Below are 55,581 nucleotides of genomic sequence, written 5' to 3'. Positions count from 1 at the left end.
GTAACGAGGCGAACCAGATCTCGGTCGCCGCGACCGTTGCCGGTGTCGTCATCGCGCTTTTGGCCGGCATCGCCCTGACGCTGACGCTGAAGAAGCCGATCGGCCAGATCACCGCGGCAATGCGTCGTCTCGCCGATGGCCGCCTCGACACGACGATCGACGGCGACGGCCGCCGCGACGAAATCGGCGACATGGCGCGTGCCCTTGGCGTGTTCAAGGAGAACGCGCTCTCCAAGGTCCGCATCGAGGCCGAAAGCGAAGAGCAGCGGACGCGCGCCGATATGGAGCGCAGCCGCAACGACCAGGAAAAGCGCGAGCTCGATCGCCAGATTGATCTCGCCGTCAGCGAGCTTGCCGCTGGCCTTGGCCGCCTGGCCCAGGGTGACCTGTCGCGCCAGATCGACGTGCCGTTCCATGGTCGCCTCGAGCAGCTGCGCCAGGACTTCAACGGTTCGCTGATCCGCCTGCAGGACACGCTCGCCCAGATCCGCGCCAATGCGCAGGCGATCCAGGAGAGCGGCTCCAGCATGCATCATGCGGCAGATTCGTTGTCGAAGCGCACGGAGGCCCAGGCCGCCTCGCTTGAAGAAACCGCGGCCGCCGTCGATCAGATCACCGTCACCGTCCGTTCCTCGGCCGAGCGTGCCGGCGAGGCCAACCATGCGGTGATCCAGACGAAGCGCAGCGCCGACAGTTCGGCGACCGTCGTCACTAACGCGATCGCCGCCATGGGACGCATCGAGGAGGCTTCGCGCCAGATCGAGCAGATCATCGAGGTGATCGACGACATCGCCTTCCAGACTAACCTTCTGGCGCTCAACGCCGGTATCGAGGCGGCGCGTGCTGGAGAGGCCGGCAAGGGGTTTGCCGTCGTCGCCCAGGAGGTGCGCGAACTGGCGCAGCGCTCGGCGGAGGCCGCGCGTGAGATCAAGGGGCTCATCAACAAGTCGACCAACGAGGTCAATGCCGGTTCGCACCTGGTCAAGGAAACCGGCGAAGTGCTGGCCTCGATCAGCGCCCAGATCGTCACCGTCAGCCAGCATGTCGAGATGATTGCGACCGCAAGCCGGGATCAGGCCGTAGCGCTCAACGAGGTCAATGGATCGGTCAACCAGATGGACCAGATGACGCAGCAGAACGCCTCGATGGTGGAAGAGGCGACGGCGACGAGCCGCGCACTCGCCAACCAGGCCGACACGCTGATGATGCTGGTCGAGCAGTTCCGGCTGGAGCCGGAGGCGGAAGACTACGACACCTACCGGGCAGCCTGAGGCGTCCGGCAAAGGGTTTCGCTGGCGGCAGGCAACGTCGCCAGCCGAAAGCACGGCACCCGATACCGTGCGACATAACAAGGGCAGGGGCTAACATTGCACCGCGTGGCCGCAGGGCTTCGCGGTGCTTTTTTTATCGGCGTGGAGGCTGCTCTTGCGTCGCTTGGTGACTGCGGCCGCGAGTGTTGTGAACGCCCGACGTAGAAGGCCAGGCGGTTTCGGATCGAAATCCTCGTCCCAGCGGCGCGTTTTCAGGGCCATGTCGGCGATGTAGACCATTGCCATCATTTCCATCGTGATGCTCCTCAGTTGATGGGCATCACTTCTTTTATGCAGCAAAACCAGTTTTACATACATCGGATATCGCTCTATGTTTTTCAGAAATGAAAGACATGGATTGGGATATCTATCGCTGTTTCATGAGCGTGGCGCGCGCCGGCGGGCTCACTGGAGCAGCGCAGGCGCTCGGGTCGAGCCCGGCGACCGTCGGCCGGCGGATGCTGGAGCTCGAGGAGCGCACCGGCCGCACGCTGTTTCTGCGCAGCCAGACCGGCTACCAGCTCACCGGCGATGGCGAACTTCTGTTCGAGCAGCTTCAGGAAATGGAATCGGCGGCGCGCCGGGTCGAGAGCTGGCGCCAGGAAGGCGAGGGCGCGACAGTCCGCATCACCGTCGGCACCTGGATCGCCTGGCTGCTGGCGGAAAACTTTCCGGCGCTCTGCACCGAAAGGGACGGCTTCAGCCTGGCGATAACCGTCGGCGAGACACGCGCCAGCCTCGCTTATCGCGAGACCGACATCGGCATCCGCGCCTTCGAGCCGGAAGAGGCCTATCTGGCGGCAAGTCCGGTCGGCGACGTCGCCTATGCCGCCTATCGTCAGAAGAACGCGCCGCCGGGCGCGAGCGCGCGATGGGTGGCCGTCGGCGAGGAGGAGGCGATCTCCGCCTATCTGCGCTGGCCGCACGAGCAGGTGAAGGGGGGCTGGGAGGGACGGATCGTCGCCACGGTCACGCGGCCGCGCTCGCTGCTTGATCTCGCACGCGCCGGCGCCGGCTGTGCGGTGCTTCCCTGCTTTGTCGGCGATCTCGATCCGATGCTGGAGCGCGCCGGCGAGGAGATCCCGGCGCTCCGGCACCGGCAATGGATCGTCATGAACAACGAGGACAGGCACCGCAAGGAGATACGAACAGTGGTCGATCGCATGACGAAGCTCTTGCGCAGTCACGTAGATATCTTTGCCGGAAAGCGACCACGCCGCAGCTGAGACGGGCAAGCCACTGTTGGCTCCGGTTGCAGGGAACGCCGCTGCCAGGTGCTTCGTGGGTACGGATCAGCGCATCAGCAGCTTGACGAGTGCGGCCTGCGAATTGACCCGGGTCTTGGCATAGATGCTTTTGAGCTGTGTCCGGGTCGTCTCGTAACTGACTCCGTGGGCCTGCGACATTTCCTTCAGCGTCAGGCCGGCGGCGATGCCGCAGGCAATGCGGATCTCAGCCGGGGTCAGACCGTAATGGTCCTTCAGATGGTCGTGCCTGAGATCGCCGATGAGCGACGTCGCAGGCTCGATCAGAACCGCAACCGTCGGCCCGTCGAGAAGCTCGGTAAAGATGCTGGCGCTTCGCCGGACCAGGGTGACGCGGAAGGCGCCGTGTTCGGCGGTCCTGACGACGCGCAACTGCGGCTGCGCCGGGGCGCCGACCGGCGAGGCCAGAAGCTCGAGTGCCGCATTGGTTTCCGGTTCGTCCATGAACAGGCGGCCGTTGACCGCGATCCGGAACGGCGAGCCGTTCGCCGCCATTCGTTCGGCGTTGTGGTTCATCGAGCGGATGCGCAGATTGTCGCCCACATAGATCACGCCGACGCCGATCGTATCGAGCAGGGTCCGGCCTTCGTGCTGCTCGGCCATCATCAGGTCGCGCCGCCGCAGAAAGTCGAAGGCGCGCTTCAGGTGGGGTGCAAGGAGCGTGTACTGGTCGGCCGCCTGCTGGTTGAGGTCCTCGTCCGTCGAAGAGGTGCAGGTCGACAGGAGCAAGGTCCGCGTCGGGCTGCGCACGATGGTCACGCCGACGGTGGTCTCGCTGCCGGTCTGGCGCTTCAGCCAGTCATTGTAGAATTCCGATTTCATCAGCTCCGCGCGCGAGACGATATGCTCGCCCGAGAGGCCGCGCCCCACCGGCACGAGAACCGATTTCGGTATCCAGGGGTTGATGGCCGCAAAGTGATCGTTGAACTGGTCGATGGCATCGGGGGTAAAGCCCGAGACATAGGGCACGCAGGCCGATGGCGACGCGAGGTCATGGTAATGGAGCGCTGAACGCCCGTTGGGCATGGTCGTCGTCAGCCGGTCGAGAAAATCCTGCCAGCCGCAATCGCCAAAGGCGGCGCCGTAAATCAGCTCCGTCAGTTCGGCGGTATCTGCAGGTTTCGTCGAACGATACATGCGTGCCTTTGCCTAAGACAGGTATGTCTAATATAGCCAGGCATCGCAGATTCGATCAACCTGAAATAGCGGAGACAAGCATTCCTTGCGTGCGATACCATCCTGACAACGCAGAATAGCCGGCAAAGCGCCGGCCATTCCAATTTCTCCCACTTTCAATCGTCTTCGAAAAAATCAACCCTTGGTTGCTTTTGTCGCTGCGGCGACAGCTTTGTGGCGGAGCGGTAGCGGCGACAGTAGAATCGCCCCAAACACCGTTGTGGCGAGCATCATGGCCGGCCCTGGGTGACGATAACCGGGATCAGCAAGTCGCCCCAGTTGCCTTCGCCGCCGTGGTGGCGAGCCGAGCGCACGAGTTCGACCGAAACGCCGGCATCGACGGCCTTCATCACGGACTGGTTGAGGCGATGCAGGTCGTTGGCGACCATGCGGATTGCCGCCTGCTGGTCCGGGGTCATCGCCGAAGACTGTTCCTCGGCCCGTTCCTTGACGCGTGTCTGGACTGTCATTGGACTTCTCCTTGAGGTTCGAGGCTGGAGCGTGCTTGCGGATTTCCGCCCGCATCCATTTCACTTACGAGGGGTCGGCAGGAGCGCAGCGGGCAGGGATTGCCACGCTCCCGCCGGGCTTTCACTCTGCGGCCGGGCGGAACTGATCGTGCTCGGTCGATTCCTTCATGGCTGTTGTCGAGGACTGGCCACCGGTGATCGCCATCGAGACGGCGTCGAAATAGCCGGTGCCGACTTCGCGCTGGTGCTTGGTGGCGGTGTAGCCGTTGACCTCGGCGGCGAATTCCGCCTCCTGCAGCTCCGAATAGGCGGCCATCTGCCGTGCCTTGTAGCCGCGCGCCAGTTCGAACATGCCGAAGTTCAGCTGGTGGAAGCCGGCCAGCGTGATGAACTGGAACTTGTAGCCCATCGCGCCGAGCTCTCGCTGGAACTTGGCGATCGTCGCGTCGTCGAGGTTCTTTTTCCAGTTGAACGACGGCGAGCAATTGTAGGCAAGCAGCTTGCCCGGATGCACCTTGTGCACGCCCTCGGCGAACTTGCGGGCCTGCTCGAGGTCTGGCTTCGAGGTTTCGCACCAGATGAGATCGCAATGCGGCGCATAGGCGACCGCGCGGGCGATGCAGGGCTCAAGCCCGTTCTTCACCTGGTAGAAGCCTTCGACCGTACGGCCGGCATCGTAATCGACGAAGGGGCGGTCACGCTCGTCGATATCGGAGGTCAAGAGCTTGGCGGCCTCCGCATCGGTGCGGGCGATGACCAGCGTCGGCGTTCCCATGACGTCGGCGGCAAGCCGGGCCGCGTTCAGGTTGCGGATATGGGCCGCCGTCGGGATCAGCACCTTGCCGCCGAGATGGCCGCACTTCTTTTCAGATGCAAGCTGGTCCTCGTAGTGGACGCCGGCAGCCCCTGCCTCGATGAAGGCCTTCATGATCTCGAAGGCGTTGAGAGGGCCGCCGAAGCCGGCTTCGGCGTCGGCGACGATCGGTGCGAACCAGGTGTCGACCGAAAGGCCCTTGCCCTCGGAGGTCTCGATCTGGTCGGCACGCTGCAGCGTGCGATTGATGCGCTTGGCAAGCTCAGGCGCGGCATTGGCCGGATAGAGCGACTGGTCGGGATACATGGCCGAAGCGGTGTTGGCGTCGGCCGCGACCTGCCAGCCGGAGAGATAGATCGCCTTAAGGCCGGCGCGGACCATCTGCATGGCCTGGTTGCCCGAAAGTGCGCCCAGTGCGTTGACGAAGTCGTCCTCGTGAATGAGTTTCCACAAGCGGTTCGCGCCCATTTCGGCCAGCGAATGGCGGATCTCGACCGACCCGCGCAGCCGCTTCACGGTCTCTGCGGTATAGGGTCGATCGACGCCATCGAAGCGGCCTTGCGGTGCGCTGGGAACGAGCTTGTAAAAATCAGTCATTACTTCCTCCTGTCAAAATCAAACACCCATTCGACTTTTGTCGTACGGCGCTTTGTGTTTCGAGTTCATGTGACAGTTTTTACATTGCGCTGCAGTATTCGGCTATTGGAAACAATGAACTGGCGATATCAAAAGGGTTATCTTGTCTTGCCTTTGACAGGGTGGCGAAGTAAATTTGTAAAAAATGTAAAGCGCCCTGGGTCACACGGATTGTAAAGGTAGTTACAAATGGCTGAGAACAAGATCTTTGCCGGTCCGCGGGTCAGGCGCATTCGCAATGGCCTGTCGCTGACCCAGACGGCCATGGCCGAGGCGCTCGGCATCTCGCCGTCCTACCTCAATCTGATCGAGCGAAACCAGCGACCGCTGACGGTGCAACTGCTTTTGAAGCTTGCCTCGGTCTACAAGGTCGATCTCGACGAATTGCAGGGCGAAACCGGCGGCAGCCTCACGCAATTGCGCGAGGTTTTCGCCGATCCGCTGCTGTCGGCGGAGTTGCCGGGGGAGCAGGAGCTGATCGAGGTGGCGGAAGCTGCCCCCAATGCCGCCGGCGGCGTCGTCAAGCTCTATCGCGCCTATCGCGAACAGGCCTCACGCCTCAAGGATCTGGCGGACCTTCTGGCGGGGCAGGGGCACATGGAGGCGCTTTCGGGCACGCGGCTGCCGATGGACGAGGTGCGCGAGACCTTCGAGGGGCGGCCGAATTATTTCGCCGGCATCGAGGCGGCGGCGGAAACCTTCCACGAGGCGCTGTCGCCGGGTGACGATCTGATCGGCGCGCTCAAGACCTGGCTGAAGAAGGAGCACGGCCTCGTCGTGCGCAGCCTGCCGGTGCACGCCATGCCGAACCTGCGCCGTCGCTTCGACAGGCACTCCATGCGCCTCTTCGTCTCCGAGCGGCTGTCGCCCTACGACCAGTTGCGCGAGATCGCCATGGAGGCCGTGTCGATTGCCTGTCATGAGGCGATAACGGCGGAGCTTGGGATGTTAAGGCTTTCGACTGCGGAAGCGCGCCGCATCGCTCGCTTCGAGCTGGCGCGCTACGGCGCGCACGCCCTGATGATGCCCTATGCCGCTTTCCTTGCCGCCGCACAGCGGGCGAAGTACGACATCGATGTCCTGCGTGCCCGCTTCCAGGTCTCGTTCGAGCAGGCCGCCAACCGGCTGACCATGCTGCAGCGCCCCGGTGCCCAAGGGCTGCCGTTCTTCCTCATGGAGATCGACAGTGCTGGCCACCGGTTGCGGCGGGCCGGCGCATCGGGCTTTCCGCAGGCGAAATTCGGTGGTGGCTGTCCGAAGCTCAATATCCACGCCGCCTTCTCGGTGCCGGGGCAGGTCCTGGTCGATTGTGTCGAAATGCCCGACAGTGCCGAGTTCCTAACGGTGGCGCGCACGCTGGAAGGGCCGCAGGCGGCGTTCCATGAGCGTGTCCGGCGTACGGCGCTTCTTCTTGGCTGCGAGGCGTCGGTTGCCGACGAGACCGTCTATGGATCCGCGTTGCCGCCGGCAGTCGCGATCGGTGCCGCCTGTCGGCTCTGCGAGCGCCAAGGCTGTCTCGCGCGCGCCGAGCCGCCGGTCACCCGCCCGCTCGGGCTCGACGAGATGGCGACGGGACTCAGCGTTTTCGATTTTCAGTAGCTGACGGGGTGCTGGTTCGGCAGAAGCGGCGCATTCGCCGCGAAGCATTCTGCCGGCAGTCCCGTTGTGTAGCCGCGGGTGATGTGCGCCTTGTCGGCATAGGCCTTGTTGCGCATCAAAATCGCGTGCAGTTCCGGCAAATTGTAGAACGGCACGCCCGGATAGAGATGGTGCTCCAGGTGGTAGTTGATGTTGTGGGGTGCGAAGAACAGCTTCTCCCAGGCATGCGGATAGACCGTGCGTGAACTCGTCAGTTCATCGCTATAATCAATGCTGCCGAAATGCTCGGCGACGCTGCGTATATAAAGGAACAGACAGAAGAAGGTGAGGAACGGCACCACCCAGTAGAGCGCCACTTCCCGCCAGATGCCGAAGAACGTGAAGATCGCGGCGGCGGCGACGTAGAAGCCGATTCGCAGCAGCTTGTACTGAAGCGTCGAGCGATCGTTCTTCCCCATGCGCTTGGCCATGTGCAGCATGTCGCGCAGCGAATTGACCGCGACGAGATAGCCGAGCAGTTGCGTGATGCCGCGCGCGACCTTTTGCGGAAAGGTGAATTGCGGCATGCCGAGCTTCGCCGTCCAGTCCGGATCCTCATCGGTATTGGCATGCTGATGGTGGGCGAGGTGGTTCTGGCGATAGCCGTCGACGGTGGCCAGCACTGGCCAGGCGAGCAGCAGGTCGCTCATCCAGTCGCTGATTTTCCGGTTGCGGATGATGCGGTAGTGCGCCGCCTCGTGGATCATGCAGCCGAGCGCATGCATGCGTCCGGCGATCAACACCACGGCAACGAGGTAGACGAAGAGGTTGCCGAAATACTCGCTGACGGCGATGGCTGATGCAATCAACGCCCAGTCGAATGCGATTGCCGCAAGGGCCTTTCGCGGCTCGAGCGCCGACAGGCGCTTCAACTGCTTCGGATCGATCCTGCGGCTTTTCCCGCCGACGACCTGCTCATCCATGACGACACCTGAGATCCTTCACCGCTACTGTCGGGAAAATCGCATGGCGATCATGGTTAATCAATCGTAAATGGCGGTCCGTACAGAGGCGGCAAAGCTATGGTTAACGGTGCCGCCGCGGCCGGGTCGAGGACGGCAGGCTGGAAGCCAGCCGCCATAAGTGCCCGTTTTTCTTCGACTTGTGAAATTGACGGGGCCACAGGGCGGCGCTTCTTATCGGCACGAAAGCGCTTGAGGTTATCGAGAAAGATGCCTAACCTCCGGCCTGAACGAAGCGGATTGGACGGTGTCCCGGTGTGCCGGGCCCGATACGAAAAAACCAAGAGGGGAGTTGTATGTCCAAGCTCATCGTCACAACCCTGGCGGCAGCCGTTCTGGCCGGCTCGACCATGCTGGCCTCCGCGCAGGAGCGCGTGGTCAACGTCTACAACTGGTCGGACTATATCGACAGCAGCATTCTGGAAGATTTCACCAAGGAGACCGGCATCAAGGTCGTCTACGACGTCTTCGACAGCAACGAGATCCTGGAGACGAAGCTGCTTGCCGGGGGCTCCGGCTACGACGTGGTGGTGCCGACGGCAACCTTCCTGCAGCGGCAGATCGCCGCGGGCGTGTTCCAGAAGCTCGACAAGTCGAAGCTGCCGAACCTTTCCAACATGTGGGACGTGATCATGGAGCGTACGGCAAAGTACGATCCGGGCAACGACTATGCCATCGACTACATGTGGGGCACGACCGGCATCGGCTACAACGTCGACAAGATGAAGGCGATCCTCGGTACCGACGAGAAGCCCAACTGGGACGTCATCTTCAAGCCGGAACTGGCGGCGAAGTTCAAGGATTGCGGCATCCACATCCTCGATTCCCCGACCGACGTGATGCCTTCGGCGCTCGCCTATCTCGGCCTCAATCCGGATAGCCACGAGGCTGCCGATCTGGAAAAGGCGGCTGAGCTGCTGGCGAGTATCCGTCCCAATGTGCGCAAGTTCCATTCGTCGGAATACATCAATGCGCTTGCCAACGGCGACATCTGCCTTGCAATCGGCTTTTCCGGCGACGTCTTCCAGGCCCGCGACCGTGCTGCCGAAGCCAAGGCCGGTGTGACCGTCGACTACGCGATCCCGTCCCAGGGCGCGCAGATGTGGTTCGACATGCTTGCGATCCCGGCTGATGCACCGCACGTGGAGGAGGCGCACGCCTTCCTCAACTACATGATGAAGCCCGAAGTCGTGGCCAAGGCATCGAACTACGTCTTCTACGCCAACGGCAACAAGGCCTCGCAGCAGTTTCTTGACAAGGCTGTTTTGGAAGACAGCGCCATCTATCCGTCGGACGAGGTGATGCAGAAACTGTTCACGGTGACGCCCTTCGAGGCGAAAGAACAGAGGGTGTTGACCCGACTCTGGACAAAGGTCGTAACCGGCCAGTAAGAGCGGAAAACGAATTGCCCGGACCTCAAAATCCGGGCAATTTTCTTAAGGGGGCACCGGGGAAAACGAGAGTGCCCATCGGCTGTATCATTCGGGGATAGATGATGAAGTCTCTCGGCAGTATCCGGCGGTCCTTTGCCCCTTGGGCGGATCCCGCTTCCAAGCCATTCATTTCCTTCAAGAACGTGACCAAGCGGTTCGGCGATTTCACCGCCGTCGACGACCTTTCGCTGGATATCTACACGCGCGAGTTCTTTGCGCTTCTGGGTGCGTCCGGCTGCGGAAAGTCGACGCTTCTGCGCATGCTCGCCGGCTTCGAACAGCCGACGTCGGGCGAGATCATCCTCGACGGGCAGAGCCTGGCCGGCATTCCGCCCTACAGGCGTCCGGTCAACATGATGTTCCAGTCCTACGCGCTCTTCCCGCATATGAACGTGGAGAAGAACATCGCCTTCGGCCTGAAGCAGGATGGCATGCCGAAGGCGGATATTGCCGAGCGCGTCGCCCAGATGCTGAAGCTGGTAAAGCTCGAAAAGTTCTCCCAGCGCAAGCCGCACCAGTTGTCGGGCGGTCAGCGCCAGCGTGTCGCCCTTGCCCGCTCGCTCGCCAAGCGGCCGAAGGTGCTGCTCCTCGACGAACCGCTCGGCGCGCTCGACAAGAAGCTGCGCGAGGAAACCCAGTTCGAACTGATGGATCTGCAGCAGGAACTCGGCCTAACCTTCGTCGTCGTCACCCACGACCAGGAAGAGGCGATGACCATGGCCGACCGCATCGCGGTGATGAGCCACGGCAAGGTCATCCAGGTGGCGACCCCTGCCGAAATCTACGAGGCGCCGAACTCGCGTTTCGTCGCGGACTTCATCGGCGACGTCAACATTTTCGAAGGAGCGGTCTCCGGGGCCGAGGGCGGTTATGTGCGCCTTGAAGGCACCAACGGTTTCCCCATCCGCATGGCATCGCCCGAGACGCCGGCTGCCGGCGGCAAGTCGGCCGTCGCCGTCCGCCCGGAAAAGATCCGCGTCAGCCGTCAGGCGCCGGCCCACGCGCCCGTCAACGCCGTTCAGGGCGAGATCTGGGATATCGGCTATCTCGGCGACATGACCGTCTTCCACGTGCGCCTGAAGGATGGACGCGTGATCAAGGCGTCGTCGCTGAATGCGGTGCGCGCGGTCGAGGATCCGCTCGGCTACGACCAGGAGGTCTGGGTTTCCTTCGGCGAAGACGCCGGCGTCGTTCTGAAGGATTGAGGCCATGACCCGTGTCGCATCCGCCCTCTTCAGCCGCCTCGTCATCATCATCCCCTATGCCTGGCTGCTGTTTTTCTTCCTGATCCCGTTCTTCATCGTCTTCCGTATCTCGCTGTCGCAGACGGCGGTGGCGATGCCGCCCTATACGCCGGTCTTCGATCTCTTCGGTGGCTTGTCCGGCATCCTTGAAAAGGCGAAAGAGTTCTCGTTCGACAACTACGTCTGGCTGACGGAGGATGTCCTCTACTTCAACGCCTATGTGTCGAGCGTCATCATCGCGGCGGTTTCGACCGTGCTGACGCTGCTGATCGCCTATCCGGTCGCCTACGGCATGGCGAAGGCGCCGAAGACCATTCGCCCGACGCTGCTGATGCTCGTGATCCTGCCGTTCTGGACGAGCTTCCTGATCCGCGTCTACGCCTGGATCGCGATCCTGAAGCCCGAAGGGTTGCTCAACCAGTTCCTGCTGAGCATCAACGTCATCGACCAGCCGCTGATCATCCTCAACACCAATTGGGCGATCTACATCGGCATCGTCTATTCCTATCTGCCGTTCATGGTGCTGCCGATCTATTCGTCGCTCGAGAAGATGGATCACACCTTGACGGAGGCGGCACTCGACCTCGGCTGCACGCCGTTTACCGCCTTCTGGCGCGTGACATTCCCGATGTCGCTGGCGGGCGTCGTCGCCGGCTGCCTGCTGGTCTTCATCCCCGCCGTCGGCGAATTCGTTATCCCCGACCTGCTCGGCGGTTCGGAGACGTTGATGATCGGCAAGACGCTCTGGAACGAATTCAACGCCAACCGCGACTGGCCGGTTTCCTCGGCCGTGGCGACGATCCTGCTTCTGATCCTGGTGTTACCGATCGTCTACTTCCAGAACGCCCAGGCCAAAGCCGACAGCGAGGGGAGGTAGGACATGGGCAACTGGTCACGCTTCAACATCGCCTCGATCGTGCTCGGCTTCGGCTTCCTCTACCTGCCGATCGTGCTTCTGGTGGTCTTCTCCTTCAATGAATCGAAGCTTGTCACCGTTTGGGCCGGCTTTTCGACCAAGTGGTACGCGCAGCTCTGGCATAACCAGGCGCTGCTCGATGCCGCCTGGGTGACGATCCGCGTCGCGCTGATCTCGGCGACCTTCGCCACCGTGCTCGGTACGCTCGCGGCTTTGGCGCTCGTCCGCTACACCCGCTTCCGTGGCCGCATGCTGTTTTCCGGCATGGTCTATGCGCCGCTCGTCATGCCCGAGGTGATCACCGGCCTGTCGTTGCTGTTGCTGTTCGTTGCCATCGGTCTCGACCGCGGCTTCTGGACGATCACGCTGGCGCACATCACCTTCACCATGTGCTTCGTTGCCGTGGTGGTGCAGTCGCGCTTGCTCAGCTTCGACCGGTCGATCGAAGAGGCGGCTCTGGATCTCGGCGCCACGCCGGTGACGACATTCTTCTCTATCACCCTTCCGGTCATCGCGCCCGCGGTGTTTTCCGGCTGGGTTCTCGCCTTCACGCTGTCGCTGGACGATCTGGTGATCTCGAGCTTCACCACGGGACCGGGCGCCACGACGCTGCCGATGAAGATCTACAGCCAGGTGCGGCTGGGCGTGACGCCGGAAATCAACGCGATCTGCACCATCCTCATTGGCGTGGTCGCGATCGGCGTGGTGGTTGCCTCGATTGTTACCAAGCAGCGCGAGGCGCAACGCGAGCGGGACGAGCGGGCCGCCTTCGCCCAGTCCTGATCCGCTGAGCCTTCGCCAAGGCCGGTTTATGAAACCAGCGGTCGGCGTCCCTGACACCGGCCGTTTTCAGTTGGGTTCGCCGAGAACCGACAGGGGCGAGATCACCGCATTCGGCCAGGAACCGCCGACGAAGAAACGCAGCCTTTGCCCGGCGTTCAGCGTGTCGATGTAGGTGCCGGCAAGCGCCAGGCTGCCGCTGCGATAGGGAATGACGCCGTTGACCGAGAGATTGCCGGTCTGGCCGGCAAAGAGCGCCCGGTTCAGCCGCGCCGATCCTTCCTCGAAGTTGGCTTCGATGTCCGCCGTCTGGAAGGCGAAGTTGCCGTCGCTCGCCTGCGACAGCGAAAAGAATTCGCCGGCCCGCACAAGGTTCGCAAAGGCATTTGCGTCGAAGCCTGTGAGATTGCCATTGGCAAGCGAAAGCCTGATGCGGCCGGAAGCCTCGGCCACCTGCGTGCGCCAGAACGGGTGTTGCGTCGTAAGATCCAGATTGACATTGCCCCGGCCGGTTGGGATCGGGCCGGTGAAGCCGAAGTCTGCAAGGGCTGCAGCAAGGTCGGCATTTTTCAGCACCAGTTCCAGCCTGCCGCCGCCGGCCAGACCCTCTTCCGAAGCGGCGAGCCGCCCGCTGAGCCGGCCATTGGCATAGGTGCTGTCGGCGACGTTCACGGAGGCGCGCCCGTGATCGAAGATGACCCCGGCGGCGAGATCTTCGAGCCGCAGCGGGCCGACCAGCGCCTCCTGCGCCGACAGCCGCACATCGGCACGCCAGCTGCGCATGAACGCATCGCCGAGTTGTTGCCTGAGTTCGTCCGGCTCCAGCGGGTCGATGAACGGCTGAAGTCCGTTGAGATCGATGCGGTCGAAGGCGAGCGTGCCTTCGACGCGGTGGGTATTGTCGATCGGCGTGGAGATGTCGAGGATGCCGGTCGCATTGGCGCCGCCGAGCGTCAGGTGAAGTTCGTCGAGCTTCAGCGAGGCCTTGCCGCTGGTGACGTTGGCACTCAAGCTGAAGCCGCTGTCCGGCAACGTGCCTGCCGCCTTGCCCCTGTACCAGGCGGCAAGGGCCTGCAACGAGGCCGTCGAAACCTGCAATCGTCCCGCCGCGGCCGGCGTCTGGGAGAGATTGCCGTTACCTTCGAACGAGAGATTGAGCGCCGCCGAGGATAGCGACGTCTTCAGCGCCGCGTTGCGGCCGGTCAGCAGCATCAGCGGTTCGTTGCATTCGAGCGTCCAGGCCACCACCTGTCCGGCAAGGGTACCGGAGAGCCGGGCGCTGAGCTGCTTGGTGAACGACGGCCAGGAGACTGTTCCGGATATGCCGGAAAATTCCCGCGTCTGGTTGGTGACGAGGTCGATGATCTGCAGGCGGCCGTTTTCGACCGTGATGTCGCCGAACGGCGTATCCTTGTCGGCGGCCTGCACGTCCGGTGTATTCAGCCAGTGCGGCCGCTGCCAGTTGAGTGTGCCGTCCGTGCGCCGCTCGAGCGTCACGACCGGCTCGACCAGCCGGACATCGTGCAGCGCCGGTGTGCCGTCGATCGCCGAGAATAGGCTGAACGTCGCGGTTATGCTGCCGATATGCGCGAGCTTGCGGGACGATCCGTCCGTCGTTTCGATCGTCGCCGAGCGGAGCGTCAGCGTCGGTTCCGGCCAGAAGCTGATCTCGGGATTGCCGGCGATCCGGCTTTTGCCCCCGGACCAGGCATCCAGCATGTGCTCTACGGTCGGACGCACGTTCGTGGTCGAAATCAGCAGAGGCAGGACGGCGTTGTAGCCGGCTGCAAGCCCGACGCCGATTGCGGCCGGCCACAGGAAATGGCGGCGCCGCAGCCGCGACAACAGGCGTACGTCGCGCATCATATGCAGAAATTTACGTCTCATGTCCGCCTGGTCGCCGTCGCTTGGGTCACGTCAGCTTGGATAGGCCTTCGGTCTTCAGAAATCAAATGCGACGGACAGGCAACAGACAGGTAAATGTCGTCCACGCGATGACGAGGCGCTTGCCGGTGCTGTTTATTTTGCGATGCAGCATGGTATAGAGGGCATGGAGCAGGAGTGGAGGAAAGCATGCACGCAGAGCAGCCGTTGTGGGTTCCGGGTCCGGAAATCCTTGCGCATAGCCCCATGGCCGAATTCATCGCCTGGAGCAGCAAACGCTTCGGCAGAACCTTTGCGGATTATGATGCTTTCCACGCCTGGTCGGTGGCCGAGCGCGGCGACTTTTGGACCGCGGTCTGGGAGCACTGCGGCGTCATCGGCGAACGCGGCGCAACAGCCCTCGTCAACGGCGACCGCATGCTCGATGCCCGCTTCTTCCCGGAGGCGAAGTTGAACTTTGCCGAGAACCTTCTTCGCGAGACCGGCGACGGCGACGCGCTCGTCTTCCGCGGTGAAGACAAGATCGACTATCGCCTCTCGTGGGACGAACTTCGCGCCCTCGTATCGCGCCTGCAGCAGGCGCTGAAGGCTGAAGGTATCGGCCCCGGCGACCGCGTTGCAGCGATGATGCCGAACATGCCCGAGACCATCGCCTTGATGTTGGCGACCGCCTCGATCGGCGCGATCTGGTCGTCCTGTTCTCCCGATTTCGGCGAGCAGGGCGTTCTCGATCGTTTCGGCCAGATCACGCCGAAGCTGTTCATCACCTGCGACGGCTATTGGTACAATGGCAAGCGCCAGGACGTCGACGCCAAGGTTCGCGCGGTCTCCAAGGCCCTTGGCGTGCCGGCGCTGATCGTTCCCTATGCCGGCGACAGCGCGGCACTCGCGGCCTCGATCGAGGGGGGCGCGACGCTCGACGATTTCATCGCACCGTTTGCGGCAGCAACCCTGACCTTCGAACGCGTGCCTTTCGGCCATCCGCTCTATGTGCTGTTTTCCTCAGGCACGACGGGCGTTCCCAAATGCATCGTGCATTCGGCAGGCGGCACGCTTCTGCAGCACCTTAAGGAGCATCGTTTCCACTGCGGCCTTCGTCGCGGCGAAAAGCTCTTCTATTTCACCACCTGCGGCTGGATGATGTGGAACTGGCTGGTGTCGGGCCTGGCCGTCGGCGCCACCCTCTGCCTGTTCGACGGCTCGCCCTTCTATCCCGACGGCAACGTGCTCTTCGACTATGCCGCGGCCGAGAAGTTCGCGGTGTTCGGCACCTCGGCGAAATACATCGACGCCGTGCGCAAGGGCGGCTTCGTCCCGGCCAACACGCATAATCTCTCCACCCTTCGGCTATTGACCTCGACCGGTTCGCCGCTGTCGCCGGAAGGCTTCTCCTTCGTCTACGAGGGCATCAAGTCGGACGTTCAGCTTGCCTCGATCTCGGGCGGTACCGACATCGTTTCCTGCTTCGTCCTCGGCAACCCGCTGAAGCCGGTCTGGCGCGGCGAAATCCAGGGGCCGGGTCTTGGTCTCGCGATCGACGTCTGGAACGACGCAGGGCAATCGGTGCGCGGTGAGAAGGGGGAACTCGTCTGCACCAAGGCCTTCCCGTCGATGCCGGTGATGTTCTGGAACGACCCTGAAGGTGCCAAGTATCGCGCCGCCTATTTCGAGCGTTTCGACAATGTCTGGTGCCATGGCGACTTCGCCGAATGGACAGAGCATGGCGGCATCATCATCCACGGGCGCTCGGACGCAACCTTGAACCCCGGCGGGGTGCGCATCGGCACGGCGGAGATCTACAATCAGGTCGAGCAGATGGAAGAGGTCGCAGAGGCGCTCTGCATCGGGCAGGACTGGGAAGACGACGTGCGCGTCGTTCTCTTCGTTCGTCTCGCCGCCGGCGTTGCCCTGACCGACGACCTGACCAAGGCGATCAAGAACCGCATCCGCGTCGGCGCCTCGCCGCGCCATGTGCCGGCAAAGGTGATCGCGGTCGCCGATATCCCGCGCACGAAGTCCGGCAAGATCGTCGAGCTTGCCGTCCGCGATGTCGTGCATGGCCGTCCGGTGAAGAACAAGGAGGCGCTCGCCAACCCGGAAGCGCTCGATCTTTATGCAGGACTGGATGCCCTTAAAAATTGAGGGCACGTTAACGGATTCGCGTCTTTGGAATTAACCAAGGCTTCAGACTTGCTGAAAAATCCCTAAAATTGCGGATCCGGCGGGTAAGGTCTTGTTAAGGATTGGGGGCGCATGGTCATGCCAACTTGAGGCCGATCGATGTTGCATCGGCGTTCGGCAGAGATGCCGTCGCAGACATGACGTCGTTACTTCTCGAGCGATTGTTGGTTTAGCATTCAACTATCGAGGTGGCCTCCCAGCCACCTTTTTTTTTATGTGTCTCTCGTCTGCCCGGGCCTTGCTGAACGAGGCTCAGGAGCGGCGCTCAAGCGACCGCGACACGAGGATGACCGGGATCATGCCGGCGACGACGATGATCATCGCGGCGACTGAAGCATCTTCGACCTTGGCCCGGGACGCGTCCTCATAGACGAGTGTCGCCAGCGTGTTGAAGTTGAAGGGCCTGAGCATGATCGTCGCAGAAAGCTCCTTCATCGTCTCGATGAAGACGAGGAGCGCGGCGGTCAGTACCGCCGGGCGCATCATCGGCAGAAGGACGGTGCGCAGGGTCTGGCCGCCGGTGCGGCCGAGCGCGCGCGCTGCCATGTCGAGATGCGGCGAAAGCTTCTGGAAACCGGCTTCGAGCGAACCCTCGGCCATGGTGAGGAAGCGCACGCTGCAGGCGTAGATGATCGCAAAGCCGGTGCCGGTCATCATCAGCCCGGTGGAAACACCGAACGTATCGCGCATGCCGGCATCGATGATGTTGTCGAGAGCGGCCAGCGGGAAGAGCACGCCGATCGCAAGAACGGTGCCTGGCACGCCATAGCCGAAGGAGGCGAGGCGTCCGGCGATGTCGCTCACCCGCGAATGTCCCGTGCGCGCCGCATAGGCGAGCACGAACCCGAGCAGAACGGTAACCGTTGCGGTGGCGCCCGAGACGAGGATGCTATGAAAGAGCGCGTTGAGCAGCCGCGGCTCGATGAACTGGTCGATGCGCTTGAGCGCAAAATTGCCGAGGATCAGCACGGGAACGGCAAAGCCTGAAAGCACCGGCAGCAGGCAGGCGACCGTGGCGGCCCACTTCTTCCAGCCGGACAGCACGAGCCGGGCGGCGTCGTGGACGGCGGATGTCGTCTTCTGGCTGGAGAAGCGCTGGCGCCGCCGTGCGGCCCGCTCGATCATCATCAGGCCAATGACGAAGACCAGCATGATGCAGGCGATTTGTGCAGCGCCCGCGAGGCTGCCGCGGTTGAGCCAGGTGTCGAAGATCGAGAAGGTCAGCGTCTGCACGCCGAGGAATTCGACCGCACCGATGTCGTTCAGCGTTTCCATCGCCACCAGCGTCAGGCCGATCATGATGGCCGGGCGGGCCATCGGGATCTGGATGCGGAAGAACACCTTCAGCGGCCCGGCACCGAGCGTGCGCGCGACATCGGCGGCGGCGCGCCCCTGCATCAGGAACATCGAGCGGCAGGCGAGATAGATATAGGGATAGAGAACCGAGCTCAGCACCAACACGGCGCCGCCGAGCGAGCGGATATCCGGAAACCAGTAGTCACGGCTGGTCTTGAAGCCGAAGACCAGGCGGATCAACCCCTGCACTGGCCCGGTAAAAGTGAAAAGCTCACCGAACGCATAGGCCGCGAGATAGGCGGGGATTGCGAGCGGCAACACCAGAGCGGCTGACAGGAAGCGTCGCAGCGGAAACTCGCAGCTTGCGACGAGCCAGGCGGTGAGAATGCCGACGAAGGCGGTCGTAGCACCCGTCAGCGAGATCAAGAGCAGCGTACGCCCGGTGGCGCGCGGAATGACGTTCTGCATCAGATGCGGCCAGTCGCCGCCGCCGCCCGAGATCGCCAGCCAGGCTATCGCGATGATTGGCATCAGCACGATGAGTGATGTCAATCCGGCCCAGGTCGCCAGCAGGGGATGCGAAAGACCGGTTCCGGCACGCGCATGGCGGCGCTTGATGCTCTGAGATGTGGACTGCAATCGATCGATTCCGCGGCATAACGGCAGGACGTGGCCAGTGGTGGCCAAACTGGCCACCACAAGTCAACATTTCCTTATAGCATCCGGCCTCAGTTCGCCAAGACGCGTTGTGACGGGAAGGAAATTTCCACCAGCGTTCCCTCGTTCGGCGCCGAGGTGATCGAGAAGTGGGCGCGGTTCGCCTCTGCCATCGCCTTGGTCAGAGGCAGGCCGAGCCCGGTGCCGTCGCCGCGCTTGCGCGCGCCTGTCGTCACCTGTCGGAACGGCTTCATCGCCTGGTCCAGTTCACCGCGGGTCATGCCGACGCCGGTGTCGCGGATCCGCAGCATGACGCTGCCATTGGCCTCGTAGGAGGTCGATACCACGATCTGGCCGCCCGAGGGCGTGAAGCGGATGGCGTTCGCCAGAATGTTGAGCGCGATCTGCTTGATCGACCGGCCGTCGGCAACGACGTTGGGCACGGCCGCCGACAGCGAGGTGCGGATGATGACGCGCTGGCTGTTGGCCTGCGGCTGAACCAGCGACACGGCTTCCGATACGGCGTCATTGATCTCCACGGCGCCGAAGTCGAGCTCCATTTCGCCGGCCTCGATCTTCGAGATGTCGAGCAGATCGTTGACGATATCGAGCACATGGCGACCGGAGCGGCCGATATCGCCGGCATATTCGATGTAGCGCGGGTGGCCGACAGGGCCGAAATGCTCGCTCGCCATCATGTCGGAAAAGCCGATGATCGCGTTGAGCGGCGTGCGGATCTCGTGGCTGACGCGGGCGAGGAACTCGGTCTTGTGGGCATTGGCCGTTTCGGCCGCGCGCTTGGCGTTGCGGAGTTCCTCTTCCGTGCGCTTCCACTGCGTGATGTCGCGGATGACGGCGCAAAAGCCATTTGAGGCTGAAAGCCGCCCGATAGTCATGAACAGCGGAATGAAGCCGCCGTTTGCTTCCCGGCCGATCACCTCGCGCCCGTCGTTCAGAACACTCGCGACACCGTGGCCGGAAAGCCCGTGCAGGTAGTCGATGACTGCCTTCTGACTTTCGTGGGCGAAGAGCGCGGCGAAAGGTTTGCCGCGGATCTCGCCCTCGTCATAGTTGAAGAGCGCGCTTGCCGAGCGGTTCATCGAGCGGATGTCGCCGTCATGGCCGAGAACGACGACGCCGTCGGTCGCGGTTTCGAGGATCGACTTCAGCTCGTCGATTTCCGTCTTCAGGCGATCGACGTCGTCATCGGAGATGGCCTGGTCGAGCTTGCTCGATGGCATGTTCGCGGCCGCCGGCGTCAGCGCCAGCATCAGCGCGCTCCGGCCGTCCCAGCGGATCGTGTGCAGGCGTGCGGTGACCGGACGCATCTGGCCGTCCTTGCGGATCAGCATCATCGTGCCGTCGGGTTCCTGGTCGGTCGCCTCTTCGCCGTTGGCAAAAAGCGCGTCGAGGCCGCCTTCCTGGACGAAGTCGTCGAGGTCGCCATAGGCGGTGAGCCGCAGGAATTCCGGATTGGCGTGCAGCAGTTCTTCACCGCGATGCACGAGCATGCCGATCGGCAGGCTGTCGAGGATCTCGCCGCTTAGGCCGATATCGGCCGCTTGCGGCTGGGGTTCCACGTTCGCCTGTTTGTCCTCGGCGACGCCGTCGTCGGTCTTCGCTTCGGTTTCTTCCGCGCCAGGCTGCTCTTCTGCCTCTGGCGTCGAGGACGAAATGGTTTCGTGCGCGTCCACCGGCAAGGGGGTGTTCGTATCGGCTGGCGCGTCGCTTTCCTCGACCGGCGCGGCTTCCGTCGGCTTGCCGAAATGCTCGCCCAGTTGCCGAGCAATTTCGCGGAACGCGGCCTGTTCGCCGCGCGTCAGTGCGGTTGCGGCGCGATGTTTCTCGAGTTCGACGATCTTGTCGGAGGCTGGAGGCTCGGTCGTATCGACCAGCTGTAGGGCAGGGCGCTCTCCCTGGAAGGGATCCTCAAGTGCCGCGTCGTGTTCATCGGAGGCGACTTCGGCCGCGTGGACCGGCTCTGCCTCATCCACACTGGTGGAGAGGGCCTGGTCTTCGTTCGCGTCGTGATCCTGCACCGTTGCGGCAGGCTCGGCTTCCGCTTCTGACGAGGGCTGTTCGACGACCTGCGCCTCGTCCGAGGACCGTTCCTCGATCTCGGAGCCGGTAGCTGGAAGATGCGCGTAGTCTTCCGGCAACGTCGCTTCCGCGTCCGGTTCCTCCGCCATGTCCGTTGCGGCGTCGAATGTGAGGCCGTTGGCGTCTTCGTCTTCCACGGCATCGGCAAGGCGCACGATGCCGAAACCGCGGAAGCCGTCGAATTCGCGAGAGCGCGAGTAGGTGGGCAGCGCCGCCAGGTCGACCGGAACCTTGAGGCTCGTGCCCTGCACGGGCCAGAAAATCGTCTTGCCCGACCAGGTGTCGCGGCGCTGCAGCAGCGCGCCGATCTTCTGGTCAGGATCGAGGCCGTAGCGTGCCGCCACTTCATTAAAGGTGGTGCCGATCACATCGGCGGCGCGCGGGCCGACGGCGGTGGCGAATTCCTCGGAGATCTCGCTGAAGCGGCCTTCGGCGTCGATCTTCCAGACGAAGCGCACCGCACGGGCGCCGGGCACGAACGCAAAGTCGGCCTGTTCGGACGGGGCGGTCTGGGCTGCCTCGACCGTCTCGTCCTCGCGAGCGCCCTCTTCCGTCAACGGGATTTCATCGGCGGCCGGCGTCTCGGCCGCGGTCACGTCGGTCGCGACCGCAGGAGCCTGCTTGCCTTCCTCTTCCGTTGGCTCCACGTCCTGCGCCGTAATGTCCGCATCCGCGGCCGCAACCGCCTGCGGATCTGTTGCGGCAATCGCCTCCGGTTCTTCCGGCAGAACGACCTGGTCTGCAGCGACGTCGACGTCTGCGTTCTCAAGGTCGCCATCGTCCTGCGCGGCATCCGCTTTGACAGGCACCGCCTGTTCGAATGCGTCGGCCAGGGCAGTGTCTTCGGCTGGTGCAGCGCTTTCATCCAGCGCTTCGGCCGGTTCGACGGTGTCCGCTGCCTCTGGCGCCGCCTCCTCAGGAACCGTTGCCTCCGGAATCGCTGTAATGGGGACCGGTGTCTCTGCGGTCGGCTCCAGTTCCCCGGCCGGCGGCAGGATCGGCAAGGCTTGCGCAGCCTCAGTCTCTTCGTCCGGATCGAGCGTGCCGAGAATGGTCTCGACAGCAAAGAGCAGGTGCAGCGACGGCTCGTCGGCGATCTTGCCGACCGCGGCCGGCAGGTGCCCTTTCCGCGTTGCGACCGGGCGCTTGATCAGCCAGTCGTGGTCCCGGCCGACGGCGTCGACGAGCTGCTTGCGCGTCTCGTCCGACATGCCGAGATCGATGAAGCCCGGCGAGTGCGCGATGATGCCGCCGTTGCCGTCGAGGACGGCCATGTGGGTGTCCGGCCCATCGAGGCCGGCGATCATGCGTGCAGCGCGATCCTCAAGCGTCAACGGCGCGCCGGAATGCGGTGCGGTAAAGAGTACGGCGTCCTCGTCCGGGCGCACGCGGATCATCTCCACGCTCACGTTGAGCGGCGTGCCGCGGAAGCCCGAGAACTTGCGGATCGAAAGCTGGCGCCGGTCGCCGGCGCGCACGAGCTGCGCTCCCGCGGCCTTGAGCTGACGCAGCGACAGGTCGCCCTGGTCCGGTCCTGCATCGATGAAATCATAGATCGACCCAGCTCCGAAAAAGGCCGCGCCCTGGTCGTTGGCCCAGAGAATGCGTGCGAAGTCCCGCGAAAACAGGATCGCCGCGTCGCCGCGGGCAAAATGCTCCCGCACCCGCGCATGCACGGCGATATCGATGAAGGGATACTGTCTCGCGGGCATAAAGGGGGCCTATTGACGGATCGCTTGCGGGTTAACACTCTATTAATACCCGGCAGGCCCGCAAGGGTCCAGCGAGGGCCGGAGCTTCGTCACGGCTTTCGGCGCGAAAGGTTAATTCTCCGGATTTTGTGCACTGCACAATTTTATTGCAATGCACAAGCAAGTAGTTTATATAATGCGCATCAATCAACGGCGCCTCTGAAGAGGGCCAGACACCAAGGAGCGCTTTCATGGCTACCAAGAAGACCGACGACGTATTTTCCCTTTCCTCTTTCGACCCGGCGAAGTTCACCGACAGCTTCCGCGACTTCGCGGAAAAGGGTGCCGTCCAGTCGAAGGAAGCCTATGCCAAGATGAAGACCGCTGCCGAAGAGGCAACGAAGACCGTCGAAGCAACGCTCGAAAGCGCCCAGACCGGCTCCGTCGAACTCGGTCTCAAGGCCATCGACGCGCTGCGCACCAATGCTGAAAATTCGCTGTCGCACATGGAAGCGCTGCTCGGCGTGAAGTCGCTCTCGGAATTCGTCGAACTGCAGACGAGCTTTGTCCGCAAGCAGGCCGAGCTCGCCGTCGAGCAGGCGAAGTCGATGCAGGAAGCGACCAAGAAGGTTGCCGAAAACGTCACCAAGCCGGGCAAGGACGCCGCTGAAAAGGCGATGTCGTCCTTCAAGAACGTCTGAACTCAGCCTACCGCGCCGGCTGAACAACGGCGACAGATTGCTGTCGCCCAATTCTGCCACTGCGCCGAAATCCAAGAATCCGGATGGCTTGCCATCCGGATTTTTTCCAGGATAATCTCAAGTTAAGGCTTGCAAAGCGACGGAAGTCTCCGTATGTGAGCCGCCAAGCGACTGATGTCGCTTTATGTGCGGTTGTAGCTCAGTTGGTTAGAGCGCAGGTTTGTGGCACCTGAGGTCGTAGGTTCGATTCCCACCAACCGTACCATTTCTTCCCTATTCCACCGGTGTAGAGACTTGCAGGGCGCCTTGCTTGGTCAGAACAGCTTGGCCAGGGCTCTTAGCGCCACGATATCTTGGACGCCGTTCTGATAAAGTTCGATGAGCCGGGCAGCGAGCGCCGTTGCCTCTGCCGACTGGCGCGAAAGTTCTCGCTCGCGCAGCGCTTCCTTGAAGACATCGTCGATCTTGGTGAGTTCACCCGGCAGGATCGGCCGGCCCGGAATGGACACAAGCATCCTTCCATACTCCTTTGTCGAAGCGGGAGCGCGTGCCGACTGCGACCGGCGTGTGGGAGCCATCGCCTTGAGCAAGCAGCTCTCTTCCCTGTGAAAGCAACGTCGGACCAGCGCGCCGGGTTCCTGTCGTCGCGATACCCAATTCGGGCTAGTATTTGGGCGCTGGGCGGATCCGGTTCGAATAGACACGGGACCCATCCGCCGGTAAAATTTAGCCAAGAGGATTCCCAGTAAGGCGTCGCAATCCATGGCCAAAGAATCCATCACACGGCGGCTTGCCGCCATCCTGGCTGCCGATGTCGTCGGCTACAGCCGGCTGATGGAGCGAGACGAGAAGACCACCTACACACAATTGATGGCGCGGTGGAGCCAAGTGCTGGAACCGCTCGTCGAAACCCACCAGGGCCGGGTGTTCAAGCGGACGGGCGATGGCGTGCTCGTGGAGTTTTCGAGCGCCGTGAACGCGGTCGAATGCGCCGCCGCCTTGCAGCGGGCGATGTTCTTAGCCAATGCGGACGTGCCTCATGATCAGCAGATCGTGCTGCGCGTCGGCATCAACATGGGCGACATCATGGTCGCCGACAGCGATCTCTACGGCGACGGCGTCAATGTCGCCGCCCGGATCGAAGCGCTCGCCAGGCCCGGCGGCGTGGCGATTTCCGATGGAGTGCACGAATATGTGCACGGCCGCATTGAGCTTGATTTCGTCGACAACGGCCACCACGAGGTCAAGAATATCGAGCGGCCGGTGCATATCTGGAGCTGGTCGCCGGACGAATATGCCGACGCGCCGATTAGGGTCGCCGCCGAGGCCCCGCCGCAACTTCCGAGCCGGCCGTCGATCGCCGTGCTGCCCTTCGACAACATGTCCGGCGATCCGGAGCAGGGCTATTTCGCCGACGGCATTACCGAGGACATCATCACCGATCTCTCCAAGGTCTCCGGTCTCTTCGTCATCGCCCGCAATTCCTCCTTCGCCTACAAGGGCAAGTCGGCGGATATCCGTCAGGTCAGCCGCGATCTCGGCGTTCGCTACGTGCTCGAAGGCAGCGTGCGCCGCGCCGCCAACCGCATTCGCATCAACGCCCAGATGATCGACGGCACCACCGGGGGCCATCTCTGGGCCGAGCGCTACGATCGCGGCATTGAGGATATCTTTGAAGTCCAGGACGAGGTGACGCGCACCATCGTGACGGCGCTCAAGGTGAAGCTGACGGCTGGCGAGACGGAGCGGCGCGAGGGGCGCGGCAAGGTCGATCCGGAGGCCTACGATCTGCTCGTGCGATCGCGCCAGGCGATCCTGCGGTTCGACGCGGTGTCATCTGCGGAAGCGCGCAGCATGCTCGAACGGGCGATCGTCATCGACCCGGAGCTTGCCGCAGCCTACGCGTCGCTCGCGATCATCGCGATGACGGACTACATCAATCGGTGGAACGGTGGTACCGTCGACAATATCGAACGCGCTCTCAAGCTTGCGCAGAAAGCCGTCGAGACCGACGAGCATGAACCTCACGGCCACCACGCGCTCGCTATAGCGCTCTGCTGGAAGCGCCGCTTCGACGAGGCCGAGCGGGCTGCCCAGCGCACGATCGAACTCGACCCGAACTCCGCCGGCGGCCACACTCAGCTTGGCACGATCAGGGATTTTCTCGGCCAGTTCGAGGAGGCCTTGCCCTTCTACACCCGCGCCCACCGGCTCGATCCGCAGTTCGACCTGGCGCTGCATTTCCTTGGCCGGACCTTGCTCAATCTCGGCCGCTTCGATGAAGCCGAGATCGCCTTCAAGCGGCGCCTGGCCTTGGCGCCGCGTTCGGACATGACGCGCTTCTATCTCGCCTGCCTCTACGGTCGTACCGGACGCCATGAGGAAGCGCGGCGCTACTGGCACGAAGTCTTTGAGGTCAATCCGGATTTTTCCATCGACCACTTCAAGCGGGCGATGCCCTACCAGGATCCGGCCGTCATTCCGCGGCTGATCGACGGTCTGCGCGAAGCCGGGATTTCCCTTTAAATATCTGTCTCGCCCGGGTTCGCCCGTGAGGAGCGTGCCTGGGCGCCTGATGTCTCAGACGAAGATCTGGTGCTCCGCGGTCACCAGTTCCTGCAGGAAGGCGACGACGGTGCGCACGCGTACGAGATCGCGGGCGCTCTCATGATAGGTGGTCCAGTAGGCGCGGCGGATGGTCGTTTCCGGCAGGATGCGTTTCAGCTCCGGCGCATGGCGGGCAATGTAGTTGTGCAGAATGCCGATACCGGCGCTGGAGCGCACCGCCTCCGTCTGGCCGGTGGCGCTGGAGATCTCGAAGGACGCGTCCCAGCTGCGCATGATCTCAGCGGAAAAATTCAGCGACGGCGTGAAGATCAGGTCCTCGACGTAGCCGATGCGGCGGTGTCCCCTCAGGTCGTCGATCGTCTGCGGCGTACCGTGTCTTTCGAGGTAGTCGGCCGAGGCGTAGAGGCCGAGCGTATAGTCGGTGAGTTTCGAAGACACGAGCCGGCCCTGTTCCGGCCGCTCGATGGTGATCGCGATATCGGCCTCGCGCTGCGACAGCGAGAAGGACCGAGGCACCGGCACCAGCTGCAGCTTCAGTTCCGGATAGCGCGCCGTCAGCCGGCCGAGCCGAGGGGCGAGGAAAGAGACGCCGAAGCCGTCGGGCGCGCCGATCCGCACCGTGCCGGCGATCGCCGTATCGATCCGGCCGATCTGCGACTGCGCTGCCAGCATCTCTGTCTCCATCCGCTCGGCAGCACTGAGGAAGATTTCACCCTCGGCGGTCAGCTCGCAGCCGTTCGGCCGGCGCACCAGGAGCCGCGTTTTCATCGCCTCTTCCAGCGCAGTCACCCTCCGGCTGAGCGTGGCATGGTTGACGCCCAACCGCTTGGATGCGGCCAGGATCTGTCCGGTCCGCGCCACGGCCAAAAACATTCTGACATCGTCCCAGTTCATGGTGTTGAGCCCCGGTTGCGGTCGTTGGGCTTTAGTTTTTGCACAACGGTTGCTGAATATCGGAAATTGATTTGTTGAAATCGTAGTGCGATCATGCCGCCACAATCAAGATCTGGAGGAAACCATTCATGTACGAACTCGGTCATTTCATTGATGGCAAGCGCGTTGCCGGTAAGAGCGGTCGCGTCAGCAACATCTTCAACCCGGCAACCGGCGAAGTGCAGGGCACCGTGGCGCTCGCAAGCGACGCGGAACTTTCGGCAGCCGTCGAAAGCGCCAAGGCAGCACAGCCGAAGTGGGCGGCCACCAACCCGCAGCGCCGCGCCCGCGTCTTCATGAAGTTCGTCGAACTTCTGAACGCCAACATGAACGAGCTCGCCGAGATCCTGTCGCGCGAGCACGGCAAGACGATCGAAGACGCCAAGGGTGACCTCATTCGCGGTCTCGAAGTCTGCGAATTCGTCATCGGCATTCCGCATCTGCAGAAGAGCGAGTTCACCGAAGGCGCCGGCCCCGGCATCGACATGTACTCGATCCGCCAGGCCGTCGGCATCGGCGCCGGCATCACCCCGTTCAACTTTCCGGCCATGATCCCGATGTGGATGTTCGCCCCGGCCATCGCCTGCGGCAACGCCTTCATCCTGAAGCCGTCCGAGCGTGATCCGTCCGTTCCGATCCGCCTTGCCGAACTGATGATCGAGGCCGGTCTGCCGGCAGGCATCCTCAACGTCGTCAACGGCGACAAGGGTGCGGTCGACGCGATCCTGACGCATCCTGATATCGCCGCCGTCTCCTTCGTCGGCTCGACCCCGATCGCCCGCTACGTCTATGGCACGGCGGCCATGAACGGCAAGCGCGCCCAGTGCTTCGGCGGCGCAAAGAACCACATGATCATCATGCCGGATGCCGATCTCGACCAGGCCGCGAACGCCCTGATGGGCGCCGGCTACGGCTCGGCCGGCGAGCGCTGCATGGCGATCTCGGTTGCCGTTCCGGTCGGTGAGGAAACCGCCAACCGCCTGATCAGCAAGCTGACGCCGATGGTCGAAAGCCTGCGCATCGGCCCCTACACCGACGAGAAGGCCGATATGGGCCCTGTCGTCACCAAGGAAGCCGAACAGCGTATCCGCAGCCTGATCGACAGCGGTGTCGAGCAGGGCGCCAAGCTCGTGGTCGACGGCCGCGACTTCAAGCTCCAGGGCTACGAGCAAGGCCACTTCATCGGCGGCTGCCTGTTCGACAACGTCACCCCGGACATGGACATCTACAAGACCGAAATCTTCGGCCCGGTTCTCTCGGTCGTCCGCGCCAAGACCTACGAGGAAGCCCTCGATCTGCCGATGAAGCACGAATACGGCAACGGCGTCGCGATCTACACCCGCGATGGTGATGCGGCCCGCGATTTCGCCTCGCGCATCAACATCGGCATGGTCGGCGTCAACGTTCCGATCCCGGTTCCGCTCGCCTACCACTCGTTCGGCGGCTGGAAGTCCTCGTCCTTCGGCGACCTCAACCAGCACGGCCCGGACTCGATCAAGTTCTGGACCCGCACCAAGACCATCACCGAGCGTTGGCCCTCGGGCATCAAGGACGGTGCCGAGTTCGTCATGCCGACGATGAAGTAACAACGGGATAAAGATCCTCCCGCCTCGGGGCCTCCTTCGGGAGGCCCTTTTTTGTTGCATTCGGCGATACGACACAACTAATTTGCGAACCGTGGGCAAGGGCCGTGAACGGACCGCTGCTTCAACGGCAGCCTGGCGGGCGGGGGCGCACCAGGCGAATTCTGTTTGATCCTGTGCTGTTGGAGCGCTTTTGCGGCGTGTCCGATGCACAACGGATGGGACGGAGGGGACCATCATGGTCGTGGCTGAAGCGACGTCGTTTCAAGCAGCGCCGACACGCGAGGTTGGCCATGGCTTCATTCATCACCTCGAACGCTTTCGTCCTCAGCTGATTGCCGTCGTCGCTGCCACGATACTTTCCGGGTGGGCAGTCTACCGTTACGCGGTGCCGGCGCTCGTCGAGATCGCGGTGCTGGTGACGCCGCCAGTCGTGCCGAAGATCATGTCAGCGAGTAACCATCGAGGCGATGGACCGAACTGTATTCGACAAGACCAAGCTAAGCACCGAACGCCTTTGCGCTCCCGGACGGCACGCTGGTGGTCACCGACGAACTCATCGAGCTTGCCGGCGACGATACGGAAGTGACTGTCGGGGTTCTGGCGCATGAGATCGGCCACGTCGAACTGGAACACAGTCTGCGCCAGATCTATCGCGCCGCCGGGGTTGCCGGCCTCATCATGATGATCGGCGGCGATATCGGGTTTGGAACTGAAGATTTGCTGGTGCAGGGCGCCGGCCTTCTTTCGCTTTCCTATTCGCGCGGGGCGGAAAGTGCGGCCGACAGCCATTCGGTGGAGCTGATGCAGAAGGCGGGCAGGGATCCGGTGGCGATTGCCCGCTTTTTCGATCTGATCGAGGAAAAGCTCGACGATCATGGCGAAACCAGCATCCTGTCGACGCATCCAGGGACGCCGGAGCGGCGCAAGGCGATCCTCGACTATGCGGCGGAGTTGCGCGCCAAGGCGCAGTGAGCCTGCTGGACGTGTCGTCTCGCTATTCCCGAAACGAAAACAGCGGGCCGATGGCCCGCTGTTTCTGTCTTGCGACTTGTCTGTGATCAGTCCTGCGGACCGTCGTTGTAGCCGACCTTGTCGACCAGTTCGGAAGCCTTCTTGCGGTTCGCCGCGATGTCGGCAAGCGGCAGGTCGTCCGGCTTGATCGTGCCGAAGGACTTGACGACGTCAGACGGCTCGGCGCCCGGCAGAACCGGATATTCGAACACCTGCTCGGCGTAGATCTTCTGGGCTTCGCCTTCCGACAGGAATTCCATCAGCTTCAGCGCGTTGTCCTTGTTCGGGGCGTTCTTGGCGAGCGCCATGCCCGAAATGTTGACGTGCGTGCCGCGGTCCTTGGCGTTCGGGAAGAGCACCTTGATGGCCGCTGCCCAATCCTTCTGTTCCGGCTCCTTTTCGTTGGTCATCATCAGACCGACATAGTAGGTGTTGCCGAGTGCCAGGTCGCATTCGCCGGCGAGAATCGCCTTGGCCTGGTCGCGGTCGCCGCCGTCAGGCTTCTTGGCGAGGTTGTTCTTCAGGCCGGTCAGCCACTTCTCGGTCTCGGCTTCGCCATGGTGGGCGATCATCGAGGCGAAGAGGCCGATGTTGTAGGAGTGCTGGCCGTCGCGGGTGCAGATCTTGCCCTTCCACTTGGGGTCGGCAAGCTCTTCATAGGTGATGTCGTCCTGCGCGACGCGCTCCTTGGAAGCATAGACGACGCGGCCGCGGGTGGTGAGGCCGAACCAGTTGCCCTCAGGATCGCGGAAATGCGCCGGGATGTCCTTGTTGATCGTCTCGTTGGCAACAGGCTGGGTGACGCCCGCATCCTTCGCCTCGGTCAGGCGGCTGATGTCGACGGTCAGGATCACGTCGGCCGGCGAGTTGGCGCCTTCGGCCTGGATGCGCTCGACGAGACCCTTGTCGAGGAAGAGCACATTGGTGGTGATGCCGGTTTCCTTGGTGAAGGCGTCGAGCAGCGGCTTGATCAGGTCGGGCTGCCGGTACGAGTAGATATTGACTTCACCATCGGCCCAGGCGGCGCTCGTTGCCAGCAGGGTTGCCGTCAGGGACAGGACGCCCATCGATGCTCTTGAAACGGACATCGCTTCCTCCATTTTCTCGTTTGAGCTAAGTTAACAAAATTCCTCATCTTTCTGACCGGGGCGCCGCAATCAGTCAATCAGGAAACCGTAAACGCTCAACAAGAAGTGACTTTTCTGGCTTTTTGGAATTGTTCCAAACTACGATCCGTCCTATATGATGAGTTCGTGAACCTCTCGATGCCGGAGTGAATGATGCGTCTGACGAAGCAAACGAACTACGCGGTTCGCATGTTGATGTACTGCGCCGCCAACGGGGAAAAGCTCAGCCGCATTCCCGAAATCGCCAGGGCCTATGGCGTTTCCGAGTTGTTTCTCTTCAAGATCTTGCAGCCGCTGACCAAGGCCGGCCTCGTTGAAACCGTGCGTGGCCGCAACGGCGGCGTACGCCTGCCGAAGCCTGCCTCGGCGATCACGCTGTTCGACGTCGTCAAGGTGACGGAAGACAGTTTCGCGATGGCGGAATGCTTCGAAGCGGGTGAGATCGAATGCCCGCTCGTCGACAGCTGCGGCCTGAACTCGGCGCTGCGCAAGGCGCTGAACGCCTTCTTCGAAGTGCTGCAGGGCTACACGATCGACGACCTCGTCAAGGCCCGCCCTCAGATCAACTTCCTGCTTGGCCTGGAAGAAACCAAGCGTCCGCAGACCTCGGCTGCCTGATATCTCCGAACACCGCCGCGCACATCGAGCGGCATGGCCTGGCGGCTGACGTGCCGCCGGGTGTTATTCCTGCGGTAGATATTCCCGCAATATGAAGTCGATCGCAGTCGGGTCGATTTCAGCCTTGTCGATGCGGAAATCGGCGCCGTAATCCTCCAGATTCTGAAAATAGGCATCGGCGAGCGAAGCTGAGATCACACCGATCGGGCCGATATAGCCCTGGTGCCGGAGGGCTGGGACCGTCTCGCGGAAATCGAGCTGCGGCCGCAGGCGGTTGTCGAGCAGGATCATCGACACCGGTTTGCCGGAGCGCAGGAATTCAAGCGCATCGTCCATCGTCTGGCAGTAGTGCAGCTCGATGTCGATGCTGCTCACCTTGCGGATGAGCGCGCGCAGGATCAGGTTTTCTGCCGGGTCGTCGTCAACGAGCAGGATGTGTGCTTTTCGCGTCATGACCGAATACCCTTGCTGATGGCGGGCGTCCCGTTCGTTGGGCGTGGCGGTGCGAAACGCGGCCACGCATCGGCTGCTACTGGATGATCTGCTCTCGGATTGCCTTCGCCACCATCTGGGTACGATTGACGACGTCGAGTTTCTTCAGGATCGTTGCGGTGTGTGAGTTCACCGTGTGCTCCGACACCGAAACGATGAGCGCGATCTCGCTTGCCGTCTTGCCGTGCGAGATCCATTTGAGGATTTCGGTTTCGCGCGGCGTCAGTCCCATCCCGGCCTTGTTGGCAAGCGCGATGCGATAGAAATAGTCGAAGGCGGCGATCGCGTCATAGGCGAGCGCGACATGCTCGGCCCGGCCGATATCCTCCCCGTCTCCGAGAAAGAGCACGGCGTAGCGTGCACCAGTCGAGGCTGCGTGCACGGGCACGCTGACGAGCAGTTCGAAGCCGAGCTGCACCAGCAGGTTCTGCCCAGCGTCGCAGCCGGGGTCGTCCGCCCGCCAGACCGACGAGATCGCCGAGCGGTGCAGTGTCTTGTAGAACACGGAGTCGCCGAAGCGATGGCGCTTGTCGTATTCTTCCGCAAGCCCGGAGGGCAGGTCGTGCAGCACCAGGCGGGTGGACAGCATGCAGGCGTCGTTCTCGTTGCCAAGCTGCAGGACGCCGAAATGGCTGAAGCCGAAGCGCAATGCCATCGTATGAAAAATGCGGAAGAAATCGACGCGGTTCAGCGCCTTCTCTAGCTCGTCGCGAAGGTCGTATCGCCTGTGATTTTCCAGCAAAGCCGCCACGGACTGGCTATCCCCTTATCGTCGCGCGGCAGTTTATCCCGCGCGCCGCAGCGATCAATCGGCAAAGTGCGTTGCCGGTATTGCGGGCAGGCAGCGTCATGCCCGTCCCTCGGCAAGCCTGCCGAACGACTGAAAGCAGTAAAAGGCAGCTGCCGGTCCCTCCCAAGGACGTCTGGGCACGTCGAATGTCTCCCCCGAGTTTTGTATACATTTTATTGCACAATCCCGTTCGGGATTTCTACCATAGTATCTTGGGATTGACGGAAAGCTGTCGAAGCCGAATCGCATGTCCGTGCGGCCAATGATTACGGCTTTCTCAATCGCGCATTCGCCGAGGAACGCAGGCGGCTGCCGCGGGTCGGCATCGCGCCGCTGACGGGCGGGCAGGGCGGGCCGCAGGCCCTGCGAAAGCGGCCAAAACGCCATGGAGTTTCGGTGCTGCAGCGCACTGTTTTGTCAGTCGATTCTAAAACAGTGGACGAATATCCCGGCTCTACCTGCGGACGAATTTTTCGCATAGACAAATTTCTGCGGCGACTTATTGCAATGCGACGCCAAATGTCGTTCCATCCGGCCTTGACCGGGGGGCAACGGCATTCCGCGTCAGGAAAACACGAGAACAAAAACAAATCTGGGAAGCAAAGCTCATGAAAAAGCTCACTACTCTGTTTGCAGCGACGGCGCTTGCCACGCTGATGGCCGGCTCCGCCTGGTCGAAGACGTTCGTCTATTGCTCGGAAGGTTCGCCAGAGGGTTTTGACCCGGGCCTGTACACCGCCGGCACGACCTTCGACGCGGCTGCGCACACCGTTTACAACCGCCTGCTCGAGTTCAAGAAGGGCACGACCGAAGTTGAGCCGGGCCTCGCGGAAAGCTGGACGATCTCCGACGACGGTCTGGTCTACACCTTCAAGCTGCGTCCGGGCGTCAAGTTCCAGACCACCGAGTTCTTTACGCCGTCGCGTGACTTCACTGCCGACGACGTGGTGTTCTCCTATGAGCGCCAGCTGAAGGCTGACAACCCGTGGAACAAGTACATTGCTGGCGCTTCGTGGGAATACGCAGCCGGCATGGGCTTCCCGGAAGTCATCAAGTCGGTTGAAAAGGTCGACGACCTGACCGTCAAGTTCACCCTGACGCGCAAGGAAGCTCCGTTCCTCGCCAACATCGCGATGCCGTTTGCTTCGATCCTGTCGAAGGAATACGCCGACAAGCTGCAGGCTGACGGCAAGATGGAGCAGATGAACCAGATGCCGCTCGGCACCGGTCCGTTCGCTTTCGTTGCCTACCAGCAGGATGCCGTCATCCGCTACAAGGCAAACCCGGACTACTGGGGTGGCAAGCAGAAGATCGACGACCTCGTCTTCGCGATCACCTCTGACGCTTCGGTTCGCTTCCAGAAGCTCCAGGCTGGCGAATGCCACCTGATGCCGTTCCCGAACGCTGCCGACGTTTCGAAGATGAAGGCCGACCCGAACCTGAAGGTCATGGAACAGGCCGGCCTCAACGTCTCCTACCTCGCCTACAACACCACGCAGGCTCCGTTCGACAAGCCGGAAGTCCGCAAGGCGCTGAACAAGGCGATCAACAAGCAGGCGATCGTCGATGCCGTCTTCCAGGGCGCTGCCCAGCCGGCCGTCAACCCGATCCCGCCGACGATGTGGTCGTACAACGACAAGATCGAAGACGACACCTACGAGCCGGAAGTCGCCAAGAAGATGCTTGAAGACGCAGGCGTCAAGGACCTGTCGATGAAGCTCTGGGCAATGCCGGTTTCGCGTCCGTACATGCTGAACGCCCGTCGCGCAGCTGAACTGATGCAGTCGGACTTCGCCAAGATCGGCGTCAAGGTCGAGATCGTCTCCTACGAGTGGGCCGAATACCTCGACAAGTCCAAGGCGAAGGATCGTGACGGTGCCGTCATCCTCGGCTGGACCGGCGACAACGGCGATCCGGACAACTTCCTCGACACGCTTCTCGGCTGCAACGCTGTCGGCGGCAACAACCGTGCACAGTGGTGCAACCAGGAATTCGACGCTCTCGTGAAGAAGGCGAAGGAAACCTCGGATCCGGCAGAGCGCACCAAGCTCTACGAAGAGGCGCAGGTCGTCTTCAAGCGCGAAGCGCCGTGGGCCACGATCGACCACTCGCTCTCGGTCGTGCCGATGCGCAAGAACGTCGAGGGCTTCGTTCAGAGCCCGCTTGGTGATTTTGCCTTCGACGGCGTGGACATCACCGAGTAATTTAGTTAACTGATCCTTAAGGGGGCGTTTGCCAAGGGCAAACGCCCCTCTTTGCATCCACTATAGCGACCCCGAGTTCCTGCTGGAGCGCAAAAGGTCGCTGTGGCATTTCGACTTGCTGTATGCTTGGCCGCTAAGTGGGAAAGCATGCGGTGGTGCCAGCGGCGGGATACAATGCCGCGGCAACATGGCGCGGGGTTTAACATGTTCCGATTTCTCTTGGGGCGATTGGCTGTCCTGATACCGACCTTCGTCGGCGTCTCCATCATCGCCTTCTCCTTCATCCGCCTGCTTCCGGGCGATCCGGTCGCGCTGCTTTCGGGCGAGCGCGTCATGTCGCCGGAGCGACATGCGGAAATCTCACACGCACTCGGCTTCGACCGGCCGATCGTGGTGCAATATCTCGATTATCTCTGGGGCGTTCTCCAGGGTGACTTCGGCACCTCGATCGTCACCAAGAAGCCGGTCATCGACCAGTTCTTCGAACTGTTCCCGGCAACCGTCGAGCTTTCGCTCTGCGCGATCCTGTTTGCGGTCATTCTCGGCATTCCGGCCGGCGTGATTGCCGCGATCAAGCGCGGCTCGGCCGTCGACCAGGCGATGATGGGCACGGCCCTCGTCGGCTTCTCCATGCCGATCTTCTGGTGGGGCCTGCTGCTCATCATGCTCGTTTCCGGCATGTTGCAGTGGACGCCGGTCTCCGGCCGCATCTCGCTGATGTACTTCTTCCCGCCGGTCACCGGCTTCATGCTGATCGACTCGCTCCTGTCCGGCCAGGCCGGCGCCTTCAAGTCGGCCGTCAGCCACCTGATCCTGCCGACGATCGTGCTCGGAACTATTCCGCTTGCGGTCATCGCGCGCCAGACGCGCTCGGCGATGCTTGAAGTTCTCTCCGAAGACTACGTGCGCACGGCACGTGCCAAGGGCCTTTCGACCTTCCGGGTCGTCGGCGTCCATGCGCTGCGCAATGCGATGATCCCGGTGGTCACCACCATCGGCCTGCAGGTGGGCGTCATGCTCGCCGGCGCGATCCTGACCGAAACGATCTTCTCCTGGCCGGGCATCGGCAAGTGGATGGTGGATTCGGTGTCGCGTCGCGACTACGCCGTCATCCAAGGCGGCCTGCTCGTCATCGCCGCGGTGATCATGCTGGTCAACCTCATCGTCGACCTGCTCTACGGTCTCATCAATCCGCGCATCCGGCACTAAGGAGGGCGTCATGTCTCAAGCTGCTGCAACAAGCACCGTTTCGACCGATCCGTCCCGCCGGGCGCGTTTGGCCGAATTCTGGTATTACTTCTCCGAGAACCGTGGCGCCGTGATCGGTCTCGTGTTCTTCGTGTTCCTCGTTCTGCTCGCGGTCTTCGCACCGTGGGTCGCACCGCATGATCCGGTGGCACAGTACCGCGACGCGGTGCTGGTTCCGCCGGTCTGGCAGGAAGGCGGCCGCGCCGGATTCCTGCTCGGCACCGATGCCGTCGGCCGCGACATGCTGTCCCGCCTGATCTACGGCACGCGCTTCTCGCTGTTCGTCGGTGTCATCGTCACGACCCTGTCGCTCGTCGGCGGCATCGCACTTGGCGTCATCGCCGGCTACTTCCGTGGCTGGGTCGATACCGTCATCATGCGCGTGATGGACATCATCCTCGCTTTCCCGTCGCTGCTGCTCGCCCTCGTGCTGGTCGCCGTCCTCGGCCCGGGCCTGGTCAACGCCATGATCGCCATCGCGCTCGTCTTCCAGCCGCACTTCGTGCGCCTGACGCGTGCTGCCGTCATGAGCGAAAAGACCCGTGACTATGTCGTCGCCGCCAAGGTGGCCGGCGCCGGTCATGGCCGTCTGATGTTCAAGACGATCCTGCCGAACTGCATGGCGCCGCTGATCGTCCAGGCGACGCTCTCCTTCTCGAGCGCGATCCTTGACGCTGCGGCCCTCGGCTTCCTCGGCATGGGCGCACAGCCTCCGACACCGGAATGGGGCACGATGCTCGCCGAAGCCCGCGAGTTCATCAGCAGCCACTGGTGGGTGGTGACCCTTCCGGGTATCGCGATCCTGATCACCGTGCTTGCGATCAACCTGATGGGTGACGGCCTGCGCGATGCGCTCGATCCCAAGCTGAAGAGGTCCTGATCATGGCGCTTCTTGAAATCGAAAACCTGGTCGTCGAATTCCAGACGGCCTCCGGTCCCTTCCGCGCCGTCAACGGCGTATCGATGAAGGTCCATGAAGGCGAAGTGCTTGCGATCGTCGGCGAGAGCGGCTCGGGCAAGTCCGTGTCGATGCTGGCCGCCATGGGGCTTCTGCCCTGGACGGCGAAGGTGACGGCAGACAAGCTCACCTTCAACGGTCGCGACCTCTTGGGCATGTCGGCCAGCGAAAAGCGCAAGATCGTCGGCAAGGACATTGCCATGATCTTCCAGGAGCCGATCGCCAGCCTCAACCCGTGCTTCACCGTCGGCTTCCAGATCGAGGAAGTGCTGCGCATCCACATGGGTCTCGACAAGGCCGGTCGGCGCAAGCGGGCGATCGAACTGTTCGAGGCGGTCGGTATTCCCGATCCGGCCGAGCGGCTCAGCCACTATCCGCACCAGATGTCGGGCGGCCAGTGCCAGCGCGTGATGATCGCGATCGCGATCGCCTGCAATCCGAAGCTGCTGATTGCCGACGAGCCGACCACCGCGCTCGACGTGACGATCCAGAAGCAGATCCTCGATTTGCTGATGAAGCTTCAGGCCGAGCACAAGATGGGCCTGATCATGATCACGCACAACATGGGCGTGGTCGCCGAGACCGCCGACCGGGTGGTCGTGCAGTACAAGGGCCGCAAGATGGAAGAGGCCGACGTGCTGACGCTCTTCGAAAACCCGAAGAGCAACTACACGCGCGCACTTTTGGCGGCTCTGCCTGACAACGCGACCGGCGATCGTCTGCCGACGATTTCCGAACTCTTCGTCGACGAAGGAGCGGCCCAATGAGCGTGATCCTCGAAGCGCGCAATCTGGTGCGCGACTACCATATCCCCGGCGGCCTCATCAAAAAGGCGAAGACGGTTCACGCGCTGAAAGGCGTGAGCTTTTCCGTCGAAGAGGGCAAGACGCTGGCGATCGTCGGCGAAAGCGGCTGCGGCAAGTCTACGCTCGGCCGCATCCTCACCCTGATCGATCCGGCAACCTCGGGCGACCTTCTGATCGAGGGCAAGAAGATCGATATCTCCAAGGGCGACATGACGCCGGAGATGCGCCGCAAGGTGCAGATCGTCTTCCAGAACCCCTATGGCTCGCTCAACCCGCGCCAGAAGATCGGCGACATCCTGATGGAACCGCTGGTCATCAACACCGACACGCCGGCCGACGAACGTCGCGACCGGGCGATGACGATGCTGAAAAAGGTCGGCCTCACCGAGCTGCACTTCAACCGCTATCCGCACATGTTTTCGGGCGGCCAGCGCCAGCGTATCGCCATTGCACGTGCGTTGATGCTGAACCCGAAGCTGCTGGTGCTCGACGAGCCGGTCTCGGCGCTCGACCTGTCGGTTCAGGCACAGGTGCTGAACCTGCTCGCCGACCTTCAGGACGAACTGAAGCTCACCTACGTCTTCATCAGCCACGACCTGTCGGTCGTGCGCTACATCGCTGACGATGTCATGGTGATGTATTTCGGCGAAGCGGTCGAATACGGCAGCCGCGACGAGGTCTTTGCCGATCCGAAGCACAGCTACACCAAGACGCTGTTTGCAGCGACGCCGCGTGCGGATGTCGAGAGCATCAAGGCGCGTCTCGCCAAGAAGAAGCAGGCGGCTTGATCTCGTCGATCTAGCGTCAATGAAACAGGAAGCCGGGACATCGTTCCCGGCTTCTTTGACTTGAGGGCATGATGGTGTAGAGGTGTCGCGCCGCCTTCAACTCTCGCCTTTCGGCGGCGGGCAGCCGCTTTTCGGCCGGACAGATCGTCCGGCCCAACCTCAGGAACACGTCCATGGAAATCAAGCGTTTCGAAACCGGCCCCCGTATGAGCCAGGCCGTCGTCTACAACAACACCGTCTACCTCGCTGGCCAGGTCGGCAACGCCGGTGACGATGTCGTGACGCAGACGAAGCAGGCGCTTGCCGAGGTCGACCGTCTTCTGGCGCTCGCCGGCACCGACAAGACCCGCATCCTTTCGGCCACCATCTGGCTCGCCGACATGGCAGACTTCCCGAAGATGAACTCGGTCTGGGACGCCTGGGCACCGCAGGGCAACACCCCGGCTCGCGCCACCGGCGAAGCCAAGCTCGCGACCCCGGAATACCTCGTCGAAGTCATCGTCGTCGCCGCTGCCGCCTAAGGCTGCACTACGGGAATTTTCCGTCTTCTTATTCCTGCGCCGCCGGATTGCCATCCGGCGGCGTTTTTCGTTCCCATTCCAGCTCCCTCGCGCGGAACCAAACGGCGCGCCGGCACGTTAAGTGTCAGATCCGAAGAAGCAGGCCAAAACCGGCCGCCACCATTGGGAGGACTGTCAATGCTCTACTGGCTGCCCCGTGTCTGTGTCCTTCTCCTGGCGGGTGTCATGATCGGTTTCGGGCTCGTTCCCTACACCGCCGCAGGTGTCGCCCATACCTTGCTCGTCATCATCCTGGGGCTCGGCCTGTTGTCGCTGACCCTGCATGTCTTCCCGCCGGAACACCATTGACCGTGCAAGATCAATCACGCGATGTGCCGCAATCAGGGCCCGAGCAAAAGACAGGGCGGCCCGATCTGTTGACAGGAAACGCGAACGACCCGCGCGCCGCCCTGGCCGAGGGACGGCGCGGAATGATCGCGACTACGCTGCGGGGGGCGGGTGCCGCCCAGCAGCGCAAGCGCGCGCGGCGGATCGTCGAGGAAGAGGCTGCAGTCGCGACGGCGGCGCCATCGACCGCTCCGCGGCGCGACGGCATCGACCTGATGGTCGCCTGGAGCACCATCGGCCTTTTCGCCATTGCCGCATGTGCGGGCATCTACGCCATGGAAACGATCCTGCTGCCAATCACGCTGGCGATCGTCGTCGGAGTGGTGCTCGGCCGGACCGCCGACGGGCTGGCGCGTTACGGTCTGCCGCCGATCTTCGGGGGGCTGCTGTTGGCGAGCATCTTCGTCACCGGCCTGTCATGGCTCGTCAATGCGCTTCTCGGCCCGTTGACGGCGCTCGCCTCCGAGGCGCCGAAGCTCGCCGAGAGCGTGGTGGCGCGGGTGATGCCGTTCATCGATCGGTTCGAGTGGCTTCGGCTGGCCGTCGCGCGCAGCATCGGTAACGATGCGATTGCTGACACCGTCATGAAGAATGCCGGACCGATGCTTGCCGCCACCGCAGCCGGGCTGACGCCCGCCTTGGTGCAGACCCTCATTTTCCTCGCGGCACTCGGCCTGTTCCTGCTCGGGCGGCTGCAACTGCGCAAGGCCGTCATCCTTGCCTTTGCCAGCCGTGAGCGGCGGCTTAGCGCCATTCGCATCATGAACGGCATCGAGGATGCGTTGGCGCGATACTTCTCGATCGCCAGCGTGATCTATCTCTCGCTCGGCTTGGTGACGACGGTGATCGCGTTTGTCGGCGGCCTGGGCATGGCGCCGCTGTGGGGTCTGTTCGCTTTCGTCTCCAGCTTCATTCCCTATCTCGGCGTGACCGCGATGACGCTGAGCCTGCTGGTGGCGGGGCTGATGACGCACGAGGTGCTGTGGCTGGCATTGGCGCCGGCCATAGCCTTCTTTGTGGTCCACCTTGCGATGGAAAACCTTGCCATTCCGGCGATCCTCGGCAACGAACTCGAGGTGAACCCGTTCCTGATCTTTTTGGCGATCGTGTTCTGGACCTGGATGTGGGGAGCGGTCGGCGCCATGCTGGCACTGCCGCTCTCTCTCATCGTTCTCGCCATTGTCGAGGAAATCACCGACCAGCCGCCGGAACGGCAGCTCCCTGGATAACGGAAATGTTGCCCGGCCTAGCGCCGGGCAGAGCGTGCGTGCTCGTCGAAGAACAGCGCCTGGCTGATCAGTGCCTTCACCATGTCCGGATTGAATGGTTTGGTCACGAGGAAAGCCGGCTCCGGCCGCTTGCCTGTCAACAGCCGTTCCGGGAAGGCGGTGATGAAGATCACCGGCACCGTGGCCTGTGTGAGGATCTCGTTGACGGCGTCGATGCCCGAGCTGCCATCGGCAAGCTGGATGTCGGCCAGGACCATCTTCGGGGAGGTCTTGCGGTAGAGATCGAGCGCCTCGCCGTGGGTGCGGGCGATTCCGGTCACGCGATGGCCGAGGCTGGTCACCATATCCTCGATATCGAGCGCGATCAGCGGCTCGTCCTCGATGATCAGGACGTCGGTTGCGACCTGGCGCGAGATGTCCTCCGAGGCGACGGTCAGCAGCTTCGAAAATTCGGCTTGGCTCAGGCTCATGACCTCGGCCGCATCGGCGATGGAAAAGCCCTCGACCGACACGAGCAGAAACGCCTGGCGCGGCACAGGCGCGATCAGCGACAGATTGGCGGCAGCCTGCTTCTCCCATGCGAACGGCGAGGTGTTTTCGCTGCGGTCAATCGAGATCTTTTCGAACTGTGAGCAGAACAGCTTGTAGAGGCTGATCCGGTCGTTCGAGGCTTCTGGAAAGAGGCTGATGTCCTCGATCAGGGCTTCGAGAACAGCGGCCACATACCCGTCGCCTGCGGCCTGCGAGCCTGTAACGGCCCGCGCGTAACGGCGCAGAAAGGGCAGGTGGGGCGCAATCCGGGTCGAAAGTGACATCAACGACTTCCTTACGTGCAATGCGATTCGTTTGATTTCTGAGGATAGGGGGTATGTGGCGGAATAGATGGATGTTTTGAACACGTTTTTCGGCTTAGAGCAAATGGGGGACGTGTTCGAACGGTGTGCCAGCGATTTCGCGCAGGCAGCAAAACCGTGAAGGACGAAGCGGTGGCGGAACGCAGCATGGACGATGAAACCGGAAAGCATGAAGGCGCGAGCCAACGGCGCGGCGGCACGGCCGAAACGCGTGATATCGGCGGCTCGATCGGCGCCAGCTTGAAGGCGTTCTATCGGTCGCTCGAGCAGGAGCCCGTTCCGGAACTATTTCTCAATCTTCTTGAAAAACTGGATGAAGCGGAAGCCGCGGCCAAAGGCCCGTCGAAGGGTGGGGTTCCGCTCTGAGGGGGAAGAAACGGGCAATTGCCCGTTTCTTCGTGAGATGCGCCGATCAGCAGGCGGCTTCGTAGCGGCGGCCGTAGCGGTCGCGATAGATGCAGCGGCCCGGCTCGTTGGCATTGCCGATCAGAGCACCGGCAACACCGCCGATGGCAGCGCCCACGGCCGCGCCCCTGACGTTGCCCGTCGCGGCGCCGCCGACGATCGCGCCGCCGGTTGCACCGATCGCCGCGCCCTTTTCTGTCTGCGTGCATGCCGCGAGGGGCAGGATCAGGCTTGCTACGATAAGTATCTTCTTCATGACGCGTTCCTATCCGAGGGTTGCTTTGTTGAACTGAGAATCAATTTTCGGTGAAATCGATTTGCCCGCGACTGGTGACGAACAGAATGACGACAATGAGGCATAGCCCGTACCCGCTACCGCGCCGTCCCGATCGACCTTTGATGTAACCGTTCGGCGCTCGCAATGGGGCGAGTTCCTTGTGGTGTGTCCTTGCCTCGCCAGTATCTCCTCCGTCGCTCGGCCGCGGTCGCAGCGCTTGTTATCGTTGCGAAAACGAGAGCGCGGCGTTTTTGTTCCATTATTGGTATGGCCGATGGTCGGTGGCAGTCGCCGTTGCGCGCCCTCGCGCCCTGTTGAACGCTGCGAATGGATGCAGGTTTTCGACCGTCTCCTAACCGCCGATGGGGGCTTTTGACGGGCGGCTAAACGCGCAGCTCGCGCCAAAGTTCCGGGAAATATTTCGCGCCTCTTTTCGGAACCGCAGATCGTGCGTTGCCGTTTGCTGTTGGAGTTTGACGGAAGGGAGCATGCGAATGGAACATATTGCCGCTATCATGATCCTGGTCGGCTGCATGCAGACGACAGAGGCCTGCCGCGAAGTGCCGGCGCCCACCGTGGCTTTCGAAACCGTGGACGAATGCCGCGAACTGCTTTCGCCCGCGATCGAGGCGACAGGAACGACCTTCAAACATGCCTATGGCGCCTGCGCGGAAGTCGATCCGGCGCTGTTCGTGGAAGACGCGACCATCGAATGGCAGGTGAAGGCGCCTGGCCGGCTTCAGGTCAAGGTCAAGATCGATGACGGCAGCTACGCCGTAGCCGCGCGCCACGACATCGGCGCCAGGACTCGCAACTGATTTCACCGGCCGCCCAGCGCGATTGCCCAAGCGCAACTGCACTGGGCGGCCGCATCAACCGAAAGGACGGAAAATGAACTGGGATATTGTTGAAGGCAAATGGCACGAGCTGAAGGGCAAGGTTCAGACGCAGTGGGGTAAGCTCACCAATGACGACCTCGATGTCATCGATGGCCGCAGGGAAGAACTCGCCGGACGGATCCAGTCGCGGTACGGCGTCGCGCGTGACGAGGCGGAGCGCCAGATCGACGACTGGATGTCCCGCCGTTAGATGGTTCGAGGAACGCAGTTACTCTTCTTTCCTGGAATCGCAACCGCCAAAGCAAAAGCCGCGCGGCATCTGTCGCGCGGCTTTTGTTTGTGGTGCGCATCGCGCTTATTTCTTCTTTGCCTTGGCCTCTCGCTTGCGGAGTTCTTCCAGCAGAGACTGAAGCTTGGCGCTCTTTTCGCCACCGTCGGTGTATAGGTCGCGCATCGTCTTTCCGATGTGAAGATTTCTATCGGAGAGATGCGTCCGCTCCCGTCCGGCTTCGATCGCCGTTTTCCAGATGTGTGCTGTCGGCATCTTCATTTCGACCCTGCGTGTTCCATGGATGAAGAACGTCAGAGTATTGCGAAGGTTCCGGGCATTTCCGGTGCAAACCGTGCCGATTTGGGACTCTTTCGTCTTTCATCGTAAACAGAATATTAATGTCGAGTGAAGCCGCGGAATTCTGCGCGCCGATTTTGATCGATGACTGGAACAAATTGAAAGCTATGGCGTTTGCTTTGCAGTGATTTAGGCAAGGAGAATTGCTATGTTATACTATGCGCTTGTCTTCCTCGTTGTGGCAATCATAGCGGGTGTACTTGGGTTTGGGGGTATTGCCGGCACGTCCGCGGGCATCGCGCAGATCCTCTTCTTCCTTTTCCTGGTCTTCCTGGTGATTTCGCTCGTTGCTGGCCTCGTGCGCCGCGGCTGACCGGAGCCCGAATTTGAGCGGATACGAATGGATGAAAATGGGCGGCGTTACGGCCGCCCTTGGTGCGTTTGGGGCTGGATCGTCTTGCTTGCCCTTGCCTGCCTGCTTGGCTATTGATGCCGAAACCGTCGCAATAGCCTTGAGGAACCGAACACCATGAAATCGCTGGAACTGCTCGTCGAGCGGATCATCCTCTCCAGCCGCTGGCTCCTCGTCATCTTCTATCTTGGCCTGGTAGCCGCGCTCGCCCTTTACGGCATCTCGTTCGCCTTCAAGCTGTTCAAGATCGCCAGCATGGTCTTCGTCTATGACGATGCGGAGATGATCCTGGCGATGCTCGCCCTGATCGATGCCGCGCTGGTTGCCAGCCTGATCGTAATGGTGATGATTTCAGGGTACGAGAACTTCGTCAGCCGCTTCGACGAAGGCGACGCGGAGGTCTCCTTCCTCGGCAAACTCGATTCCGGCAGCTTGAAGATCAAGGTCGCGTCGTCGATCGTGGCCATTTCCTCGATCCACCTGCTGCAGATCTTCTTGAACGCGCAGCAATATTCGAGCGAACAGCTGATGTGGGCGACGATCATACATCTTGCCTTCGTCGTATCGGCCGTGTTGCTCGGCTATCTCGAGCAGATCATGACTGCGCTGAAGAAGAAGTGATATTGGTGCCGCGGCCCGACGCAAAGCCGCGGCTTGTCTTGATCGAGCAACGGGGCAGCCTTTAGATGAAGTCTGACGTAGTGGTCCTGGGCGCCGGCATCGTCGGCATCTCCACCGCCATCCATCTCGCCCGCCGCGGCAAGTCGGTGGTGCTGCTCGACCGTCGCGGCCCCGGCGAGGAAACCTCCTACGGCAATGCCGGCCTGATCCAGCGCGAGGGCGTCTTTCCCTACGGTTTCCCGCATGATTTCGGGGCGCTCTTTCGCTACGCGCTCAACAACACCATCGACGCCCATTACCATTTCCGCGCCCTGCCGGGCCTGGTGCCGTTCCTGGCGCGCTACTGGTGGCACTCCGGTTTCACCCAGCACCGGCGCATCGCCCAGCTCTATGCGCCGCTGATCGAGCATTCGATCAGCGAACATCAGGATCTGATCGAGGCGTCCGGCGCCGGCGAGCTCATCCGCAAGGATGGCTGGATGAAGGTGTTTCGCACCGAGAAGGAGCGCGACGCCGCGTACAAGGAAGCGGAAAAGCTCTCGGCCGGCTTCGGCGTCAACCACCAGAAGCTTTCGACCAGCGAGTTGAAGACGCTGGAACCGTCGATCAAGGCGGATCTCGTCGGTGGCCTGCGCTGGAGCGATCCTTGGTCGATCCGCGATCCGCACAGCCTCAACAAGGCCTATCTCGCCTACTTCCAGTCGCTCGGCGGCCGGCTCATTTCCGGCGATGCGGCGACGACCGAACATGTGCTCGAAGGTCCCGGCTGGCGTGTCGCCACCCCGGAAGGGCCGCTGGAGACGCGCGAAGTCGTCGTGGCGCTCGGCCCCTGGGCCGATACGGTTACCCGCAAGCTCGGTTACCATTTCCCGCTGGCCGTGAAGCGCGGTTACCACATGCACTATGGCACGCAGGAGGGCGCGCAGCTCAACAACTGGGTGCTCGATGCCGAGAAGGGCTATTTCCTGGCGCCGATGCTGCGCGGCATCCGTTTGACGACCGGCGCGGAATTTGCCTGGCGCGACGCGCCGAAGACGCCGGTGCAACTGACGCGGGCCGAGCGGGTGGCGCGCGAATTCTTCCCGCTGGCCGAACGCCGTGACGAAGAACCGTGGATGGGCGCGCGTCCCTGCACGCCGGACATGATGCCGCTGATCGGCAAGGCGCCGCGTCACGAGGGTCTGTGGTTTGCCTTCGGTCACGCCCATCACGGCATGACGCTCGGGCCGGTCACCGGCCGGGCGCTGGCGGAAGCCATGACCGGTGAAAAGACGGTCATCGACATCGCGCCCTACCGGCCGGAGCGCTTCCTGGCCTGATGAGGTCCGAAACCACAGCATCACGCAGTGGGAAAAGGCCGGAAGCTGCGTTTCCGGCCTTGTTCTTTGGCTGATCAGGCGTTGGTGCCGCCGTCGATGGTGAATTCGGCGCCCGTGACGCTGCGGCCGTCAGGACCCGCCAGCCAGGCGACGACGCCTGCCACGTCGCTTGCCTCGTTGAAGCGGGGGATCGCCATCAGTCCGCGCTGTGGGCCGGCATGGTCGCCATTGGCCGGGTTCATGTCCGTGTCCGTCGAGCCCGGATGGACGATGTTGACGGTGATGCCCTTCGGACCGAGATCGCGTGCCACCGCCTTGGTGAAGCCGATCAGCGCGCTCTTGCTCAGCACATAAAGGCTCATGCCCGGCCAAGGGACACGGGCGGCAAGGTTGCTGCCGATCGTGATGACGCGCCCGCCATCCGGCATGTGCGCTGCCGCGGCGCGCGTGGCGAGAAACACTGCCTTCACATTGACGTCGATCGTCCGGTCGAAATCCGCCGCGGTTACTTCGTCTACTGTCCCGGCATCGAAGATGCCGGCATTGTTGACTAGAATGTCGATGCGACCGTGCTTCTCCGCAACCGACTTGACGGCAGCCTCGACCGCGCCCGGATCGCGGTTGTCCGCCCGGATTGCCAGCGCGCTGCCGCCATTCCGCTTGATCTCCGCCACGAGCGCGTCGGCCCTTTCTTTCGACTGGCTGTAGGTCACCGCCACCGTTGCGCCGTCGCTCGCCAAGCGATTTGCGATCGCAGCACCGATGCCGCGGCTGCCGCCCGTTACCAGGGCCACCTTGTCTTTCAAACTCGTCACTGGTTTCTCCAAATTTGTAGTGATCGATACATATAAAGGGAAGCGACTTGCCATCCGCTGTCAAGCGATTTATGTATTGATCGATACAAAAAAGGATCAGCCAGGATGAGCCGCGGGCGGCCACGCAGTTTTTCGAGGGACGAGGCGCTTGCAAGCGCCATGCAGCTCTTCTGGGACAAGGGTTATGACAATACCTCGCTTTCGGACCTGACCCGGGTCATGGGATTGAACCCACCGAGCCTCTACGCGGCCTTCGGCAGCAAGGCGCAGCTCTTCATCGAGGCTGTGGATCTTTACGGCCGCACCGACGGTGCCGGCATCTGGGATGAACTGGAGGCGGTTCCGACCGCAAAGGCGGCGGTGCACGACCTGCTGAGACGCACGGCTGCGAACTTTACCCAGCGGGGCGAGCCGAGAGGCTGCATGGTGGTCCTTTCCGCGCCGCAGATGGCAGGGGGAGATGCGGAGGTTTGCGACGCTCTGAAGCTGCGTCGACTGGAGAAGCAGGTGGCTCTGGAGCAGCGTTTCGAGCGCGCAGTCGAAGAGGGCGACCTGCCTGCCGGTGTCGATTGCGCCGCGATTGCCGCCTACGTCGCCTCGCTGCAGCACGGCATGTCGATCCAGGCGCGCGATGGCGCTACGCGGGAAACCCTGCTTGTGATCGCCGACTGCGCCGCAGCAGGCTGGGACGCGATGATTTCCGCAAACACCCGGCCGCACTGACCGACAACGTTGGACGGACACACCCGATCCGTCATTCGGCCTCAGCGCTTTCGTTCCAGTGAACGACAACGCGAAGGCCGGAGATCAAAACCTCCGGCCCACCACTTTCCGCGAGCTCGTTCGCTTACGGCGCCGGCTGCGTCATGTCGGGTGTCGTGCCAGGGGTCGAGTTCGGGGTGGCGCCCTGTGTTTCAGGGGCCTGCGTTCCCTGTTGCGGCGTCGTTTCCGGTGCCGGCTGGGTCGTTGTTCCACCGGCGGGGGGCGTGGCCGTATCGGCCGGCGGTGTGGCCTGGCCCGTCGTCCCCGTTGCCGGCTGGTCGGTGGTCGCCGGCGGCGCTGCCGTGTTGGCAGTGTCGCGGCTGAGTTCGGCCGGCAGCCAGGCGATCAGCGCCAATACCAGGCCGGCGAGAAGGATGATGACAATCGGCCAGTTGCTGCGGCCGGAGCGGGGCGGGGGCGCGTCATTCATCTGAGTCTGCGGCAGCGGCTGCCCGGTCACCGGATCGATCACGGGCTTGTCCTTGAATTCCTCGTGCTGGTTCATTGTGTGCATCCTTTTCTTGGCGTCCTCCTGGCCTTGATGCGACTGCTCCTGAACCTTCCCGGCAGTCGTGGCATCGGATTTCGCGCCGTCGCGATTGCGCGACAAGGGCGCCCGGAGGGCGCGTGGCATAGGCATAAACGTATGAGGATTTGCAATGTTCCGGATGCTGCAACCGGAGGGAGGCCTGAGCGCCGCTGCCGGCTTTACAGCCCCGTCTTCCGCTGCAAGAAATAGGTGTTCACGGGAGGATGGAAGACATGATGGATCCGGCATTTCGCACTGGCACCTTTGTCGGCCGGGTCTGGCGGCCGGATTTGGCCGGGCCGTCGCTTGTCGTTCTGCGCGACGGAGCGCTCTGCGACATCACCAGTAAGGCGACGCCGACCATGCGCGACCTGCTCGAGCTTTCGGATCCGGTTCACCATGCCCGCACCGCACCGGGTGAGCGCCTGGGCGCGCTCGAGGAAATCCTCGAGCGAAAACCGGACCCGGCGCATGCCCACCTGATCGCGCCCTCGGACCTCCAGGCGGTAAAGGCCTGCGGTGTCACCTTCGCGCGCTCGATGATCGAGCGCGTCATCGAGGAGCGGGCGGCGGGCGATGCGTCGCGCGCCGAAGCGATCCGAGCCCGCGTCACCGCCGTCATCGGCGACAGCCTGCGAAACCTGAAGCCTGGTTCGCCCGAGGCGGCCCGCGTCAAGGCCGCCCTCATCGAAGAGGGCGTCTGGTCGCAATATCTGGAGGTCGGCATCGGCCCGGACGCGGAGGTCTTCACCAAGGCGCAGGTCCTCTCGGCGGTCGGCCCGGGCGCCGATGTCGGCCTGCACCCGGCGTCGCGCTGGAACAACCCAGAGCCGGAGATCGTGCTTGCGGTTTCCTCAAGCGGCCAGGTGAGGGGTGCCACCCTTGGCAATGACGTCAACCTGCGCGACATAGAGGGGCGCTCGGCGCTGCTTCTCGGCAAAGCCAAGGACAACAACGCCTCCTGCGCCATCGGCCCCTTCATCCGGCTCTTCGACGAAAGCTACGCCATCGACGATGTCCGCCGGGCGGAACTCAGCCTCCTGGTCGAAGGCGAGGACGGCTACCGCCTGACCGGCCGCAGTTCGATGGCCGAGATCAGCCGCGATCCGTGCGACCTCGTCGCCCAGACGATCGGTTCGCATCACCAGTATCCCGATGGCCTGGTGCTGTTCATGGGCACGCTCTTCGCCCCTGTCGAGGATCGCGACGATCCCGGCCAGGGCTTCACCCACAAGCGCGGCGACGTGGTGACGATCGCCAACGCCGAACTCGGATCGCTGAGCAATACGGTCAAGCTATCGACGGAGTGCGCGCCCTGGAGCTTTGGATCCGCGGCGCTGATGCGCAATCTTGCGGGACGGGGGCTGCTGTAGGGACCATGCTCCGTGGCGGCATGCGTCCAGCCGCAAGGGCACCTACGTCATGTCCCTCATCACCCAGAGGGACCGGTCCGCATGGGCGATATCGGTGACGGACTGAAGGCGGGCGTCTTCCTTCAGTCGCTCTGCTTCGGCGCTGTCGATACGGAAGACCCGCCGATCGGTCTCGTTTGCGTTCGGTGTTATCCACCAGCGCCGTCCTTCCCGGCACAGCCCGGCTTCCGGGTGTTCCTGGAAGTACTCGATCGCATATGCCGCATCCGCTTTTGTCTCCAGCATCGGCCTGTCTCCGCCTGATCGATTGTGGGCGGCGAAGATTATGCGCCTCTCTAAGAGGTCTGAATATCCGCAAACTCGGAAACTGCAGTGTTTAGGGGCGTATTACAGCTGATTTCGCCGCGGGAAGCGCGCCGTTGCCGTTGGGTAACGGCAGCCATGCCCAGACGAGTCGCTCGCCGAGTTCAGCCGTCTGGTTCGTCGGGCGAAACATTGCATTAGCGAGCGTCCGTCACGCGTGAGCGTTTCGCATGTCATTGATGTCTTATTGAATTCTCGGTGAAAGTTGGCTGGGGAACCTGGATTCGAACCAGGACTAACGGAGTCAGAGTCCGTGGGTCTACCGTTAACCTATTCCCCAAAGCCGCCGTCGGAGCGAAGCCCGTCGGTGTGGTTGGCGGGCTTATAAACAAATCGGCGGCTGATGCAAATACCTTTTGCAAAAAAAATCGCGCATGAAGTGAAGATCGCGGCCATCAGGGGTGACCGGAACAAGCGGCCTTATGCTCAACCCGTTGTGTTTGCTGGGTTCGGGTGCCCGGCGCCTTTGTTGTGCACAAGCCGGTTCTCAAAAAAAGTTTGGCGAATGGGGGTTGCGCTGGTACAGTCGCGCCAACGAAAAATCGAGAGAGCGCCTTGAGCGGCCGTAAGGCCTTGCGCGGCGCCATGGTTGAAACAAGTGAAAGACCCCGATCACGGTGATAAGCCGTCCGAATCCGGGGCGTCGGCAGCAGGCCGGGGTGATGGATCGAAGCTCGGTCCGCGCAACGGCAAGGGCAAGCGCAAGCGACGTAAGTCGTCTGCTTCGCCGTCTGCAATTGCCAGCCAGTCCGGCCCAGCCGGCTTGTCAGGGCGTCCCGCAGGAGAGAACGAAACGGAGCCGGCGCGCAAGCGCAAGCGGCGGCGTCGTTCGAAATCAGCGAAACAGCAGGCTCAGGCCGGATCCGCCTCGCAAAACAGCGGCGTCCAGGTCGTCGATGCGTCGCTTGGCGAACGCAAGGGCCACAAGCGCAGCAAGAAGGCCAAGCATCGCCGTGGGCTGCAGGGTCGCCCGCTGACGAGCGGCGAGCGCCAGCCAGCGCCGCAGCGTGGCGCCGATGGTGGCGGCAATGCGCGGCAGGCTTCTGCTTCCGGCGGCAGTCATGCGGGCGCGCAGTCGCGGCCGGGCAATCGCGGTGAACAACCGCGTGCACCCTATGTTGTCGCCGGCGAACCTCCCGCGCCGCTCTATGCCGCGCTTGATCTCGGCACAAACAATTGCCGCCTGCTGATCGCGCAGCCGACCCGTCCCGGCCAGTTCCGGGTGGTCGATGCCTTCTCGCGCATCGTTCGCTTGGGCGAAGGGCTCGGTGCCAGCGGCCGGCTGTCGGACGAGGCGATGGAGCGCGCCGTCGAGGCCCTGAAGATCTGCGCGTCGAAGCTCGGCGCCCGTACCATCCGCCGCAGCCGCCTGATTGCGACGGAAGCTGCCCGCGCCGCTGAAAACGGTGAAAGCTTCCTTCAGCGGGTTGCGAGCGAAACCGGTCTCGATCTCGAAATCATCAACCGTGAAACAGAGGCACGGCTTGCCGTTTCCGGCTGCTCGTCGTTGGTTGACCGCGAGACGCGCTCGGTCGTGCTCTTCGATATCGGCGGCGGCTCGTCCGAGATCGCCGTCATCCGCATCGGTGATTCGCGCTCGAACCGGCTCGCCAACCACATCACCCACTGGACCTCGCTGCCGGTCGGCGTCGTCACGCTTTCGGAGCGCCATGGCGGCCAGCATGTGACGCCGGCAAGCTTCGAGGCGATGGTGCAAGAAGTGGAAGGCATGCTTTCCCGCTTCGACAGCCCGCCCGTCGAAGCTCTGGCGAACGGCACGTCAGGCAGCGGTTTCCACCTGATCGGCACGTCGGGCACGGTGACGACGCTTGCCGGCGTGCATCTCGATCTGCCGCGCTATGATCGCCGTCGCGTCGATGGCCTGTGGCTGACGGACGATGAAGTCTCGGCCATGCAGGCGCGGCTTCTGTCCTGGGATTTCGACGCACGCGCCGCCAATCCCTGCATCGGCCCGGATCGCGCCGATCTGGTGCTTGCCGGCTGCGCCATCCTCGAAGCGATCCGCCGGCGCTGGCCGTCGACCCGCATGCGCGTCGCCGATCGTGGCCTGCGCGAAGGCCTGCTCACCGATATGATGGCGGACGACGGCGCCTGGCGCCGCTCTCGGCCGCGCCGCCACCAGCGCGGCTCCAATGCCTCCGGCAGCCACGAAGGAAACAAACAATGACGAAACCTCCTGTCGGCGGCAACCGCAGCGGCCGCAAGCTTGGCCAGAAGGTCAAGAAGGGCAAGCTCAAGGCATCCTCCCGCCGCTGGATCGAGCGCCACATCAACGACCCCTATGTGCAGCGGGCGCAGCTCGAGGGCTATCGCGCCCGTGCGGCCTTCAAGCTGCTGGAAATCGATGAGAAGCACAAGATCCTGAACGGCGCGCGCCGCATCATCGACTTGGGCGCTGCGCCCGGTAGCTGGTCGCAGATCGCCGCCAAGGTCACCAATTCGACCGATGCCGATCCGCGCGTCGCCGCGATCGACTTCCTAGAGGTGGACCCGATCCCGGGCGTGCGCATCCTGCAGATGGATTTCCTCGATCCTGAGGCGCCGGCGAAACTGAAGGAAGCGATCGGCGGAACGCCGGACCTGGTGATCTCCGACATGGCGGCGCCGACGACCGGCCACCGCCAGACCGACCACTTGCGCACCATGCATCTGTGCGAGGTCGCCGCCTATTTCGCCGTCGACGTGCTGGGCAAGGGTGGACATTTCCTGGCGAAGACCTTCCAGGGCGGCACCGAGCGCGAGCTGCTCAACATGCTCAAGCAGAATTTCCGGCAGGTCATCCATGTAAAGCCGGCCTCCTCGCGCGCCGAATCGGTCGAAATGTTCCTGTTGGCCAAGGACTTCAAGGGACGTCAGCAGACCGCCAGCGAAACCGAAGCCGAAGACGAAGCGGCCGAATAGCATGCTGCTCTACGTCACCGTCGGCAGCAACGATCTGACACGCGCCGGCACGTTCTACGATGCGGTGTTGCCGGCGCTTGGGTTTCACAGGCAACGCCAGGACGAGACCGAGATCGGCTATGGTGCTGAGGGTGACCGCATCCGCTTCTGGGTGGTGACGCCCTTCGACCGCGCGCCCGCCACCTATGGCAATGGCGTGAGCATCGCGCTTGAAGCCGGGACGCGCGCCGCCGTCGATGCTTTTCATGCGGCAGCCCTTGCCAATGGCGGTACGGACGAGGGCGCACCGGGCCTGCGCCCGTTTCACGCAAATTTTTACGGCGCCTGGGTGCGCGATCACGACGGCAACAAGATTGCCGCGGTCTGCGAGCGGCCGGAGTAACCGCCTCGCGGGACGCCGACTTTCCAGAAATCTCCTGATCATGAAGGCAGGGCCGTGCGATGGCCCGGGCTGGCTTGTGCCGATCGGCCGCACCCCTGATCGCCCTGTAAAACCCGGTTCCCCCTAAAGACGGTGCATCGTGGTTAATCGGCCATTAACCAGTTGAGTGCAACTCTGGTGTTACTCTCTGGTCCATTAGGACCTCCTAAGGTTTTAGTTCCACCGAGCGCTGGCTGCCGATCGACGATTGGCGACGGGTCGAGCACGTGCTCGGTTGGCCTGCATGTTGGAAGTACCTGTATGTCGATGATTTCGCTTGCCGTTCGGCTCAGAAGCCGCGCGCATTTTTCTGTAAAGAGGAATGGTGCCGGCAAGCCGGGGGTCATCATCGGCACCAGCGCCGGCCGCAGGAACCAGGCGCGGCAGCGCGTGGGGATCCTGATCGCCGGCTTTGCCGTGGTCTTCCTCGTGGTCGGCGGAAGGCTGGTTCAGTATGGCCTGTCGGCGCCGGCTGACACCGCATCGATCGGTGGCAGTGGCCATGTCATTGCCTCTCGCCCGGATATCGTCGACCGCAACGGACATCTGCTGGCGACCGATCTTAATACGATGTCGCTCTATGCGGAGCCGCGCAAGATCGTCGATGCCGACGAGGTCGTCGAGAAGCTCGCGACGGTCATCCCCAATCTCGATTGGCGCGATACGCACCGCAAGCTCCAGTCCGGTTCGGCCTTCCAGTGGCTGCGGCGCCAACTCACTCCGAAGCAGCAGTCTGACATTCTGGCGCTCGGCATTCCCGGCATCGGTTTCCGCCCGGAAAAGCGCCGCTTCTATCCCGGCGGCGTCACCGCTTCGCACATCCTCGGCCACGTCAATGTCGACAACCAGGGACTGGCGGGCATAGAGCGTTACCTCGATCAGCAGGGCTTTGCCGATCTGCGGGCGGCTGGCCTCACCAGCAATGCGTCGCTGGAGCCCGTACGGCTGTCGATCGATCTGCGCGTGCAGAATATCGTGCGCGAGGTGGTGGCAGACGCCATGACGGCCTATGAGGCCGAAGCCGCGGGCGCGGTGGTGCTCGACGCCGACACCGGCGAAGTGCTCGCCATGGCGTCGGTGCCCGATTACGATCCGAACGAACCCTCGCGAACCTTGCCCGGCGGCGGCGTCGACAAGGAGTACGAAAAGGGCTGGTTCAACCGGATGAGCAACGCCACCTTCGAGATGGGCTCGACCTTCAAGAGCTTCACGCTGGCGATGGGTCTGGATGCGGGCAAGGTCAATCTGAATTCGGTCGTCGACGCGTCGCGGCCGATCCGCATGGGCGGCTTCACCATCAAGGATTTCAAGGGCAAGAACCGCCCGCTCTCGATCCCGGAAGTGTTCCAGTACTCGTCTAACATCGGCACGGCCGCTGTCGCCGACATGGTCGGGATCGAAGCACACCAGCAGTTCCTGACGAAGCTCGGCCTGCTGTCGAAGATGGAAACCGAAATGCCGGGCGTGGCAACGCCCACCCAGCCGCGCACCTGGAAGAAGATCAACTCGGTGACGATTTCCTTCGGTCATGGCGTGGCGACCACCCCGTTGCAGACGGCGGTAGCGGCTGCTGCCCTGATGAACGGCGGACATCTTATCCCGCCGACGTTCCTGCCGCGCTCGCAGGAGGAAACGAAGCTCGTTGCCCAGAGGGTGATCAAGGAAACGACCAGCGCCGACATGCGCTTCCTCTACAACTGGAACGGCGTGAAGGGGTCCGGCCGGCGGGCGCAGGTGGAAGGCTTCCATGTCGGCGGCAAGACCGGCACAGCCGACAAGGTCATCAACGGGCGATATGCCAAGGACCTGAATTTCAACGGGTTCCTGGCGGCGTTCCCGATGGACAAGCCCAAATACATCGTTCTTTCGATCATCGATGCGCCACGAACTGGCGAAAACGGCGGGCGAACGGCTGCGGCCAATGCCGCCCCCATGGTCAAGGCCATCATCGGCCGCGCGGCACCGCTTCTGGGCGTGAAGCCCCGCTTTGGCGACGTGGGTGCCGAGCAGGTGCTGGCCGACTATTAGGCGACGCGAGAACCGCTTGAGGCAGCTGGGCTCCCCCGTGCCGTGATCAGATACGCAACGGACCCTGTAACCCTTTGATTTTCTGCATGCCGCCGTCCTTAACGAGGACGGTTTAAGGCGACATGCAGCAGCCGTTCGAGAAGCCGCCGCCTTGTTCGCCGCCGGCACAGTTGTCGGGCGGCTTATTTCCCCGCAGCCGTTTCGATCTCGCGCGCCGGTAGCCGGTGGCCCGATACGGAGGAACCGGCGTTCTTCGCCATGGTGAGGAACGGGATCGCCGCGATCAGATTGGCGGCGGCGATGATCATGAAGGCGGTATGGAAATCGTCGAGTTGCAGCGGGCCGCCGCTGAGCTTCGTCTCGACTTCGAGGATCGCACCGGCGACGGCGACGCCGAGTGCCAGGCTGATCTGCTGCAGCACGGCGCTCATCGAGGTCGCCTTGCTGGCGTCCGAATCGTCGATATCGGCAAAGGACAGCGCGTTGACGCTGGTGAAGAAGAACGAACGCGCGAAGCCGGCGATCAGGAGGATCGTGATCAGCACCAGATAGGGCGTCTCCGGCGTGAAGAAGCCGTTGGCGAAGGTGGTGATCGCCGCAATGATCGCCGCAATGATCAGCGTCGTACGGAAGCCGGCAAAGGCCAGGACCCG

Annotated in this window: 52 protein-coding genes, 2 tRNA genes and 1 pseudogene (2 of these 55 running past the window's edge); 34 read left to right on the top strand and 21 right to left on the bottom strand. The window is 62.7% G+C overall.

Going from position 1 to position 55,581, the window contains the following annotated elements:
* Positions 1–1,271 carry the 3' portion of a methyl-accepting chemotaxis protein gene (locus JVX98_RS18790; protein ID WP_205237074.1) on the top strand. It extends 1,255 nt beyond the left edge of the window, so the window shows 1,271 of its 2,526 coding nt (coding positions 1,256–2,526); the start codon falls outside the window, past its left edge; the stop codon is at positions 1,269–1,271.
* A 90-nt stretch (positions 1,272–1,361) separates the two neighbouring features.
* Here the strand turns inward: JVX98_RS18790 and JVX98_RS18785 are convergent, their stop codons facing one another.
* A complete protein-coding gene (locus tag JVX98_RS18785; protein WP_205237073.1) occupies positions 1,362–1,565 on the bottom strand; it encodes a hypothetical protein in 204 nt (67 codons plus the stop codon).
* An 89-nt stretch (positions 1,566–1,654) separates the two neighbouring features.
* Between JVX98_RS18785 and JVX98_RS18780 the strand changes: the two genes are divergently transcribed.
* Complete coding sequence (locus tag JVX98_RS18780) at positions 1,655–2,536, top strand: LysR family transcriptional regulator (RefSeq protein ID WP_192447794.1); 882 nt, start codon at positions 1,655–1,657, stop codon at positions 2,534–2,536.
* 66 nt (positions 2,537–2,602) lie between these two features.
* On the opposite strand, the gene JVX98_RS18775 is transcribed toward JVX98_RS18780, so the two are convergent.
* The 3 genes from JVX98_RS18775 to aceA form a co-directional block, all read right to left on the bottom strand.
* Complete coding sequence (locus JVX98_RS18775; RefSeq protein WP_205237072.1) at positions 2,603–3,712, bottom strand: helix-turn-helix transcriptional regulator; 1,110 nt, start codon at positions 3,710–3,712, stop codon at positions 2,603–2,605.
* Between the two features lie 269 nt (positions 3,713–3,981).
* On the bottom strand, positions 3,982–4,221 hold the full coding sequence (locus JVX98_RS18770) for a hypothetical protein (protein ID WP_034800815.1): 240 nt from the start codon (positions 4,219–4,221) through the stop codon (positions 3,982–3,984).
* A gap of 121 nt (positions 4,222–4,342) precedes the next feature.
* The gene (gene aceA / locus JVX98_RS18765) at positions 4,343–5,632 is read right to left on the bottom strand and encodes an isocitrate lyase (RefSeq protein ID WP_192447791.1); all 1,290 of its coding nucleotides are present in this window, start codon (positions 5,630–5,632) and stop codon (positions 4,343–4,345) included.
* A 228-nt stretch (positions 5,633–5,860) separates the two neighbouring features.
* Between aceA and JVX98_RS18760 the strand changes: the two genes are divergently transcribed.
* Complete coding sequence (locus JVX98_RS18760) at positions 5,861–7,270, top strand: short-chain fatty acyl-CoA regulator family protein (RefSeq protein ID WP_205237071.1); 1,410 nt, start codon at positions 5,861–5,863, stop codon at positions 7,268–7,270.
* Here JVX98_RS18760 and JVX98_RS18755 read toward each other — a convergent pair.
* Complete coding sequence (locus JVX98_RS18755) at positions 7,264–8,232, bottom strand: fatty acid desaturase family protein (protein WP_205237070.1); 969 nt, start codon at positions 8,230–8,232, stop codon at positions 7,264–7,266. The genes JVX98_RS18760 and JVX98_RS18755 overlap by 7 nt on opposite strands.
* A 335-nt stretch (positions 8,233–8,567) precedes the next feature.
* Here JVX98_RS18755 and JVX98_RS18750 point away from each other — a divergent pair, with 335 nt between their 5' ends.
* From JVX98_RS18750 to JVX98_RS18735, 4 genes are all read left to right on the top strand, one after another.
* Entirely contained in the window at positions 8,568–9,662 is a 1,095-nt protein-coding gene (locus JVX98_RS18750; protein WP_043618210.1) for a polyamine ABC transporter substrate-binding protein, read from the top strand.
* A gap of 104 nt (positions 9,663–9,766) precedes the next feature.
* Positions 9,767–10,909: an ABC transporter ATP-binding protein gene (locus tag JVX98_RS18745; RefSeq protein WP_205237069.1), complete on the top strand. Its 1,143-nt coding sequence runs from the start codon at positions 9,767–9,769 to the stop codon at positions 10,907–10,909.
* Positions 10,910–10,913: 4 nt separating this feature from the next.
* Positions 10,914–11,825, top strand: a complete 912-nt coding sequence (locus tag JVX98_RS18740; RefSeq protein WP_043618213.1) for an ABC transporter permease subunit — start codon at positions 10,914–10,916, stop codon at positions 11,823–11,825.
* A 3-nt stretch (positions 11,826–11,828) separates the two neighbouring features.
* Positions 11,829–12,647: an ABC transporter permease subunit gene (locus tag JVX98_RS18735; protein WP_205237068.1), complete on the top strand. Its 819-nt coding sequence runs from the start codon at positions 11,829–11,831 to the stop codon at positions 12,645–12,647.
* Positions 12,648–12,713: 66 nt separating this feature from the next.
* Here JVX98_RS18735 and JVX98_RS18730 read toward each other — a convergent pair whose 3' ends face one another.
* Positions 12,714–14,531 carry an AsmA family protein gene (locus JVX98_RS18730; RefSeq protein WP_205237067.1) on the bottom strand — a complete coding sequence of 606 codons (1,818 nt, stop codon included), beginning with the start codon at positions 14,529–14,531 and terminating at the stop codon, positions 12,714–12,716.
* A 186-nt stretch (positions 14,532–14,717) separates the two neighbouring features.
* Here JVX98_RS18730 and JVX98_RS18725 point away from each other — a divergent pair, with 186 nt between their 5' ends.
* The gene (locus JVX98_RS18725; RefSeq protein WP_205237066.1) at positions 14,718–16,670 is read left to right on the top strand and encodes an acetoacetate--CoA ligase; all 1,953 of its coding nucleotides are present in this window, start codon (positions 14,718–14,720) and stop codon (positions 16,668–16,670) included.
* 291 nt (positions 16,671–16,961) lie between these two features.
* Here JVX98_RS18725 and JVX98_RS18720 read toward each other — a convergent pair whose 3' ends face one another.
* A complete protein-coding gene (locus JVX98_RS18720) occupies positions 16,962–18,644 on the bottom strand; it encodes an iron ABC transporter permease (RefSeq protein ID WP_205237065.1) in 1,683 nt (560 codons plus the stop codon).
* Positions 18,645–18,733: 89 nt separating this feature from the next.
* A complete protein-coding gene (locus JVX98_RS18715) occupies positions 18,734–22,474 on the bottom strand; it encodes an ATP-binding protein (RefSeq protein WP_205237064.1) in 3,741 nt (1,246 codons plus the stop codon).
* A 230-nt stretch (positions 22,475–22,704) separates the two neighbouring features.
* Here JVX98_RS18715 and JVX98_RS18710 point away from each other — a divergent pair, with 230 nt between their 5' ends.
* Positions 22,705–23,154, top strand: coding sequence for a phasin (locus tag JVX98_RS18710; protein ID WP_205237063.1), 450 nt, complete (start codon positions 22,705–22,707; stop codon positions 23,152–23,154).
* A 188-nt stretch (positions 23,155–23,342) separates the two neighbouring features.
* Positions 23,343–23,419 (top strand) — tRNA-His (locus JVX98_RS18705).
* Between the two features lie 49 nt (positions 23,420–23,468).
* Here JVX98_RS18705 and JVX98_RS18700 read toward each other — a convergent pair.
* Entirely contained in the window at positions 23,469–23,669 is a 201-nt protein-coding gene (locus JVX98_RS18700; RefSeq protein ID WP_192447772.1) for a hypothetical protein, read from the bottom strand.
* A gap of 247 nt (positions 23,670–23,916) precedes the next feature.
* On the opposite strand from JVX98_RS18700, the gene JVX98_RS18695 reads away from it, so the two are divergent.
* Positions 23,917–25,680 (top strand): adenylate/guanylate cyclase domain-containing protein, encoded by a 1,764-nt coding sequence (locus JVX98_RS18695; RefSeq protein WP_205237062.1) that lies wholly within the window; start codon positions 23,917–23,919, stop codon positions 25,678–25,680.
* A 54-nt stretch (positions 25,681–25,734) separates the two neighbouring features.
* Here the strand turns inward: JVX98_RS18695 and JVX98_RS18690 are convergent, their stop codons facing one another.
* Positions 25,735–26,616 carry a LysR family transcriptional regulator gene (locus tag JVX98_RS18690; protein ID WP_205237061.1) on the bottom strand — a complete coding sequence of 294 codons (882 nt, stop codon included), beginning with the start codon at positions 26,614–26,616 and terminating at the stop codon, positions 25,735–25,737.
* 128 nt (positions 26,617–26,744) lie between these two features.
* Here JVX98_RS18690 and JVX98_RS18685 point away from each other — a divergent pair, with 128 nt between their 5' ends.
* Positions 26,745–28,241 carry a CoA-acylating methylmalonate-semialdehyde dehydrogenase gene (locus JVX98_RS18685; protein ID WP_034800841.1) on the top strand — a complete coding sequence of 499 codons (1,497 nt, stop codon included), beginning with the start codon at positions 26,745–26,747 and terminating at the stop codon, positions 28,239–28,241.
* Between the two features lie 169 nt (positions 28,242–28,410).
* Positions 28,411–29,213: pseudogene (locus JVX98_RS18680) on the top strand (M48 family metallopeptidase); the annotation flags it as partial.
* An 86-nt stretch (positions 29,214–29,299) separates the two neighbouring features.
* Here the strand turns inward: JVX98_RS18680 and JVX98_RS18675 are convergent.
* Positions 29,300–30,319: a Fe(3+) ABC transporter substrate-binding protein gene (locus tag JVX98_RS18675; RefSeq protein ID WP_371826570.1), complete on the bottom strand. Its 1,020-nt coding sequence runs from the start codon at positions 30,317–30,319 to the stop codon at positions 29,300–29,302.
* A gap of 213 nt (positions 30,320–30,532) precedes the next feature.
* On the opposite strand from JVX98_RS18675, the gene rirA reads away from it, so the two are divergent.
* Positions 30,533–30,997 carry an iron-responsive transcriptional regulator RirA gene (gene rirA / locus JVX98_RS18670; RefSeq protein WP_034801384.1) on the top strand — a complete coding sequence of 155 codons (465 nt, stop codon included), beginning with the start codon at positions 30,533–30,535 and terminating at the stop codon, positions 30,995–30,997.
* 63 nt (positions 30,998–31,060) lie between these two features.
* Here rirA and JVX98_RS18665 read toward each other — a convergent pair whose 3' ends face one another.
* The gene (locus JVX98_RS18665; protein WP_205237059.1) at positions 31,061–31,516 is read right to left on the bottom strand and encodes a response regulator; all 456 of its coding nucleotides are present in this window, start codon (positions 31,514–31,516) and stop codon (positions 31,061–31,063) included.
* 10 nt (positions 31,517–31,526) lie between these two features.
* Complete coding sequence (locus tag JVX98_RS18660; protein WP_205237058.1) at positions 31,527–32,240, bottom strand: helix-turn-helix transcriptional regulator; 714 nt, start codon at positions 32,238–32,240, stop codon at positions 31,527–31,529.
* Positions 32,241–32,887: 647 nt separating this feature from the next.
* Between JVX98_RS18660 and JVX98_RS18655 the strand changes: the two genes are divergently transcribed.
* The 8 genes from JVX98_RS18655 (at position 32,888) to JVX98_RS18620 (ending at position 40,420) form a co-directional block, all read left to right on the top strand.
* On the top strand, positions 32,888–34,483 hold the full coding sequence (locus tag JVX98_RS18655; RefSeq protein WP_034800843.1) for an ABC transporter substrate-binding protein: 1,596 nt from the start codon (positions 32,888–32,890) through the stop codon (positions 34,481–34,483).
* A 204-nt stretch (positions 34,484–34,687) separates the two neighbouring features.
* Positions 34,688–35,692 carry an ABC transporter permease subunit gene (locus tag JVX98_RS18650; protein ID WP_034800844.1) on the top strand — a complete coding sequence of 335 codons (1,005 nt, stop codon included), beginning with the start codon at positions 34,688–34,690 and terminating at the stop codon, positions 35,690–35,692.
* A gap of 10 nt (positions 35,693–35,702) precedes the next feature.
* Entirely contained in the window at positions 35,703–36,611 is a 909-nt protein-coding gene (locus tag JVX98_RS18645; RefSeq protein WP_034800846.1) for an ABC transporter permease subunit, read from the top strand.
* A gap of 2 nt (positions 36,612–36,613) precedes the next feature.
* Entirely contained in the window at positions 36,614–37,456 is an 843-nt protein-coding gene (locus JVX98_RS18640) for an ABC transporter ATP-binding protein (RefSeq protein WP_192447763.1), read from the top strand.
* On the top strand, positions 37,453–38,283 hold the full coding sequence (locus JVX98_RS18635; protein ID WP_043618254.1) for an ABC transporter ATP-binding protein: 831 nt from the start codon (positions 37,453–37,455) through the stop codon (positions 38,281–38,283). Before JVX98_RS18640 ends, JVX98_RS18635 begins: the two co-directional genes overlap by 4 nt.
* A gap of 173 nt (positions 38,284–38,456) precedes the next feature.
* Positions 38,457–38,804, top strand: coding sequence for a RidA family protein (locus tag JVX98_RS18630; protein WP_025426006.1), 348 nt, complete (start codon positions 38,457–38,459; stop codon positions 38,802–38,804).
* A 177-nt stretch (positions 38,805–38,981) separates the two neighbouring features.
* Positions 38,982–39,152 (top strand): hypothetical protein, encoded by a 171-nt coding sequence (locus JVX98_RS18625; protein WP_090425577.1) that lies wholly within the window; start codon positions 38,982–38,984, stop codon positions 39,150–39,152.
* A 137-nt stretch (positions 39,153–39,289) separates the two neighbouring features.
* Entirely contained in the window at positions 39,290–40,420 is a 1,131-nt protein-coding gene (locus JVX98_RS18620) for an AI-2E family transporter (RefSeq protein WP_371826569.1), read from the top strand.
* A gap of 17 nt (positions 40,421–40,437) precedes the next feature.
* On the opposite strand, the gene JVX98_RS18615 is transcribed toward JVX98_RS18620, so the two are convergent.
* Positions 40,438–41,235, bottom strand: a complete 798-nt coding sequence (locus tag JVX98_RS18615) for a response regulator (protein ID WP_192447760.1) — start codon at positions 41,233–41,235, stop codon at positions 40,438–40,440.
* A gap of 156 nt (positions 41,236–41,391) precedes the next feature.
* Here JVX98_RS18615 and JVX98_RS18610 point away from each other — a divergent pair, with 156 nt between their 5' ends.
* The gene (locus tag JVX98_RS18610) at positions 41,392–41,640 is read left to right on the top strand and encodes a NepR family anti-sigma factor (protein ID WP_246764902.1); all 249 of its coding nucleotides are present in this window, start codon (positions 41,392–41,394) and stop codon (positions 41,638–41,640) included.
* A 46-nt stretch (positions 41,641–41,686) separates the two neighbouring features.
* Here JVX98_RS18610 and JVX98_RS18605 read toward each other — a convergent pair whose 3' ends face one another.
* Positions 41,687–41,935 (bottom strand): glycine zipper domain-containing protein, encoded by a 249-nt coding sequence (locus JVX98_RS18605; protein ID WP_034800856.1) that lies wholly within the window; start codon positions 41,933–41,935, stop codon positions 41,687–41,689.
* Positions 41,936–42,450: 515 nt separating this feature from the next.
* Here JVX98_RS18605 and JVX98_RS18600 point away from each other — a divergent pair.
* Entirely contained in the window at positions 42,451–42,774 is a 324-nt protein-coding gene (locus tag JVX98_RS18600) for a hypothetical protein (RefSeq protein ID WP_205237056.1), read from the top strand.
* A gap of 73 nt (positions 42,775–42,847) precedes the next feature.
* Positions 42,848–43,045, top strand: a complete 198-nt coding sequence (locus JVX98_RS18595; RefSeq protein WP_192447756.1) for a CsbD family protein — start codon at positions 42,848–42,850, stop codon at positions 43,043–43,045.
* Between the two features lie 105 nt (positions 43,046–43,150).
* Here JVX98_RS18595 and JVX98_RS18590 read toward each other — a convergent pair whose 3' ends face one another.
* Positions 43,151–43,345 (bottom strand): hypothetical protein, encoded by a 195-nt coding sequence (locus tag JVX98_RS18590; protein ID WP_192447755.1) that lies wholly within the window; start codon positions 43,343–43,345, stop codon positions 43,151–43,153.
* Positions 43,346–43,571: 226 nt separating this feature from the next.
* On the opposite strand from JVX98_RS18590, the gene JVX98_RS18585 reads away from it, so the two are divergent.
* The 3 genes from JVX98_RS18585 to JVX98_RS18575 all read left to right on the top strand — a co-directional run bounded on the left by JVX98_RS18585 (position 43,572) and on the right by JVX98_RS18575 (position 45,715).
* Positions 43,572–43,736: a DUF1328 domain-containing protein gene (locus JVX98_RS18585; protein ID WP_034800864.1), complete on the top strand. Its 165-nt coding sequence runs from the start codon at positions 43,572–43,574 to the stop codon at positions 43,734–43,736.
* A gap of 156 nt (positions 43,737–43,892) precedes the next feature.
* Positions 43,893–44,396, top strand: a complete 504-nt coding sequence (locus JVX98_RS18580) for a TIGR00645 family protein (RefSeq protein ID WP_082006056.1) — start codon at positions 43,893–43,895, stop codon at positions 44,394–44,396.
* Positions 44,397–44,461: 65 nt separating this feature from the next.
* On the top strand, positions 44,462–45,715 hold the full coding sequence (locus JVX98_RS18575; RefSeq protein WP_205237055.1) for an FAD-binding oxidoreductase: 1,254 nt from the start codon (positions 44,462–44,464) through the stop codon (positions 45,713–45,715).
* A 74-nt stretch (positions 45,716–45,789) separates the two neighbouring features.
* Here the strand turns inward: JVX98_RS18575 and JVX98_RS18570 are convergent, their stop codons facing one another.
* Complete coding sequence (locus JVX98_RS18570) at positions 45,790–46,584, bottom strand: SDR family NAD(P)-dependent oxidoreductase (RefSeq protein WP_205237054.1); 795 nt, start codon at positions 46,582–46,584, stop codon at positions 45,790–45,792.
* A 51-nt stretch (positions 46,585–46,635) separates the two neighbouring features.
* Between JVX98_RS18570 and JVX98_RS18565 the strand changes: the two genes are divergently transcribed.
* Positions 46,636–47,253, top strand: a complete 618-nt coding sequence (locus tag JVX98_RS18565; RefSeq protein WP_205237053.1) for a TetR/AcrR family transcriptional regulator — start codon at positions 46,636–46,638, stop codon at positions 47,251–47,253.
* A gap of 124 nt (positions 47,254–47,377) precedes the next feature.
* Here JVX98_RS18565 and JVX98_RS18560 read toward each other — a convergent pair whose 3' ends face one another.
* Positions 47,378–47,806, bottom strand: a complete 429-nt coding sequence (locus JVX98_RS18560) for a hypothetical protein (protein WP_192447748.1) — start codon at positions 47,804–47,806, stop codon at positions 47,378–47,380.
* Positions 47,807–48,057: 251 nt separating this feature from the next.
* On the opposite strand from JVX98_RS18560, the gene JVX98_RS18555 reads away from it, so the two are divergent.
* Positions 48,058–49,194: a fumarylacetoacetate hydrolase family protein gene (locus tag JVX98_RS18555; RefSeq protein ID WP_371826568.1), complete on the top strand. Its 1,137-nt coding sequence runs from the start codon at positions 48,058–48,060 to the stop codon at positions 49,192–49,194.
* Positions 49,195–49,236: 42 nt separating this feature from the next.
* Here JVX98_RS18555 and JVX98_RS18550 read toward each other — a convergent pair whose 3' ends face one another.
* Both JVX98_RS18550 and JVX98_RS18545 read right to left on the bottom strand, forming a co-directional pair.
* Positions 49,237–49,479, bottom strand: coding sequence for a hypothetical protein (locus JVX98_RS18550; protein ID WP_205237051.1), 243 nt, complete (start codon positions 49,477–49,479; stop codon positions 49,237–49,239).
* A gap of 284 nt (positions 49,480–49,763) precedes the next feature.
* Positions 49,764–49,837, bottom strand: a tRNA-Gln gene (locus tag JVX98_RS18545).
* A gap of 318 nt (positions 49,838–50,155) precedes the next feature.
* Here JVX98_RS18545 and JVX98_RS18540 point away from each other — a divergent pair.
* From JVX98_RS18540 to JVX98_RS18525, 4 genes are all read left to right on the top strand, one after another.
* A complete protein-coding gene (locus tag JVX98_RS18540) occupies positions 50,156–51,745 on the top strand; it encodes a Ppx/GppA phosphatase family protein (RefSeq protein WP_205239476.1) in 1,590 nt (529 codons plus the stop codon).
* Positions 51,742–52,479: an RlmE family RNA methyltransferase gene (locus JVX98_RS18535; protein WP_205237050.1), complete on the top strand. Its 738-nt coding sequence runs from the start codon at positions 51,742–51,744 to the stop codon at positions 52,477–52,479. Before JVX98_RS18540 ends, JVX98_RS18535 begins: the two co-directional genes overlap by 4 nt.
* A 1-nt stretch (position 52,480) precedes the next feature.
* Complete coding sequence (locus JVX98_RS18530; protein ID WP_192447742.1) at positions 52,481–52,861, top strand: VOC family protein; 381 nt, start codon at positions 52,481–52,483, stop codon at positions 52,859–52,861.
* Positions 52,862–53,161: 300 nt separating this feature from the next.
* Positions 53,162–54,928, top strand: a complete 1,767-nt coding sequence (locus tag JVX98_RS18525) for a penicillin-binding protein 2 (RefSeq protein WP_192447740.1) — start codon at positions 53,162–53,164, stop codon at positions 54,926–54,928.
* Between the two features lie 182 nt (positions 54,929–55,110).
* Here the strand turns inward: JVX98_RS18525 and JVX98_RS18520 are convergent, their stop codons facing one another.
* Positions 55,111–55,581, bottom strand: the 3' portion of a protein-coding gene (locus JVX98_RS18520; protein ID WP_192447738.1) for a DHA2 family efflux MFS transporter permease subunit. 939 nt of this gene lie beyond the right edge of the window; only the last 471 of its 1,410 coding nucleotides appear in the window; the start codon falls outside the window, past its right edge; its stop codon occupies positions 55,111–55,113.

This window comes from Ensifer sp. PDNC004 (assembly GCF_016919405.1).
Lineage (GTDB): Bacteria > Pseudomonadota > Alphaproteobacteria > Rhizobiales > Rhizobiaceae > Ensifer.
Note: the sequence above shows the minus strand (reverse complement) of the source record. Positions and strands in the feature narration are given on the sequence as shown.

Excerpts from the sequence above, each read along its gene's own strand:
- JVX98_RS18785 (WP_205237073.1), bottom strand. The coding sequence starts at position 1,565 with ATGGAAATGATGGCAATGGTCTACATCGCCGACATGGCCCTGAAAACG.
- JVX98_RS18780 (WP_192447794.1), top strand. The coding sequence starts at position 1,655 with ATGAAAGACATGGATTGGGATATCTATCGCTGTTTCATGAGCGTGGCG.
- JVX98_RS18775 (WP_205237072.1), bottom strand. The coding sequence starts at position 3,712 with ATGTATCGTTCGACGAAACCTGCAGATACCGCCGAACTGACGGAGCTG.
- JVX98_RS18770 (WP_034800815.1), bottom strand. The coding sequence starts at position 4,221 with ATGACAGTCCAGACACGCGTCAAGGAACGGGCCGAGGAACAGTCTTCG.
- aceA (WP_192447791.1), bottom strand. The coding sequence starts at position 5,632 with ATGACTGATTTTTACAAGCTCGTTCCCAGCGCACCGCAAGGCCGCTTC.
- JVX98_RS18760 (WP_205237071.1), top strand. The coding sequence starts at position 5,861 with ATGGCTGAGAACAAGATCTTTGCCGGTCCGCGGGTCAGGCGCATTCGC.
- JVX98_RS18755 (WP_205237070.1), bottom strand. The coding sequence starts at position 8,232 with ATGGATGAGCAGGTCGTCGGCGGGAAAAGCCGCAGGATCGATCCGAAG.
- JVX98_RS18750 (WP_043618210.1), top strand. The coding sequence starts at position 8,568 with ATGTCCAAGCTCATCGTCACAACCCTGGCGGCAGCCGTTCTGGCCGGC.
- JVX98_RS18745 (WP_205237069.1), top strand. The coding sequence starts at position 9,767 with ATGAAGTCTCTCGGCAGTATCCGGCGGTCCTTTGCCCCTTGGGCGGAT.
- JVX98_RS18740 (WP_043618213.1), top strand. The coding sequence starts at position 10,914 with ATGACCCGTGTCGCATCCGCCCTCTTCAGCCGCCTCGTCATCATCATC.
- JVX98_RS18735 (WP_205237068.1), top strand. The coding sequence starts at position 11,829 with ATGGGCAACTGGTCACGCTTCAACATCGCCTCGATCGTGCTCGGCTTC.
- JVX98_RS18730 (WP_205237067.1), bottom strand. The coding sequence starts at position 14,531 with ATGAGACGTAAATTTCTGCATATGATGCGCGACGTACGCCTGTTGTCG.
- JVX98_RS18725 (WP_205237066.1), top strand. The coding sequence starts at position 14,718 with ATGCACGCAGAGCAGCCGTTGTGGGTTCCGGGTCCGGAAATCCTTGCG.
- JVX98_RS18715 (WP_205237064.1), bottom strand. The coding sequence starts at position 22,474 with ATGCCCGCGAGACAGTATCCCTTCATCGATATCGCCGTGCATGCGCGG.
- JVX98_RS18710 (WP_205237063.1), top strand. The coding sequence starts at position 22,705 with ATGGCTACCAAGAAGACCGACGACGTATTTTCCCTTTCCTCTTTCGAC.
- JVX98_RS18700 (WP_192447772.1), bottom strand. The coding sequence starts at position 23,669 with ATGCTTGTGTCCATTCCGGGCCGGCCGATCCTGCCGGGTGAACTCACC.
- JVX98_RS18695 (WP_205237062.1), top strand. The coding sequence starts at position 23,917 with ATGGCCAAAGAATCCATCACACGGCGGCTTGCCGCCATCCTGGCTGCC.
- JVX98_RS18690 (WP_205237061.1), bottom strand. The coding sequence starts at position 26,616 with ATGAACTGGGACGATGTCAGAATGTTTTTGGCCGTGGCGCGGACCGGA.
- JVX98_RS18685 (WP_034800841.1), top strand. The coding sequence starts at position 26,745 with ATGTACGAACTCGGTCATTTCATTGATGGCAAGCGCGTTGCCGGTAAG.
- JVX98_RS18675 (WP_371826570.1), bottom strand. The coding sequence starts at position 30,319 with ATGGGCGTCCTGTCCCTGACGGCAACCCTGCTGGCAACGAGCGCCGCC.
- rirA (WP_034801384.1), top strand. The coding sequence starts at position 30,533 with ATGCGTCTGACGAAGCAAACGAACTACGCGGTTCGCATGTTGATGTAC.
- JVX98_RS18655 (WP_034800843.1), top strand. The coding sequence starts at position 32,888 with ATGAAAAAGCTCACTACTCTGTTTGCAGCGACGGCGCTTGCCACGCTG.
- JVX98_RS18650 (WP_034800844.1), top strand. The coding sequence starts at position 34,688 with ATGTTCCGATTTCTCTTGGGGCGATTGGCTGTCCTGATACCGACCTTC.
- JVX98_RS18645 (WP_034800846.1), top strand. The coding sequence starts at position 35,703 with ATGTCTCAAGCTGCTGCAACAAGCACCGTTTCGACCGATCCGTCCCGC.
- JVX98_RS18640 (WP_192447763.1), top strand. The coding sequence starts at position 36,614 with ATGGCGCTTCTTGAAATCGAAAACCTGGTCGTCGAATTCCAGACGGCC.
- JVX98_RS18635 (WP_043618254.1), top strand. The coding sequence starts at position 37,453 with ATGAGCGTGATCCTCGAAGCGCGCAATCTGGTGCGCGACTACCATATC.
- JVX98_RS18630 (WP_025426006.1), top strand. The coding sequence starts at position 38,457 with ATGGAAATCAAGCGTTTCGAAACCGGCCCCCGTATGAGCCAGGCCGTC.
- JVX98_RS18625 (WP_090425577.1), top strand. The coding sequence starts at position 38,982 with ATGCTCTACTGGCTGCCCCGTGTCTGTGTCCTTCTCCTGGCGGGTGTC.
- JVX98_RS18615 (WP_192447760.1), bottom strand. The coding sequence starts at position 41,235 with ATGTCACTTTCGACCCGGATTGCGCCCCACCTGCCCTTTCTGCGCCGT.
- JVX98_RS18605 (WP_034800856.1), bottom strand. The coding sequence starts at position 41,935 with ATGAAGAAGATACTTATCGTAGCAAGCCTGATCCTGCCCCTCGCGGCA.
- JVX98_RS18600 (WP_205237056.1), top strand. The coding sequence starts at position 42,451 with ATGGAACATATTGCCGCTATCATGATCCTGGTCGGCTGCATGCAGACG.
- JVX98_RS18595 (WP_192447756.1), top strand. The coding sequence starts at position 42,848 with ATGAACTGGGATATTGTTGAAGGCAAATGGCACGAGCTGAAGGGCAAG.
- JVX98_RS18590 (WP_192447755.1), bottom strand. The coding sequence starts at position 43,345 with ATGAAGATGCCGACAGCACACATCTGGAAAACGGCGATCGAAGCCGGA.
- JVX98_RS18585 (WP_034800864.1), top strand. The coding sequence starts at position 43,572 with ATGTTATACTATGCGCTTGTCTTCCTCGTTGTGGCAATCATAGCGGGT.
- JVX98_RS18580 (WP_082006056.1), top strand. The coding sequence starts at position 43,893 with ATGAAATCGCTGGAACTGCTCGTCGAGCGGATCATCCTCTCCAGCCGC.
- JVX98_RS18575 (WP_205237055.1), top strand. The coding sequence starts at position 44,462 with ATGAAGTCTGACGTAGTGGTCCTGGGCGCCGGCATCGTCGGCATCTCC.
- JVX98_RS18570 (WP_205237054.1), bottom strand. The coding sequence starts at position 46,584 with ATGGCAAGTCGCTTCCCTTTATATGTATCGATCACTACAAATTTGGAG.
- JVX98_RS18565 (WP_205237053.1), top strand. The coding sequence starts at position 46,636 with ATGAGCCGCGGGCGGCCACGCAGTTTTTCGAGGGACGAGGCGCTTGCA.
- JVX98_RS18560 (WP_192447748.1), bottom strand. The coding sequence starts at position 47,806 with ATGCACACAATGAACCAGCACGAGGAATTCAAGGACAAGCCCGTGATC.
- JVX98_RS18555 (WP_371826568.1), top strand. The coding sequence starts at position 48,058 with ATGGATCCGGCATTTCGCACTGGCACCTTTGTCGGCCGGGTCTGGCGG.
- JVX98_RS18550 (WP_205237051.1), bottom strand. The coding sequence starts at position 49,479 with ATGCTGGAGACAAAAGCGGATGCGGCATATGCGATCGAGTACTTCCAG.
- JVX98_RS18535 (WP_205237050.1), top strand. The coding sequence starts at position 51,742 with ATGACGAAACCTCCTGTCGGCGGCAACCGCAGCGGCCGCAAGCTTGGC.
- JVX98_RS18530 (WP_192447742.1), top strand. The coding sequence starts at position 52,481 with ATGCTGCTCTACGTCACCGTCGGCAGCAACGATCTGACACGCGCCGGC.
- JVX98_RS18525 (WP_192447740.1), top strand. The coding sequence starts at position 53,162 with ATGTCGATGATTTCGCTTGCCGTTCGGCTCAGAAGCCGCGCGCATTTT.